The 57,671-nt window shown below is 64.8% G+C and carries 46 protein-coding genes, 1 tRNA gene and 1 pseudogene (1 of these 48 running past the window's edge); 26 read left to right on the top strand and 22 right to left on the bottom strand.

The genetic code is table 11. From position 1 onward, the window contains the following. The 3 genes in view from C563_RS21900 to C563_RS0112210 are tightly spaced (each overlapping or abutting the next) and all read right to left on the bottom strand, a layout consistent with a single transcriptional unit that may run on beyond the window. Positions 1–1,133, bottom strand: the 5' portion of a protein-coding gene (locus C563_RS21900; protein WP_081624153.1) for a restriction endonuclease subunit S. It extends 64 nt beyond the left edge of the window; only the first 1,133 of its 1,197 coding nucleotides appear in the window; it begins with the start codon at positions 1,131–1,133; the stop codon falls past the left edge of the window. Then, positions 1,126–2,757, bottom strand: a complete 1,632-nt coding sequence (locus C563_RS0112215; RefSeq protein WP_018762349.1) for a class I SAM-dependent DNA methyltransferase — start codon at positions 2,755–2,757, stop codon at positions 1,126–1,128. Before C563_RS0112215 ends, C563_RS21900 begins: the two co-directional genes overlap by 8 nt. Then, positions 2,757–4,808, bottom strand: coding sequence for a hypothetical protein (locus C563_RS0112210; protein WP_026264748.1), 2,052 nt, complete (start codon positions 4,806–4,808; stop codon positions 2,757–2,759). The genes C563_RS0112215 and C563_RS0112210 overlap by 1 nt, the downstream gene beginning before the upstream one ends. Positions 4,809–5,043: 235 nt before the next feature. Here C563_RS0112210 and C563_RS0112205 point away from each other — a divergent pair, with 235 nt between their 5' ends. From C563_RS0112205 to C563_RS0112175, 7 genes are all read left to right on the top strand, one after another. Then, the gene (locus C563_RS0112205; RefSeq protein WP_018762347.1) at positions 5,044–5,706 is read left to right on the top strand and encodes a hypothetical protein; all 663 of its coding nucleotides are present in this window, start codon (positions 5,044–5,046) and stop codon (positions 5,704–5,706) included. 51 nt (positions 5,707–5,757) lie between these two features. After that, positions 5,758–6,417, top strand: coding sequence for a DUF4352 domain-containing protein (locus C563_RS0112200; protein ID WP_018762346.1), 660 nt, complete (start codon positions 5,758–5,760; stop codon positions 6,415–6,417). Between the two features lie 188 nt (positions 6,418–6,605). After that, a complete protein-coding gene (locus tag C563_RS0112195) occupies positions 6,606–7,880 on the top strand; it encodes a hypothetical protein (RefSeq protein WP_018762345.1) in 1,275 nt (424 codons plus the stop codon). After that, positions 7,877–8,188: a hypothetical protein gene (locus C563_RS0112190; protein WP_155845155.1), complete on the top strand. Its 312-nt coding sequence runs from the start codon at positions 7,877–7,879 to the stop codon at positions 8,186–8,188. Before C563_RS0112195 ends, C563_RS0112190 begins: the two co-directional genes overlap by 4 nt. Before the next feature lie 275 nt (positions 8,189–8,463). Then, the gene (locus C563_RS22150) at positions 8,464–11,859 is read left to right on the top strand and encodes a serine/threonine-protein kinase (RefSeq protein WP_026264746.1); all 3,396 of its coding nucleotides are present in this window, start codon (positions 8,464–8,466) and stop codon (positions 11,857–11,859) included. Next, positions 11,852–13,177, top strand: a complete 1,326-nt coding sequence (locus C563_RS0112180) for a hypothetical protein (protein ID WP_018762339.1) — start codon at positions 11,852–11,854, stop codon at positions 13,175–13,177. The genes C563_RS22150 and C563_RS0112180 overlap by 8 nt, the downstream gene beginning before the upstream one ends. Before the next feature lie 546 nt (positions 13,178–13,723). Further along, positions 13,724–14,392, top strand: coding sequence for a GIY-YIG nuclease family protein (locus C563_RS0112175; protein WP_196803337.1), 669 nt, complete (start codon positions 13,724–13,726; stop codon positions 14,390–14,392). 255 nt (positions 14,393–14,647) lie between these two features. On the opposite strand, the gene C563_RS0112170 is transcribed toward C563_RS0112175, so the two are convergent. The 3 genes from C563_RS0112170 to C563_RS0112160 form a co-directional block, all read right to left on the bottom strand. Continuing rightward, positions 14,648–15,517, bottom strand: coding sequence for a class II glutamine amidotransferase (locus C563_RS0112170; RefSeq protein ID WP_026264744.1), 870 nt, complete (start codon positions 15,515–15,517; stop codon positions 14,648–14,650). Positions 15,518–15,535: 18 nt separating this feature from the next. Further along, complete coding sequence (locus tag C563_RS0112165) at positions 15,536–16,936, bottom strand: glutamate decarboxylase (protein WP_018762336.1); 1,401 nt, start codon at positions 16,934–16,936, stop codon at positions 15,536–15,538. A gap of 181 nt (positions 16,937–17,117) precedes the next feature. Further along, positions 17,118–18,092, bottom strand: coding sequence for a hypothetical protein (locus C563_RS0112160; RefSeq protein ID WP_018762335.1), 975 nt, complete (start codon positions 18,090–18,092; stop codon positions 17,118–17,120). 128 nt (positions 18,093–18,220) lie between these two features. Here C563_RS0112160 and C563_RS0112155 point away from each other — a divergent pair, with 128 nt between their 5' ends. Then, positions 18,221–19,462 (top strand): NAD(P)/FAD-dependent oxidoreductase, encoded by a 1,242-nt coding sequence (locus tag C563_RS0112155; protein WP_018762334.1) that lies wholly within the window; start codon positions 18,221–18,223, stop codon positions 19,460–19,462. 15 nt (positions 19,463–19,477) lie between these two features. Here C563_RS0112155 and C563_RS0112150 read toward each other — a convergent pair whose 3' ends face one another. Both C563_RS0112150 and C563_RS0112145 read right to left on the bottom strand, forming a co-directional pair. Beyond that, positions 19,478–20,116 (bottom strand): hypothetical protein, encoded by a 639-nt coding sequence (locus tag C563_RS0112150; RefSeq protein WP_018762333.1) that lies wholly within the window; start codon positions 20,114–20,116, stop codon positions 19,478–19,480. A gap of 124 nt (positions 20,117–20,240) precedes the next feature. Then, positions 20,241–21,155 carry a polysaccharide deacetylase family protein gene (locus C563_RS0112145; RefSeq protein ID WP_018762332.1) on the bottom strand — a complete coding sequence of 305 codons (915 nt, stop codon included), beginning with the start codon at positions 21,153–21,155 and terminating at the stop codon, positions 20,241–20,243. Between the two features lie 383 nt (positions 21,156–21,538). Between C563_RS0112145 and C563_RS0112140 the strand changes: the two genes are divergently transcribed. After that, the gene (locus tag C563_RS0112140; protein WP_018762331.1) at positions 21,539–22,267 is read left to right on the top strand and encodes a PspA/IM30 family protein; all 729 of its coding nucleotides are present in this window, start codon (positions 21,539–21,541) and stop codon (positions 22,265–22,267) included. Positions 22,268–22,366: 99 nt separating this feature from the next. On the opposite strand, the gene C563_RS22410 is transcribed toward C563_RS0112140, so the two are convergent. The 10 genes and pseudogenes from C563_RS22410 to tmk form a co-directional block, all read right to left on the bottom strand. Further along, the gene (locus C563_RS22410) at positions 22,367–22,504 is read right to left on the bottom strand and encodes a hypothetical protein (RefSeq protein ID WP_018762330.1); all 138 of its coding nucleotides are present in this window, start codon (positions 22,502–22,504) and stop codon (positions 22,367–22,369) included. A gap of 725 nt (positions 22,505–23,229) precedes the next feature. Further along, on the bottom strand, positions 23,230–23,853 hold the full coding sequence (locus C563_RS0112125; RefSeq protein WP_018762328.1) for a DUF416 family protein: 624 nt from the start codon (positions 23,851–23,853) through the stop codon (positions 23,230–23,232). A gap of 572 nt (positions 23,854–24,425) precedes the next feature. Continuing rightward, positions 24,426–24,599, bottom strand: a complete 174-nt coding sequence (locus C563_RS21165; RefSeq protein WP_018762327.1) for a CsbD family protein — start codon at positions 24,597–24,599, stop codon at positions 24,426–24,428. 122 nt (positions 24,600–24,721) lie between these two features. After that, positions 24,722–25,804, bottom strand: a complete 1,083-nt coding sequence (locus C563_RS0112115; RefSeq protein WP_018762326.1) for a glycerophosphodiester phosphodiesterase — start codon at positions 25,802–25,804, stop codon at positions 24,722–24,724. A gap of 55 nt (positions 25,805–25,859) precedes the next feature. Then, positions 25,860–27,527 carry a phosphodiester glycosidase family protein gene (locus C563_RS0112110; protein ID WP_018762325.1) on the bottom strand — a complete coding sequence of 556 codons (1,668 nt, stop codon included), beginning with the start codon at positions 27,525–27,527 and terminating at the stop codon, positions 25,860–25,862. A gap of 375 nt (positions 27,528–27,902) precedes the next feature. Beyond that, positions 27,903–28,061 (bottom strand): annotated as a pseudogene (locus tag C563_RS22405) (ATP-binding protein); the annotation flags it as partial. 317 nt (positions 28,062–28,378) lie between these two features. Then, positions 28,379–28,451 (bottom strand) — tRNA-Thr (locus C563_RS0112095). A 105-nt stretch (positions 28,452–28,556) separates the two neighbouring features. Then, complete coding sequence (locus C563_RS0112090) at positions 28,557–30,125, bottom strand: alpha/beta hydrolase (RefSeq protein ID WP_018762322.1); 1,569 nt, start codon at positions 30,123–30,125, stop codon at positions 28,557–28,559. Continuing rightward, positions 30,122–31,285 carry a DNA polymerase III subunit delta' gene (locus tag C563_RS0112085; RefSeq protein WP_018762321.1) on the bottom strand — a complete coding sequence of 388 codons (1,164 nt, stop codon included), beginning with the start codon at positions 31,283–31,285 and terminating at the stop codon, positions 30,122–30,124. Before C563_RS0112085 ends, C563_RS0112090 begins: the two co-directional genes overlap by 4 nt. Beyond that, a complete protein-coding gene (gene tmk, locus C563_RS0112080; RefSeq protein WP_018762320.1) occupies positions 31,282–31,974 on the bottom strand; it encodes a dTMP kinase in 693 nt (230 codons plus the stop codon). The genes C563_RS0112085 and tmk overlap by 4 nt, the downstream gene beginning before the upstream one ends. 135 nt (positions 31,975–32,109) lie before the next feature. Between tmk and C563_RS0112075 the strand changes: the two genes are divergently transcribed. Together C563_RS0112075 and C563_RS0112070 are read left to right on the top strand one after the other, a co-directional pair. Continuing rightward, positions 32,110–33,300, top strand: a complete 1,191-nt coding sequence (locus C563_RS0112075; protein WP_018762319.1) for a trans-sulfuration enzyme family protein — start codon at positions 32,110–32,112, stop codon at positions 33,298–33,300. A gap of 9 nt (positions 33,301–33,309) precedes the next feature. After that, on the top strand, positions 33,310–33,663 hold the full coding sequence (locus C563_RS0112070) for a DUF2516 family protein (protein WP_018762318.1): 354 nt from the start codon (positions 33,310–33,312) through the stop codon (positions 33,661–33,663). Here C563_RS0112070 and C563_RS0112065 read toward each other — a convergent pair. Next, entirely contained in the window at positions 33,648–34,502 is an 855-nt protein-coding gene (locus C563_RS0112065; protein WP_026264740.1) for a class I SAM-dependent methyltransferase, read from the bottom strand. The two genes, C563_RS0112070 and C563_RS0112065, sit on opposite strands and share 16 nt — an antisense overlap. Positions 34,503–34,603: 101 nt before the next feature. Here C563_RS0112065 and C563_RS0112060 point away from each other — a divergent pair, with 101 nt between their 5' ends. Beyond that, entirely contained in the window at positions 34,604–35,350 is a 747-nt protein-coding gene (locus tag C563_RS0112060) for a phosphoglyceromutase (protein WP_018762316.1), read from the top strand. 140 nt (positions 35,351–35,490) lie between these two features. Here C563_RS0112060 and phoU read toward each other — a convergent pair whose 3' ends face one another. Then, positions 35,491–36,153: a phosphate signaling complex protein PhoU gene (gene phoU / locus C563_RS0112055; protein WP_026264739.1), complete on the bottom strand. Its 663-nt coding sequence runs from the start codon at positions 36,151–36,153 to the stop codon at positions 35,491–35,493. Between the two features lie 205 nt (positions 36,154–36,358). On the opposite strand from phoU, the gene C563_RS0112050 reads away from it, so the two are divergent. After that, positions 36,359–37,600: a sensor histidine kinase gene (locus tag C563_RS0112050; RefSeq protein ID WP_018762314.1), complete on the top strand. Its 1,242-nt coding sequence runs from the start codon at positions 36,359–36,361 to the stop codon at positions 37,598–37,600. Further along, positions 37,597–38,277 (top strand): response regulator transcription factor, encoded by a 681-nt coding sequence (locus C563_RS0112045; protein WP_026264738.1) that lies wholly within the window; start codon positions 37,597–37,599, stop codon positions 38,275–38,277. The genes C563_RS0112050 and C563_RS0112045 overlap by 4 nt, the downstream gene beginning before the upstream one ends. Positions 38,278–38,382: 105 nt before the next feature. On the opposite strand, the gene C563_RS0112040 is transcribed toward C563_RS0112045, so the two are convergent. Beyond that, positions 38,383–38,946, bottom strand: a complete 564-nt coding sequence (locus tag C563_RS0112040) for a hypothetical protein (protein WP_018762312.1) — start codon at positions 38,944–38,946, stop codon at positions 38,383–38,385. Positions 38,947–39,217: 271 nt separating this feature from the next. Between C563_RS0112040 and C563_RS0112035 the strand changes: the two genes are divergently transcribed. From C563_RS0112035 to C563_RS0112000, 8 genes are all read left to right on the top strand, one after another. Then, positions 39,218–39,700 (top strand): CarD family transcriptional regulator, encoded by a 483-nt coding sequence (locus C563_RS0112035; RefSeq protein ID WP_011690592.1) that lies wholly within the window; start codon positions 39,218–39,220, stop codon positions 39,698–39,700. Between the two features lie 107 nt (positions 39,701–39,807). Beyond that, positions 39,808–40,587, top strand: coding sequence for a 2-C-methyl-D-erythritol 4-phosphate cytidylyltransferase (gene ispD / locus C563_RS0112030; protein ID WP_018762310.1), 780 nt, complete (start codon positions 39,808–39,810; stop codon positions 40,585–40,587). Positions 40,588–40,595: 8 nt separating this feature from the next. Continuing rightward, complete coding sequence (gene ispF / locus C563_RS0112025) at positions 40,596–41,096, top strand: 2-C-methyl-D-erythritol 2,4-cyclodiphosphate synthase (RefSeq protein ID WP_026264734.1); 501 nt, start codon at positions 40,596–40,598, stop codon at positions 41,094–41,096. 9 nt (positions 41,097–41,105) lie between these two features. Then, a complete protein-coding gene (gene cysS / locus C563_RS0112020; protein WP_018762308.1) occupies positions 41,106–42,572 on the top strand; it encodes a cysteine--tRNA ligase in 1,467 nt (488 codons plus the stop codon). 104 nt (positions 42,573–42,676) lie between these two features. After that, a complete protein-coding gene (gene rlmB / locus C563_RS0112015) occupies positions 42,677–43,666 on the top strand; it encodes a 23S rRNA (guanosine(2251)-2'-O)-methyltransferase RlmB (RefSeq protein ID WP_018762307.1) in 990 nt (329 codons plus the stop codon). A gap of 92 nt (positions 43,667–43,758) precedes the next feature. Next, positions 43,759–45,867, top strand: coding sequence for a glycogen debranching protein GlgX (gene glgX, locus C563_RS0112010; RefSeq protein WP_026264732.1), 2,109 nt, complete (start codon positions 43,759–43,761; stop codon positions 45,865–45,867). A gap of 32 nt (positions 45,868–45,899) precedes the next feature. Then, positions 45,900–46,388: a ribonuclease domain-containing protein gene (locus C563_RS0112005; protein WP_018762305.1), complete on the top strand. Its 489-nt coding sequence runs from the start codon at positions 45,900–45,902 to the stop codon at positions 46,386–46,388. 7 nt (positions 46,389–46,395) lie between these two features. Further along, on the top strand, positions 46,396–46,752 hold the full coding sequence (locus C563_RS0112000) for a barstar family protein (RefSeq protein WP_018762304.1): 357 nt from the start codon (positions 46,396–46,398) through the stop codon (positions 46,750–46,752). 72 nt (positions 46,753–46,824) lie between these two features. Here the strand turns inward: C563_RS0112000 and glgP are convergent, their stop codons facing one another. Further along, positions 46,825–49,443 carry an alpha-glucan family phosphorylase gene (glgP, locus tag C563_RS0111995; protein WP_196803336.1) on the bottom strand — a complete coding sequence of 873 codons (2,619 nt, stop codon included), beginning with the start codon at positions 49,441–49,443 and terminating at the stop codon, positions 46,825–46,827. A 192-nt stretch (positions 49,444–49,635) separates the two neighbouring features. On the opposite strand from glgP, the gene C563_RS0111990 reads away from it, so the two are divergent. The 4 genes from C563_RS0111990 to C563_RS22780 form a co-directional block, all read left to right on the top strand. Further along, the gene (locus tag C563_RS0111990; protein WP_018762302.1) at positions 49,636–51,678 is read left to right on the top strand and encodes an alpha-1,4-glucan--maltose-1-phosphate maltosyltransferase; all 2,043 of its coding nucleotides are present in this window, start codon (positions 49,636–49,638) and stop codon (positions 51,676–51,678) included. Further along, complete coding sequence (treS, locus tag C563_RS0111985) at positions 51,675–53,468, top strand: maltose alpha-D-glucosyltransferase (RefSeq protein WP_018762301.1); 1,794 nt, start codon at positions 51,675–51,677, stop codon at positions 53,466–53,468. Before C563_RS0111990 ends, treS begins: the two co-directional genes overlap by 4 nt. Before the next feature lies 1 nt (position 53,469). Next, entirely contained in the window at positions 53,470–57,135 is a 3,666-nt protein-coding gene (locus C563_RS0111980; RefSeq protein WP_018762300.1) for a 1,4-alpha-glucan branching enzyme, read from the top strand. A gap of 347 nt (positions 57,136–57,482) precedes the next feature. Beyond that, positions 57,483–57,671: hypothetical protein (locus C563_RS22780; RefSeq protein ID WP_231369884.1), on the top strand; the 189-nt coding region annotated here is incomplete at its 3' end.

Raw genomic sequence — 57,671 nt, 5'->3', positions numbered from 1 at the left:
TGGGGGAGGAGTGCGTCACGAGTAGCAGAGAGGGTACGGTTTTCGCTCAGGCGCACGCTCTCCATCTCCGACATCGACGTGATTCGCTCGCTGAGTTCAGCCTGCCGGCTCTTGTGGGGGAGCCTCAGAGAGAGTTTGCCGAGTTCAATTCGTGATAGCTCGGTTTGCCCGGTGCTTCCTTCGCCCATCTCTTCGATGGTTTTCTGTGAGGCCAGCAGAGCCATACCCGCGCACACGGGATCAACTTTTGCTTGATCGAACCGGACGATAGTGATGTGGGAGTCCACAGTAACGCTGGCACTGTTGGTCCAGCGTGCTACCCGGCCCAGGGTTCCTTGGCCTGTGGAGTTCACCAGTACATCATTCATCTTCAGCATCTTGTCTCTACCGACTTTCGATGCAAGTGTTCGCCGAGCCGGGTCCAGGTTAACGCGCTGATCGCGGACGCATTTTTGATTGAGGACCACGACCGTGTCCTCAGTATCCGAGTACTTTGGTGCAACGCCTCGAGTAAGGAGTTCGGCAACGTCGGAAAGCGTAACTTCATGGGCCGCGGCGCGCATTGAAGCTGCAAATAGGGCCTGCGCCAAAACTGCAGATGTCTGCACTAGTTTGGTGTTGGCGGCGACCTTGTCGTCGAGGGCTCCGAGCATCTCAGCGATCGCGCGCTGCTCCCACATAGGGGGAATGGTCACCTTGTGGCTCTTGACTATGTCCGTCTTGAGGTTGGTGAAAATTGAACCGTTTCCTTGACCGGCTAAGTCTTTGCGGTCGTTCAAGAAGACGTAATAGAGAAACATCGGGTCTACGTCAAGTAGATCCCTGAGGAGAAGCCATCCGTCGTGGATGCAAGCCTCGATCCCTAAAAACTTAGGAATCCCGGGAGTGGCGCTGTTGGAAAGTATCAAGTCACCTGGATATACAACGACGCTCTTGCTGCGGCCTTCGTTGCGGATAAATTCTCGTGTCTTGGTGATGTATTTTGACGGGTCTGAAGTGGCATCAGCTATCTTGACCCACGGAGTACCAGCAGGCGCAATCCATTCATGAATAGGTCGCGGTGACGCGCCGCGAGTCACCCGACACAGTTCGTCAACTCGCTTGCGCTCCCATCCTTCTGGCAACTTAAACATCCAGCACCTCCAGCTGCTCGCGCACAACTGCCGCCAGTCGCTCAGACTCCTCGAACTGCTCTCGCAGCTCCTTCGAAAGCCGCGCGATCTTCTCCTCAATCGGTTCGCCGTCGTCTTCTACCTCGGCCGCACCAACGTACCGCCCGGGTGTCAGGGCGTAGTCCGCTGCCTTGACCTCGGCGAGTGAAGCCGAGTAGCAGAAGCCGGCCTCGTCGTCGTACGCTAGCCCTGCCTCAACCGCCGACGCGGTGCCGCGCCAGGCGTGGTAGGTGTTGGCGATCTTGGCGATGTCGTCGTCGGACAGGGCCCGCTCGGCGCGGTCCACCATGTAGCCCAGGTTCCGGGCGTCGATGAAGAGCACCTGCCCGGTCCGGTCCACCGAACCGCGGGGGCCGGCGGTCTTGTCTTTGGCGAAGAACCAAGTGCACACCGGGATGCCGGTGCTGCGGAACAGCTGGGTAGGCAGGGCCACCATGCAGGAGACGAGGTCGGCCTCCACCAGCTGGGCGCGGATCTCGCCCTCGCCGCCGGAGTTGGAGGACATGGAGCCGTTGGCCATGACCACGCCGGCGCTGCCGCCGGGGGCGAGCTTGGAGATGATGTGCTGGATCCACGCGTAGTTGGCGTTGCCGGTCGGCGGGACGCCGTACTTCCAGCGCGGGTCGGACTCCGAGCGGGCCCAGTCCTTGATGTTGAACGGCGGGTTGGCCATGATGAAATCCGCGCCGTTGTTCCCGGTCAGCTCCGGGTGCTGGTCGCGGGCGAACGTGTCGCCCCAGCGCGAGGCCAGGTTGGCGTTCAGGCCGTGGATGGCCAGGTTCATCTTGGCCATCCGCCAGGTGCGCTCATTCAGCTCCTGGCCGTAGACCGAAATGTCCGAGCCCTCCAGGTGATGCGCGGCCAGGAACTTCTCGGCCTGCACAAACATGCCGCCCGAGCCGCAGCACGGGTCGTACACGCGTCCGCGGTGTGGCTCCAGCACCTCCACGAGGACGCGGACTACGCCTGCCGGGGTGTAGAACTCGCCGCCGCGCTTGCCTTCGGCCTTGGCGAACTTCTCAAGGAAGTACTCGTACACCTCGCCCAGCAGGTCGCGCGCTTTGCTGGCGCCTTGGCCGGTGAAACGCGCGGAGTTGAAGAGGTCCAGCAGCTCGCCGAGGCGGCGCTGGTCCACGTTGTCGCGGTTGTAGATCTTGGGGAGCGTGGCGGCTAGGGACGTGTTGTCAGTCATGATGAGCTCCATTGCCTCATCAATCAGCAGCCCGATCGACTTTGGCGCCGCGCCGTCCACCGCATCCAGGCCCTTGGCGTTCTCCGCCAGGTAGGTCCAGCGTGCCCGGGGCGATACCCAGAACACGCCGCGGCCGGTGTATTCATCCACGTCGTCGATCAGCTGGGCAATCTGCTCGTCGTTCAGCCCTTCCGCTTCCAGCTCGGCCTGGATCTGTTCACGCCGTTCCTCGAACGCGTCCGACACGTACTTCAGGAACACCAGCCCCAGGATCACGTCCTTGTACTGTGAGGCGTCCATCGAGCCACGGAGCTTGTCCGCCGCCTTCCAGAGCGTGTCCTTGAGTTCCTTCATGGTGGACGGGGCGAGGTCCACCTTCACTTTCGGGGGCATTATGCAGTTCCTTCTTCTGGCACGGCGTGGGAAATAGGGTCTGTCAGGGTGAGGCTTCCGCCCGCTACGCCGTCCGTAATCAGGGTAGCGAGTTCTTCCAGGTGTTTGAGTCGTTGCCGGGCCTGGGCCTGCTCGTGTTGCAGGCGCTGCAGGGCGTTGGTGAGCGGCTGGCGTTCGGCTTCTCCTGTACGGCGCAGTTGCCAGTTGCGCCAGGACTTGTCTGCCGGATTGAGGTTGTTGATGTCACGGGCGATGACGGCGGGCAGCAGGCCGCCCGGGTCACCTTGGTCAATCCTCAGGATCCGGGCGGGAAAGACGACGACGGCGCCGCCCTCCTCGTCCACCATCGCGGCGGGCCGTGGGCTAGTACAAAAGACGACGTCGCCGGGCTCCGTGAGCCGTCCGGTGGGGTAGTGTGCGGCGAAGTCCAGCAGGGCGATGAAACGCGGCAGGGCATCATGCGGGTCCATCAGTTCCTCCCGGCCAAGGATCCTGTTTCCCGCCGTCCTGTTGGTGTGCTGCTCTTCGACCCGGATGCCTTTGACGTATTTGAGGTATCCGGACCCCATAAGTTCCTGCACGGAAGCTGAAGCGGGAGAGGAATGCTTGGCGCCAGGCAGAACACTGAGAAGCTTGGCGTCACCACCGGTAGACAAAGCCCTAACAAGTTCGTCGATGCGCAGTGCCGCCTCGGCGCAGGGTGCTGCCGTCGACCTCCCCTTGGCCGGCAGGTCCACCAGGGCACCAGTTCGAGCAAGCAGAATCCGGGTCTGCACCAGCCGTGCGAACCGGAAGGAGTGAGCGCGGATTGTGGCGCGGTTGCCCATGGACGCGACGATGTCGCTGATCAGGTCCTGGATTACGTCGACGGTCAGCGGGTCAGTGCCGAGGTCTGCCACCATGGTCCAGCGATCTGCAATGGGCACGTCGGCAAAAGAGGGCCCCAAGACCCACAGAGCCTGAGGCTCGCGAGGCTTTGCCCGGAGCAGTCCAGAAGTGAGCCGGATGATGGCCCGCACCCGGCCGGACCGCAGCAGGTCGGCACGCACGTTGCCAGTTTCACCGGCAAGGGCATCAGACAGGACCCGGGCGGGAGCGAGCACGATCGCCCGCTGGGAATCATCCATTTGCAGCACGATGTTCTCAATGCCGGACAGGATGCCCTTGGTGTTCAGGCCGGGTTCGCCGGGCGCGGGATATTGCGCCACATGGATTGCGGGACCGGTGACGGCGAAGGCGCCCTTGCCGTCGACCTTGACGGGCCCACTGTCCGTACCGTGCACAGCCAGGCGCCGGCGCGCCAGACGCGAGGCTCCGCCGTCGTGATCCGCTGCTAAAAAGGTGACGGACTCTGACTCGCTGAACTGCTGGGAGATGCTGAGCATGACGTCGCTCCCGCCCGGTGTGGCGTCCACGAAGACGGGCCGGCTTTCCAGCGCGGCCGCAAGCTCTATGGCTGCCGCGCTGACGAGGTTGAGGGCGGCAGCTGTCAGAGCAGTGTCCGCATACTCTCTGAGGCCATCCTTGAAGCGGTGGGTCAGAAGTTTCTCAAACGCCGCTGGGGCGCTGTAGGCGCTGTCGGCCAGCCTGTCGGCGAAGCTAGCCAGTCCGGGAAGCGCAGAGCCCAGGGCCTCCAACTCCGAATAGAGGAACAGATCATCAGGATCTGCCTCATCGGCCTCGTCTAGGAGACCGGATGCACTCCGGTTGCCCAGCGCCTGTCCGGTGATGACTTTCAGTGCCAGCAGCGCCGTCAGGCCGTCGAAGGTCTTGCGGCCGTCCCTTAGCGAGACAATGGCCGCAGGTTTCGCGTGGACGGCCACGTCGTTCCTTGCCTCAGGATTGTTGCCCCGTCCAGTTGCCTGCAACCACGCGGTGACCTCGTCGGCGTCGAAAAGTTCGACGCCGTTTACGGTTTCGGCGGGCGCCGGAAATGGCAGGGGCCCTGCGCTGCTGCGTTTTCGCCACATCGAGACAACCGGACGCTGAACTTGGGAAAGGGACGCTACGTCGGACAGCGTCATGCGCATCGTTGTCGCCGCTGTATTCATCGTTTCCCCCTTTCGTTGAACGTCCCCACAGCCTAACCGGACTCTAGGGCACTCCCGTCTTTCCACTGATAATCCCCCTTATCAGCTTGTGAATGACTGGAATGAACCAGCGGGTCGTAGCTTTCTTCTGCAGCTAAGGGGAATCTTCCTGAGCTGTGGCGGCGGCGGGAAACCGCACATTGGGGGGAGGTATCCCGCCGCCGACCTGCAGCACTCATGAAATGGGGAGAACTAAGTGTTGAACAACGACATCGGCCCGGGGGACATCCCGGACACTGATCAGGTGTACCAAGCCGGGCATGAGACTCCTGCCCAGGTGGCCAAACGCGACCGGAAGAAGCCTGCCCTTCTGGCGGCAGCCGCCGTCGTCCTGTTAGCCGGCGGAACGGCGCTTGGAACGGCATTGCCGGATCCTAAGGAAAGCACCGCGTATAAGTCACTCGCTGGCCAGAAGTCCACAGTCGAGACCGAGCGGGACGCTGCACTTTCCAGCTACGCCTCACTCAAAGGCAAGTACGACACGCTTGAGAACGGCATGGCTTCCCGGGAATCCAAGGTCGCGGCCCGGGAAGCCGAAGTCGGTAAGGCAGATGCTGCCGTGAAGACGGCTGAGGCAGCGGTCAAGGCCCGGGAGGACGCCGTGACCGGGGCCGAAAAGGCGAAGGCAGCGCGCACGGTTGGCGACGGCACCTGGACTGTGGGCGCTGACATCGAACCGGGCACCTACAGGGCCGCCGCTGCCGTCGGCTCCACCTGCTACTGGGGGATCTACCGGAGCGGCAGCAACGGCAGCGACATCATCGAAAACGACATCCCCGGCGGCGGCCGGCCCGTCGTCACCCTCTCGGCAGGGCAGGACTTCAACTCAACCCGCTGCGGCAGATGGGAAAAACAATAGCCACTGCTACTCCGCAGCACCATCCAATCGCATCACTTGAAAGGCACCACCATGACCAACCAAAACTTTGCCCCTGTCCCGCCGGCTGCCCAAACCCCGGCAGTCCGACCGTTCTACAAGAAGAAGCGCTTCGTCGTCCCCGCGGGCGTCCTCCTGGTGGGCATCTTCATGGGCTCCTGCTCCGGCGGAAGCAAGCAGGCCGCGGACTCCAGCCCCATCGCCTCTGCCACGGCCTCCATTGAAGCGACTGCACCGGCTGCCGCTGCTCCTGCCGCCCCGACGGCGGCAGCACCGCCGTCGTCCGCTCCTGCCGCTCCCGCGGCGCCTACTGTGGGCGTTCCTTTCTCCGTGAAGATGCGCAACGGCAACGTCGCCAGGATCACTGTCGTGTCCGCGGTCCGCACCGACTCTGTCACCACCGGTGCGTTCGCTACCCCGCCCAAGAACGGCACCTACCTGCTCCTGGACGTGCTCTGGGAAACGGAATCCGGCAAGACGAGCTCCAACCCGCTGTACTTCTCGGCGAAGGATGCCAACGGGCGTAAGGCAGACATGAGCCTGTTCGCCGATAACCAACTGGGCTCAGGGGAGGTCCTGCCCGGCGACAAGGCGCGGGGCAACATTGCCTTCGATATTGCTCCGGGACCTGCCACTGTCATGATTTCTGATCCGCTGCTGCAGGAGGCTGCCCGGATCCAGATTCCGGGATAAGCTCACTTCCGCCCGTGCGGTCTGACCGGCGGAGGTCCGCGCAGCGTGGCGAGCAAGATCCTGCCACATCATGCGGGACACTGATGACGGCGCGGCGGGGAGCCCTGGGCTCCTCTGCCGCGAACCGAATTGCAGCGTTTATAGAAAGGCTCAGGGTTGAGCCTGTGGTTTAGAGGGGGACAACGTAAATGACCGAAAGCCAAGCTGTCACGCTGGAGACCCAGTTGGATGATGAGGAAGCCAACGCAGACATCGCGGAGGCGGTCAGTGCGCGTCACTCAATCGCACGCAAGTACGTCATGCGGATTCGTCGCCGGCGTCCAGAGGCAACCCCTGCGGAAGTGGTCAGGTTGCTCGAACGTCACTACAGTACGTCGATCACGGCTGCAGGGGCCGCTATCACTGCTGGGTCGATCGTGGCTGAGGTGGGAATCTCGTTGATTCCGGGTGGCAGCGTCGCGGCCACGGGTCTGAAGACGGCGGGGAAACAGGCGGCTAAGAAGACTGCGCAGGTAACGGCCAAGGAGGCGGCCAAGGTGGCCGCGAAGAACATGGCTATGGGGGCTGCGAAAACGGGTGCTCACCGTGTGGCCGCGCTTCTCCCTGCCGGTGATCAGCAGCTCCAGTTCGAGCTCACGGCAATTTTTGGGCTTGCCCTCGCCGACATCCACGGGAAAGCCCTGGACCAGGACCAGGCCCATGCTTTGGTCTACGGTCTGACCAATGACCGAGTAAGCCAGGAACAAATTGCCACCATGGCGAAGGACGTGGCGGAAACTTCCCCCGAAGGTGTAGTGGGCGTTGGCCACAAATTCGCGGCCGCCAGCGGTGACTGGTCTCACTGGGCGACAACCTTGGCAGACACCCTGCCCAGCGGCGCCGCGCAAAGCCTCGTCCGGACCATCCAAACGGGTCAGCTGGACACCGTGCGGGAAACCCTGAACGGAAAACAGCAGACGGCGATTGAATATGGAGTGGGTGCACTCACTGGAGGTGTGAGCCGTTTTGTGTTTGGCAGGGACGTCGTGGAGTCCGCCCGTAAAGCATTCCCCGAGGCTCCGGAAGAGTTCCCGGCACACCTTGCCCTGCAGATCGAGTCGTCAGAAGCCGACGACCGGGAGTCCGAGCCCAACCGCGCACTTGCAGCTCTGGAGGAGGCAGCGAAGTCCACAGGAAGCTGGATCACCGGGACGGCCAGCACTGTCGGAGAAGGAGTCGCTACGGGTGCCTCCGCTGTGGGATCGGGGGTCGCGAGTGCCGCTGCTGCGGTTTCTCGCCCGTTCCGTGCCGTGGACGTTGACGGCGACGGGATCCCTGACGAGCCACAGGCCCTTACTGCGGTGAAGGGCATTGGTGGTGCGCTGGCTGGTGCTACCGGGGCAGCGAGCGGAAAAGTTTCCGGCTTGTTCAAGTCGCGGAAGCGAGACACGGCTGATGCGCCGGAGAAGGCGCCTGAGGAATGAACTCAGAGCCTTACAGTGCAGAACTGGCTGCGGCCATGGAGGCCGGCTTCATAAGAAACCCCAACACAGGCGAGCACTGCCACAGCCTTGCCGACGCCTACATGGCTTCTCTGGCCGAGAGTTCCCTACCCGAGGATGTGGAGGCGCGAGAGGAGTACGACCGCCTGGTCGCGTGGTCCTTGGAGAAGAGCAACGCGTCACCGGGAGAAGTCGTGATGACGTTCAACTACATCCGGGTCAAAGCGGTCCGAGTGGCCATGAAGGTAGCCCAGAGGCGCGGCGAGGTCCGCCGGAACGAGTTCCTTTAGCAACCCGCCCGTCCTCGAGCAGCAACACATTCTGACAATCGTGCATCCGGACGGGACGGTGCACACCACCCCGGCGATAAGCCTGGCGACCCGGGGCGCCTGCTGCGCCTGAAAGTGGCTTTCCCACAGGCGGTTCGGCAAAGGCCTGGAGGGTAAACACGAGAGGAATTGTCGGTACTTCTTGGGCCTGGATTTGCAGGTAGGCTCATCAAAGCTCTGCTTCACGAGCATTAGTGAAGCGGTTAAGTCCTGCACCGTCGCGACAGGGGGATCGAATGGAACTGGTGGGAAAACATTTCGTGCTCATCAATGCTGACCAGCGCATAGGAGGACTCTCTACGGTCCGCCGCGGCGTAGACAGCAGGGACGGTTCGGCCGTCGCGGTGAAGTTTGTAGCCGGTGGAACTGATGAGCTTTCTCACAAGGTGTTCGAACGCGAGACTCGAGCCCTTCGAAATCTCAGTCATCCCAACATCGTTAAATTCCGCGACGCCGGGATTGACGATACCGGGACCTATTACCTTGTTCTTGATTGGGTTGATCACAGCCTCGTTGACTTGCTAAAGGAGCGACCCTGGGAGGGGTGGGACGATCTATATGAAACAATCGGGAAACCCCTCGTTGATGGCCTTGCCCATGCCCACCTCAAGCAATTTGAGCATCGCGACATTAAGCCCGCAAACATTCTTATCGATTCCGGTGGGGCGCCTTTGCTTGCCGATTTCGGAATCGCCAAAATTCGCGGGGATGAGCAGCACAGCGAACTTACCGTGCGTAACTTCCGTTCCGGGCCTTACGCGCCCCCCGAACTCGATGCGGCAATACCCTATGTACGCGATGTGTACAGCGTCGGCGTCGTTTTGCTTCAGTGCTTGAGTGAATCGGCGATCCGAGACTTCCCCGATGTCAAGCGGGCGCTTGAGTCCGTTGACGTTCCAAGGGACGTGCACGCGCTTCTGGAAGCGTGCGTGAGTCCCGAGCCGACCGAGCGGCCAGCGAACGGGAGTGTGTTGGCATCCGAGTTTAAGAAGCTTGCCAACCAACGCATCGCGCGTCAGCAGCAACCGCGCAATCCGATCTGGCTTGACCTGACTCGTACGGCACAAGAACACCTTGCTGGAGAACCGATTGACAAGGAGCGAGCGGCGGCAAGACTTCAGTCCGATCTCGCCGGTGAGGTGTTCGCTTCCTTTGGCTTGAATCGAGAGACTGGCAAGCGTGACCCCAACGTTGTCTTCCTGGTTGGTTCCGAACACCGTTACACACTTCGTCCCGACTACTCGCGGTCGTGTTTCACTGTCACCGCGGCACCTGCGCTGGAACTAGAGGCCCTCGAAGGCGGTCGACGTCACGGACTTGCTCTGCCTCCAATCTTCAGCTGGACCGTTCGTCAGCCCGTCAACCCTGCTCCGAGTGAGCATGCACGCACCACTTTGATTCATCTCATCGACGACTTTTATGATCGCAGGGACCACTCCAGCAATGAACTGTCGGAGCAGACCGGCGATGAGTTGTTCGACCTCTGGCTGCGAGTACTCGATGCCCGAGAGGCTCTGGCGCGGGGGGAAAACAAGCCACTCAGCTACAAGAAGGTCCGTGTCGAGGGGCGTCGTGGCGTCTTTACTCTTACCGAAGCTTGTGAAGTTGAACTTGTCGGCACGGATTGGGAGGTCACCGACCAGCACTCGGGAAAAAAATTTGGGCACGGCGAGGTAATCGATCAAGACGTGGATCAGATCACGGTGTTGTCACCCCGTCCACTCATCGGGGTACCTGGGACAGCAACCCTTGTCCCATACGACCGGCCGTCGGCCATCTCTTTGAACCGCCAGCGAAACGCCGTACTTGCCGTGAAGAGCGGGACCACTCCTAGCCCTGATCTGCGCAGTGTTCTGGTGGATCCAACCTCCAATGCAGAACCTGCGGTCGCGGAAATCGCTGAGTGTGACCTGGACCCCGTCAAAAAGCGGGCCGTGCAATTGGCACTCGGTGCTAAGGACGTTCTGGTCATTCAGGGGCCGCCAGGAACCGGAAAAACTCGCTTCATCACAGAGACAGTCACCCAATTTCTGAAGCAGCAACCTGCCGCCCGTGTGCTCATCGCTTCACAGACCCATGTAGCCGTTGATAATGCGGTTGAACGTCTTCATAAGGCCGGCATAAAAGGTCTAGTTCGCTTAGCTGGCGCCGACGAATCCGTCGTCGAAGTGAGCGTCAGAGACCTTCTCTTGGACACTCAAACGCGCCGATGGGCAGAAGGAGTGCGCTCACGTGCGGAAGCTAACGTTTCTAATTTTGCCGCCGGGTTGGGCATCGATGCGAACCACTTGCGGGCCGCACTGACGTTGGAGCAATTGGCAGCCGTCTCCCGAGAGCTCGAGGCTGTAGAACAACACGTGGCAGTGCTCGTTGCCGCCTCGTCCCAGGACCAGTCAGACCTTGCCACGGCCATTGAGGACGAAAACCCGGCCGAGCGGTTTCAGGCTCGGCTTGACCAGCTCAACGATAGACGAATCGAGCTCGCCACTGCGGCTCAGAGGCACCTATCCGGCGAGCTAACGATTCCAACCAACATCGGGAGTATCGAAGCACGGCACGCTGTAGACGTTCTCCTTGGAGACAGTGCACAGGCACACGAACTATTGAAGCGCATTGAGCTTCAAGCAGCGTGGCTTGAAGCCATTGGAGCCGAAGACAGCCTGACCTCGATCTTCCTGTCTGGTACCTCGGTTGTTGCTGGAACCTGCACAGGATTTTTGCGTAACAAAGCGGTCGGCCAGCTTGAGTTCGATCTTTGTATCGTGGACGAAGCATCAAAGGCAACCCTCACTGAAGCACTCGTCCCTATGTCTCGTGCAAAGCGGTGGATTTTGGTGGGAGACACACGGCAACTGCCGCCCACTGACGAGGATCTGCTGCGATCGAAAAATTTGCTCAACGAACACGATCTAACCAAAGACAACGTCACGGAAACGCTCTTCCAACGGCTCGTCGACTACCTTCCAAGACATTCTCAGCTCACGCTCGAAGAGCAGTACCGGATGATTCGCCCAATCGGCGACCTGATTTCCACCTGCTTCTATGACGGACAACTTCGTTCACCGCGAACGTCGGGCATCTCTGGATACGACGAAGTGGTTGGACGAGCCGTAACGTGGATTGATACCAGTCCACTCGGCGAGAACCGACGCGAAAGTGGCACGACAAGTTTTGCCAACCGCGCCGAGGCCCAGATACTTGTTTCTCATCTGGACACCCTCGAACACGCTGTTGACTTCGGGCTCATCAAAGTTCCCGACAACAAGCAGCAACTTGAAGTCCTCGTAATTGCCCCGTATAAGCGGCAGGTCGAAGAGCTACGGAGGAAACTCGCGCCAAAGTCCTTCCGTAACTTAGCAATCACTGTCATGTCCGTCGATGCAGTTCAGGGCCGGGAATCTGATCTGGCTCTCCTGTCCCTCACAAGAAGTAACCAAAAGGGGAAACTTGGCTTCTTGGGGGCCGACTACTGGCGACGCATCAACGTGGCCCTATCGCGTGCTCGCTACGGCCTAACGATCGTCGGCGATGCTGGATTCATCAGGGAGACTAACGGGGCCCTGCGAACAGTATTGGAGTACATCGAGAAGAACCCCGCAGATTGCACAGTAAGGGCGGCCGAACATGACTAGACAATTTCAGATCCTCAAACGCAGGTTCGGTGATGCGCGGCCGGGCTTGCAGCTCGTTGCTGTTGAAGATGCCGCCATCCCCGTCACCGTACTCCGTGCTGATGTTCTTGCTCAGGAAAAGAAGGACCTCCCGATCACGGAAGCATTTACGCTCCGGTTTGTGGACCTTGGTGTGGACACTCCCGCGGAAATCGCCGCATATTTGGGCCTCGATCCGGTCCACGTCTTAGAAGCATCAGCTGCCCAGTTGAGTGAAAACCACCTCCGCCGCCGAGATAATGGCGGACGACTCGCCTTGACGCCAATCGGAACCGAGGTCGTGCGGAACCTTGCCGCGACTCAACCCGTACTGAAGCAGTTACCGGTTACGTACGACCGGCTAACCTGGTCACTTGCCGACTATCAGGAAAGGGCCTTGATCGAAAAGAAGGCGGCTCAGGAGCGAGGGATGATCATTCTCCCCGCTGCCAGAAATGCCCACATCGGAATCGACGATGTAACTCCTTCGGGCTTCAATGCGCTATTCAAGGGGGACCGGCTTCAAGTCCTGCGCATTCACAAGGTCGCGGTCAAGAAACACCGGTACCTTCCTGTGCAAATGCTGGTTTATGCGGATCAAGACCGGCAGGAACTAGAACTGGCCATCTGCATTGACGACGAACTGGCGGTAGCGCACGGACTGGCACTTGACGGTATCGAGGCTGTCAACCGCCTCGGGTTGACACTCGGAAAACCTGATCCGCGGCCAATACTGGACGCTGAACTGGAAGGCCAGCGCACGACAAATACCGCTGTCGACCCCGGCGAGGAGTTGGAGCCCACACACCCGGTCCCCAGCGGCGGCTCGACCTCACTCGTCAGGAGCGTTAGCGTCTTCGAACACGCAGATCTGCTGTCCGAGGCACTGTCGACGGCCAAACGGAGGCTGCTTATCATCGCACCATGGATAAAGAAGGCAGTGGTTACCACTGAATTCGTTACAAAACTCGAGCAGAGACTGCGCGCTGGCGTCACGGTGACCATCGCTCACGGATACGGCGCCGACGACAGTGGGTCAGACGAGTATGCCCTTAACCGCCTAAAGAACCTCTCAAGCAGATATGACAAGTTCACTTTCGTCCGCGTGAAAAACACTCACGCTAAGATCCTCATCTTCGACGACATCTGGGTAAGTACTAGTTTCAATTGGCTTTCCTTCCGCGGCGACTCAGACCGCACGTACCGAATGGAGGAGGGCACCCTCGTCAGCATTACAACGCGGGTCGAGAAGGAGTACCAGAGGTATCTCGAACTGATCGAAGACCAGCGGCTATCCTAGCGTTACCGGTCTGACCCCGAACACGGTGACCGGAGAAAGGGCTTAACAAGCTGGTTAGCGAGCTAGCTACAAGCGCTCGTCCCGTCCGGTCAGGCCCGGCTGGGACTGCACGGCGCCCCTAGTCTTGGCGGTCCAGGGACTACTCCCTAATTAAGCAAGTTTCAAGAGCATCTTGTCTTGAGTCCGGAGTTCCAATCGCTGTCGTACCCCTGAGGATGCAGTCGGACGACTTCATCTGAATGGCTTTGGACGCTCTTCTGACCTCACAGCGGCGTTGGCTGGAGTGTAACGGAGCGGGAGGAGTCCCCGTCGCTTGGAGGACGCAGCCCTGACGCGTGCCACAGGGGAGGGCCCTCATGAAGCGACGGGGCACGGCAACTTGTCCCGGGAAAACGCGGAACGCTGAACCTGACGATGTTCGTTTACGTGACTAGCAGGTATAGCTAGGGTGTATTGACGAACGGTTTCAGGGTGTCACGCCGTCACTGTTGATTTGTAATAACAAGACAAGAGACCCTCGAACGAGGTGGGGGCTGCTGGCTCTGTTTGCAGTCAACGAGTCGCAGCATTTGCTCTCTCGACTCTTCTCGTGAGCACGGAACGGAAAGCATCATCATCAACGACATCGCCGAAGTGATCACACAGCTACTGATGCCCGCGCGCCTCTACACCCGTGAGGAAGTGCTCGAGCGGCCATCCCCGGTACTTAAGGTGCCCGGCATTTACGCCTGGTACTTCGATGAACTGCCACCCGGTGTGGATGTCCGTGGCTGCCACACCATCCCCGAAGGCGTGCTGCTCTATGTCGGCATCGCCCCGAAGGAGCCGCCGCGGAACGGCACGCGGCCGAGCACGCAGACGTTATGGCACCGGATCCGCTACCACTACCGCGGCAACGCCGAGGGCTCTACGTTGCGGCTGACGCTGGGATGCCACCCGGCAAGCACTTTGTACATCGCCCTCCGCAGGGTCGGCAGCGGAACCCGACTGACCTTCACTGCCGATGGCGAACGACAGATCAACGAGTGGATGAGCCGGCACGCCCGCGTGACTTGGGCTCAAACAGAACTCCCGTGGCTCCCGGAAGCACAGGCGATCAAGCAGCTGAGCCTGCCGCTCAACCTGCAGGGCAACAGCCACCATCCCTACTATGCGACACTCAAGGCCCTCCGCGCCGAGCATAAGGCAACAGCACGAGGGCTTCCCGTCGCGTGAGAACCGTCCGCATGTATCCCATGAACAGTGTTTCCAGCGTACAAGCCGAGGACTGCGACCAGAATGCAAACGAGGACAGGCCCCCAACCTCACAAACTTCCAACTAGTCGAACACCCGAACGATGCATCGTGGACACAGAAACCGCAAAATGGACGCCTTCAACTGCAACCACTTCTTCCAACTACCCCTTCGTCTCACAGTTGCCATCCGGCCCGGAAACCGGGGGAGCGTCCAGGCCTGGGCGCCGGCGGCCATCACGGCTTTTGGGACGCTGCAGCTGCTGGTTCAAGGTCGGCCAGGGTCAGCAGGTGTGCAGGATCCACCGGGAGCGGGAAAGTGGAGGTTACCGCCAGCGACGGGCCCACATGGAGCAGCTCTCCGGGCCCCATGGCCCGCCAGCGCGGATTGTGGTCCATCGGTTCGGTGGCCAAGACGACGTGCGGAGACACTGACAGATCGGTGCTTCGGGAATGGATCCGCCGGCTTCGGGCATCCAGCGGTGCAGCCGGGGCCGGTTCGGCGGCCGGGTTCCTCTCCAGGACGTACAACTCGTGGCTGGCCGGGTACCGGAGCGCCCAGAGGTCGGTGGCAGTAGTCAGGATGAGGTTCAGGCTGTAGACGGGCAACTCCGCCGCGACCCACTCGACGGCCCGGACGATGCTTTGTCCGATGTCGCCGCCTGACGTGCGGGCATGGGCCGTGATGAGGGCGAACAGCCGCTCACTGTCCGTCTGGCCCTGCACCAAGTCCGCAACACCCAGGTCGGCGAGATGGCGGTCAAGGCGGTCGAGGCCGGTGAAGGCGCCGTTGTGGGCGAAGAGCCGCCCATCCTGCATGAACGGATGCGTGTTGGCCACGGTGCGTGCACCGGTGCTCGCGTACCTGACATGGGCCAGGAACGTGGTGCTCCGCAGCTCCCGGGCTTCGCGGGCAAACGCATGGTCTTCCCAGGCTGCCAGTGGCCGTTTGCTCAGCCTGGCCCGGCCATCCGCGTCGAAGGTCCCGATGCCTGCACCATCGGGCTCCCGCCGGCTTTGTTCAGTGAGGCTGTCCGGGGCGTCCAGCAGCCAAAATGTCGCCCGGACGGTCCGCGGACCGGCATGCAGCCCGAACAATCGGCACATGGCTCGTGCTCCCGGTTGCTAGTGGTGGAAGGCGGGCGTCTGCCCCTCCGAGGGCATGGGCGAAGTCAGTGCGTCCAGGTAGGCGACTTCTTTCTTGAGGTCGTCCAGGAAGCTGGCGGCGAGGTCGCGGGTGAAGCCGTTGCGGACCACGATCCGTTGCACGGTGGTGTCGCTGAGTCCCTCGGGCAGCGGGTAGGCCGGGACAAGCCATCCGTTCATCCTGAGCCGCTCGGACAGGTGGTGGAGGTTCCAGTTCTTGGTGTGGCCTTCGGCGAGTTGCCAGGCGAAGACCGGGATGTCGGAGCCGTCACTCCACAGGGTGAAAGCTTCCATGGCGCCGATCTCCCGGGAGAGGTAGAGCGCGACGTCGCGGGAGGTCGCCTGCACGGACTTGTAGCCGGCGAAGCCAAGCCGAAGGAACAGGTAGTACTGCAGAAGCACCTGGGCGCCGGGCCGGGAAAAGTTCAAGGCGAAGGTGGGCATGTCCCCGCCCAAGTAGCTGACATGGAAGATGAGGTCCTCGGGCAGCGCTTCCTCGTCCCGCCACACGATCCAGCCGAGGCCCGGATACACCAGCCCGTATTTGTGGCCGGAGGTGTTGATGGAGGCTACGCGGGGGAGCCGGAAATCCCAGTCAAGCTCCGGCTGCAGGAAGGGCGCGATCATGGCCCCGGATGCACCGTCGACATGGATGGGGATGTCCAGGCCGCGGTTTGCCTGGATGGCGTCCAGGGCCGCGGAGATTCCCGCCACGGACTCGTAGGCCCCGGTGTACGTGACGCCCATGATGGCCACCACCCCAATGGTGTTCTCGTCCACGTACCGCTCCAGGTCATGGCCGTCCAGCTTGGGGTGTTCCGCTGACACGGGAACGAAGCGCGCTTCCACTTCCCAGTAGTTGCAGAACTTTTCCCAGCACACCTGGACGGCTGAACTGAGCACGATGTTGGGTTTGTCCGTCGGCTGTCCGGCTGCGCGCCGACGATGCTGCCACCGGCGCTTCAGGGCCAGGCCGCCGAGCATGCACGCCTCGGAGGAACCGATGGTGGAGGTACCAACGGTCTTCGCCGGATCCGGCGCGTTCCACAGGTCCGCAAGCATCCGCCAGCACCGGGCCTCGATGAGCGCCGTCTGCGGGTACTCGTCCTTGTCGATCATGTTCTTGTCGAAGGTTTCCGCGTAGAGCTGTGAGGCCTCGCGTTCCATCCACGTCCCCACGAACGTTGCCAGGTTCAGCCGCGAGTTGCCGTCCAGCATCGCCTCGTCGTGGACCACCTGGTAGGCGGTGGAGGGCAGGGATTCGCCCTCGGGCATCGTGAAACGGGGGAAGAGGGTGGATTCACCCGCCCGGCTGAACAATGGGTTCAGCTCAACGCTTGTTTCGGGCTCATGCTTCGGTGTCCGGTGTGACCTTGTCATTGCAGGGTTCCTTCAAGCTCGTGAACGCCGGGCTGTGCGGCTGGTGTCCACGTTACAAAGGAACGCCCGCCGCGGCTGTCCCCGCGGGCGCATGTCGCCCAAGCGGTGCGAACCAGACCATTCCGGAGGCGGGGCCGTGATCCACAGTTGATGACCGGCAACGGCTCTGGGTGCCTCCTGGTCAGTTGCTGCCCAGGCGCAGCACGCGTTCATGCGCCAGCATGGCGGCACGGCGCGCCTTGTCGGCGGCTCGGGCCGCCTGCTTGGCTTCGGCGTCCATGCCGGACAGTTTCCTGCGGACCATCTCCAGCCGTTCCTCGGCGGCCTTCAGCCTCTCCCGGAGCAGGGCCGTCTCCTGGCGCAGTTCCGCGATCTCGGTTCGTGCCTCCTCGGCCTCCGCCTGCAGGTCCGCGGAACGCCGGACGGCTTCTTCCTCGGCGGCCCTGGCCTGGGCATGGGCAGCCTTGGCCCGTTCCAGCGCCGGGGGCGACGCCGGCCGGGGAGTTTGGCGCACGGCCTCAAGGCGGGGTTTGGCGGGCTTGGGCTGGGAGGTGCGTTGCGGCGTCGTCCGCGTCTTTGCTGCCGTCGTGTCCGGTGCAGCCGGGGACGGCGATGGCCTGGGGGAAGACGGCACTGCGGGGAGCGTTCCGGGCAGCGCCACCGCTCCGGCCAGGTCCACTTGGTTGACGCCATCGGCGGTCAGGACCTTCAGCAGGCGGCCGCTCGCAACGGCCGCGGCTGCTCCTTCGTCTGCGGTCAGCGCCCGCAGGGTCTCCTCCACGTCCGCGGCCATGGGGCCGCTGATGGGGCGCCCCTGCTCCGCTGCGATGGTCCGTGCGGTGTCGACGGCGGCAGCCAGCAGGGTGCGGCGCTCGCGTGCCAGCGCACGGAGGGCGCCGGCATCCAGCGATTCCTGCGCTGAGCGCATCCTTTCCCCAAGGGCGGCCAGGTCAGCCAGGACGCCAGGCCGTTGCCGGGCCAGCATATTAACCGCCCACGCGGCCACGGACGGTTTCGCCAGCGCCCGGACCGCCGCAGCCAACTCTTTGTCCTGCCCCGCAGCCTCCTTGGCCGCGGCAGCCCGGGCCGCAATGAAACCGTCGAGGTCCCCGGCATAGAGCCTGTCCGCAATGTCCGCCAGGGGTTCGTCTTCCATGCCGCCATCTTAGGTGCCGGCTCCTGAAGGTCCTGGGCGCTCCCGGGCTGGTCGGCCGGCCGCGTCCTTCCAGAGGCCCGTGCCCGGAGTCCCTGTTACTCGTAGGCGGGGAGGGGTATGTTGCTCGAATGGACGATTCATACCAGGTGATTGTGGTTGGCGGCGGTTTCGCCGGAAAGTCGGCAGCCGAGGAGTTGGGCCGCAAGGGTATCCGGGTGCTGCTGCTGGATACGAACAACTACCAGCAGTTCCAGCCGCTGCTCTACCAGGTCGCCGCGTCCCAGATCGGCGTCTCAGCGGTCACCCGGCCACTCCGCTCCGAATTCCGGCGCATCAACAGCGTGCGGGTCCTCACTGCGGAGGTGACAGCCATCGATGCTGCCAACCGCACGGTGACAACCCGTGATGGATCCAGCTACCGGGCCCGTGCCCTGGTGATCGCCACCGGCGCGGTACCTAATTACTTCAACACGCCGGGCGCTGACGAACACGCCTACCCGCTGTACTCGGTGGCAGACGCCACCCGCCTCAGCGTGGCCATCACGGCAGTGCTGGACGAGGCCGACCGGGAGCCGGCCGTCGGGGCCGACGTGATCGTGGTGGGCGGCGGCCCCACGGGTGTGGAGACCGCGGGGGCACTGGCCGAGAACGTCAAATACGTGGTGCCAAAGTATTTTTCTCCGGGGCTGGCCGAACGCTGCCATGTGCATTTGGTGGATATGGTTCCCAACGTCCTGGCTGCCTTCTCGGAGAAATCCCAGGCTTACGCGCGGGACCGACTGACCAAGCTCGGCGTTCAGTTGCACATGGGCCAGGCCGTGGGCGAGGTGAGGCCTGACGGTGTGACACTCAAGGACGGGACGGTTATTCCTGCCAGGATCGTGGTGTGGGCCGGTGGACTCCAGGCGGGCCGGATCATCGCGGAGTCCGGGCTGCCGCAGGGCCGGGGCGGGCGCGTGGATGTCCAACCGGACCTGACGGTTTCCGGCTTCGAAGGCGTCTACGTGCTGGGTGACTCCGCCAACATCACCGATGCCGCCGGCGATAGATTGCCACAGCTCGGCTCGGTGGCCCAGCAATCGGGCAAATGGGCTGCGCGCAACATCCATGCCGACCTGACCGGCGGCACGCGGGAGCCGTTCCGCTACTGGGATAAGGGATACATGGCCATGGTGGGCCGGGGCGCCGCGGTGGCGGAGCTGGGGCGCCGGCGGCTGCAACTGCAGGGGCCGCTGGCATTCGTGTCCTGGCTCGCGGTGCACCTCGCCCTGCTGCCCGGATTCCAGCAGAAAATCCGGGCCCTGTTCTCGTGGGCGAATGGTTACCTCACGCACAGCCCGGCGCAGGTGGTGGTGGGACGGCCGGACTAGGCGCTCGCCGCCTCGTTATGCCGTGGCGTAACCCAGGAGGCGGCCTGCGGTGGTCCAGCCGGACTCCTGGAAGCCGGCGGCTGCATCCGGTTCAACCACCATATGCAGGTGCGCGGCGCCATGCAGGAACGCTTCTTCAGCCATGGCCGCGAACAGGGCCCGCGTGAAGACTTCTTTGTCCGGGCCCTCCGGGACTTCGAGGATGGTGACGGCGGCAGCTTCGTCCCGCACCTGGACGCGGCCCCTGGCCACCGGGTGGTCAAAGACCGTGATTTCGACGGCGTCGTAGCTGTCCATGGGTGCCAGGGCTACCTGGGAATTCTCGGGCAGGTCGACGCCGGTGTCCAGCTGGGATGTCGGGGCGTTCAGCAGAATCCTCTCGGCGGCCAGGGAGAATCCAGGCGGGGCGGGCGCCTGCGCTGCGGCCGTGGCGACGACCAGGGTCAGCCGCGCCCCGGGCCTGGCCGCCGCCGTGCCGGCAAGCTCTTCCCAGTCCGGGCCGGGCCAGCCTGCCACGTACTCCGCCGGTTCGTCCGGGGTACCGTGGGCAGCGTCCAGGATGAAGCCGGCGCCGGCCGGCTCGGCGGACCGGCCCTGCAGGTCGGCCCAGGCCGGGACCCAGCCGAGTGTTGGGGCTTCCTTCTGTTCCGGCATTCGAGGGTTCCTAACGTCAGCGTGCAACTGTTGCCCGCGCGGCCATCCCGGACCGTTGGATGCGGGAGTCCCTGCCAACGTAACGGATCAGCGGTGGGGCCGCCAGCGTCCGAAGCAGCGGTGGTCAGGGCAGGTGGGTGAAGGACATGCCTGCCGCCAGCAGTTTGTCGATGGCGTGGGCCACGCCCTCAGCCGTTCCGCCGTTCGGGTGGTTGCCATGGCAGATCACCACGTCCCCCGGCCTGGCCTTGCCGATTTCCTTGGCGACGACGGCGGCAGGGTAGGTGGCGCCGCCGTCGCCGTTGATGCTGAAGCCCGCAGGCCTGACACCCAGGGCATGGAGGATGTCTGCAGCGACGTCGTCCATGTAGGCGGTGCCGGGGCGGAAGTAACGGGGACGGGCGCCGGTGATCCCGGCCAGCGACAGGTCGTTGGGCATGACCTCGTCATAGACTTCTCCGGCGTTCTTTGTCCCGGGGATCCCGTAGGCGTTGTTTCCAGTGGTGGACAGCGGCTTGTGCGATGTTCCGTGGTTGGCCAGTTCGAACAGCGGGTCCGCTGCCAACTGCCGTGCTGTGGAGGGGTTGGCGGTAATCCACCGCGAGTTCAGGAAGAGCGTGGCAGGGATGTGCCGCTGGCGGAGGGTGTCCAGCAGCGCTTGGTCATGGCCGCTGCCGCCCGGTCCGCCGCAAAAGTCAAAGGTCAGCGAGATGCCCTGTGAAGCGGGTGGAAGCCTTGTCAGGACGCCGGGCGCTTCCAGTCCCCAGTAGTGGGCCTGGTGCTTTCCGTACGCGGCGACAATGTCGGCCCGGGACGGCACGGACGGCATTGAGGCGGGGAGGGGCGAGGAATCGTCCGGGTTTACGTCGACAATCCGGGCGGGCGCGTGTGAGGGAACGCTTGACGGTTCCGTGACCGTTTCTGCAGCGTCAGCCGCCCGCCGCCGGTCGGGCTGGAGATCCGGTACGGCAGCTGACAGCGTGAGCACCGCGGCCAGCAGTACGGTCCTGCGGCCGGGACCTTTGCCGTCCTGGCTCATGTGGCGTGCGCCTTGTGGTTCCACGGTCAGTTACCCCGCAGGGACTTCAAGCCGTTCCATGACTGATCCCCGGTGACCCTGAACCGGGGAGCGCTGGACGTGGCGGGGCAAGGCAGCGCCGGTTGTGCGACGGCGCACGGAACTGCAGCCGGAACGAAGGGGGTCATGACGGGATGATACCGCGCCAGCCTTGGCATTCCGTGAAAACGGAACTGCGGCGGTGCGCCTGCGCGCCAATGTGGCCGGTAACCGGCAAAGCCCGGGGAGGACCACGACCTCCAGGCCCGTCCTTGCCGGCGAATCATGGTGGCGTGCAGGGAGCTTCTGCGTTCGCTGGTGCCGTCTACGTTGAATCCAGCGGCCAGTACCGATAGAAAGACACTGTGAAGCAGAGTATTTTCGCCCGCGTCGCGCAGCTCGCGAAGGCCAACCTGAATGCCCTCCTGGACTCCGCCGAAGACCCGCAGAAGATGCTGGACCAGATGGTTCGGGACTACTCGGAGAACATCCGTGAGGCCGAGGCGGCTGTTGCCCAGACCATCGGCAATCTCCGGATGGCCGAGGACGACTACGCCCGCGCCGTCGACGACGCCGGCACGTGGGGCCGCAAGGCGGCCGCCGCGTCCCGCAAAGCGGACGAATTCCGGGCCGCCGGGAACGGTGTGGACGCTGACAAGTTCGACGCCCTTGCCAGGCTCGCCCTGCAGCGGCAGATGTCCGCCGAGGCGACAGCCAAGGCGCAGGCTCCTGCGCTGGCAGCGCAAAACGAGGTCGTTGACAAGCTCAAACAGGGCCTGGACCAGATGCGCGGCAAGCTCAGTGAGCTGACGGCCAAGCGCAACCAGCTCGTGAACCGTGCCAGGGTGGCCGCCGCGCAGTCGCAGGTCCACGACGCCCTCAAAGCCCTGGATACCGGGGACCCAACCTCGGCGATCGGCCGCTACGAGGAGAGGATCCGCCGGCAGGAAGCTACGGTCCGCGGCCAGCAGGAGCTCGCTGCATCATCCCTGGATGCACAGTTCGCCTCCCTCGAAGACCTCGGGGAGCAGACCGAAGTGGAAGCCCGGCTCGCGGCGCTCAAGTCCATGGACCGGAAAGCGATCGACAACTAGGTTGCCATTATTAGGAGTTGTCGGCTTGGCACTGCTGCCGGTCTTCTGTTGGAACCCCAACGCCGGTGTCTAGGACGATTACGGCCCCTGACGCCCTGCCTACCTGCCGGCCCTGAAAAGTGTGATCATGTAGCGGTCATCGCCCTCAAGGCCATCGTCAGAGATCGAATCCAGATTGAAGTACTGCACCTCGACGCGGTACGTGCCGGGAGGCACCTTCACCTTCCCGCCACTCATGCCGTTGTCCGTGGACCCCGAGACTTCCACCACGCCGCTGGGAACTTCCAGGACCCCCGTCGCGACCTTGTCGACCCTGCCGGTAAAGGAACGCTCCGAGTCGAGCCGCGGATGAGGACCGGTGCGTACATATTGCGCATGGTGCCAATTGCGATGTAGCGGTCGCCCTGGACGAACATGGCGTCGATCGTCTCGTCCGTCCATTTCGCCCAGAGGTCCCCGAAATCGGCTGTCGGGTCGGAGACCGTGAATTGGTGGAAGTCAGCCATTACGTTGTACTCGGCGTCCATGGGGCATCCTCCCTTGCCGGCGCCATTCGTCCTGCGAAGGATTTCTTTCTCCACCAAAGCGGACTGGACAAGTCCAGCCAGGCCGACCACGGCCCACAGGATCGTTTGCCACGCGCCATCCCACAGGAGGGACAACGCCAGCCAACAAACACCGATCACATGGCTGCCGGCTTTCACTCCACGAAGGAGTTCCGTGGACCTTTTCGGGAAGCGGACAGCGCTACGGAAGTAGCCCTGAACCACTTGGACCATGGTGCCTCGTTCCGACGTTGGAATGCTTCCCTGGTACTGACAGCCACCCAAGAAGCGAACGGTTGGTGTTCAGTCTTCATATCGCCCACTGCGGTCTGACTTGCGACCTGGAAGAACATGCCGTCGATCGTTCCGTCCGTCCATCTCGCAGCGCATTCCGACGGTGACCCGGATCTTCAGTCTCTAGCTGAATGCGGCGGCCCATGTTTGGCCCGAAGACTGGGCCAGTACCTGTAGTTGGTCCCGGGGCAAGGGGATGTCCTCGCAGATCCTGAGAGCTTGATCAAGGAAGTCCAGGGCCGACTGAACGCCTGATGAAGTATCGGTGACGGCGATCTGGGCAGCAACATCGCTGACCTTGCGGACAAGCAGCTCGCCGGGTTGCACATCGGGCTGGCTGCCCGAGTATTCAGCCGCCTCGTACACCTGCCGGGCAGCCCATGCCGCTTCCTGCGCGTCATCGGACAGCCATGTCCGGACTGCGTAGGCCAGTGCCGCAGCGGCATTTTGTGCATATCCCTTGTCGAACGACCATTCCTCGTCATCCGTAGGGCCCAGCGACACGGCTTCCGATTCAAGCGAACTGACGTCGGAATTGCCGGCGAACGCAACGTCCCAGGCGGAGTCGAGGATCTCCCGTGCCCGCGCCGCCTTTCCGCTGTCCCCAGTTGTGGTCCAGTATCTCTCGTGAAGCGCGACGAGGCTCTCTGCGCATGCTGCGGCGAACGCCGTCTTGGCTCTCCTGTCCAGGCCAGAAAGGCGCCCCTTCAGAACCATCTCGTCATATTCCGGTGTCGCCACTTTCATTACCACTTTGCGGTTTTCGGGCTAGTAATTGTGGCTCCTGTATCTTCAAGGAAGCTCCTGCAGGCCGGACAACGAGTGATTGGCTTGCCTTGATTCAGCGATTGTGCTCTTCCGCACGACTGTGGTCAATGCAGCGGCCTGGAAGCCTCGCCACGGCGGGCCCGTCAACGACCCTCACACGCTCAGCCTGCCCGGCGTTTTGGTCCGGTTCATGATTGCGTCCCTGCATTGGGCTGGTCAGTTCCTGATCACGCCCGGCAGACCTCCCGGAGGCGCAGGACTCCGGATTGGAGGGCCGCTCACCTGTCCGGCCAACCCTATCCGAGGACGCTGCTGGCGCGGCTGTGAGCGTACGACGCACGGCAGCGGACCCGGACTCCCACAGCGAGATCGGCATTCGACAGGGCTCCCTCGACCGGCTGTAGCGGACGGGAGTGGGGATCGATCGAAGAATACCTGACCGCGCCCCACGAGCTGGAATCAGAACACCTTCCAGAAACAGACGCCCACACCATGAGGACACAAAAAAGGCGCGCCCCGTTCGCTGAGCGCGCCCTTCCCGTATAAAACTGTCAGTCCTTGAAGGCGTCCTTGACCTTTTCTCCGGCCTGCTTCAGATCACCCTTGGCCTGGTCTGCCTGGCCTTCGGTCCGGAGGCTCTCATCGCCTGTTGCGGTGCCGGCCGTCTCTTTGGCCTTGCCGCCTGCCTTCTCGGCAGCGTTGTCAATCTTGTCGCCCAGTCCCATGGTGTTTCCTCCTCTGGTTGGCAGCCGTTCGCATTCGGCTGCATCCATAGTAAGCATGCTTAGGATTATGTTGGCAAGTCTGCCGAGCAGGAGCCTCGGGCTTTGGATCGCAGGCAGCCAGGTTACTTGGCTGCCGACATGCCCGGCTCCAGGGTGTACTGCTTGGGCAGCTTCAGGGACCGTTCGGCCATTACGTCACGCAGCATGTTGGGGTAGTCGGTGATGACGCCGTCGACGCCGTCGTCCATGAGCTTGCGCATGGTCGGCTTGTCATCGACGGTCCAGGGGATAACCTGCATGCCCTTGGCGTGGGCGCGGGTCACCATGTCCGCGTTCACGTAGGGGACGTAGCCTGGGTCGGTGACGGTGCCGTTCTGGGGCGTGCCATGGACGGGGGAGATGGCGTCAAAGCCAAGGGAAGCCGCGGCGTCCACCAGGTCCCCGCCGAAGTCATCGGCGTCAATGCCGCCGAGCCATGGCGACTTGCCCGGCTGGCCGGCCTGCAGGAAGTCCTTGTTGGTCAGGGCGACGGTGCGGATGCCGGGCTGGCGCTCTTTCACCATGCGCAGGGAGCCCCAGTCGAAGCTTTCGATGGAGACGCGCTCTGCCATGTGGGCCTTGTTGATTTCGCGCAGCGCGACGTCGACGAACTGTTCGCGCGGGGCGGTCTGTTCCGGGGCGCCGGCCTCGACCTTGGTTTCGATGTTGAACTTGACCTGGCTGGCCCGGTAACGGTTGGCGAGGTCGAAGACCTCTGCCAGGGTCGGCATCCTGGCTCCGGGGGAGGCCTGCTGGCCGGGGAACTGGGGCAGCGTCTGGGAGCCGCAGTCCAGGCTGCGGACCTGGTCGAAGGTGAGGTCCTTGATGTACTTGCCCACATAGGGGAAGGACGGGTCTCCCGGGGTGACAGGCGCGGTGTCCTTGCACTTCCGGCCATCAATCTTCCGGTCGTGGGTGATGACTTCGCGGCCGTCCTTGGTGATCTGCAGGTCCATCTCCAAGGTGGACACGCCGGTCTCGATGCCCTTGGCGAAGGAAGCGAGTGTCGATTCGACGGTCAGGCCGATGCCGCCGCGGTGGGCCTGCAGGTCAAAGTGGTTTTCGGTGCCGTTGGGGTTGGTGTCGGCGGCGTGGGCCGGGAGGGATGTTCCCAGGGCAAGGCCGGCAGTGATGGCGGCCGCGGTCAGCAGCTTGGTGCACTTCATGGGTTCTCCGGGGTTGGGGTTGTGGCGGGGTGGAAGGTGAAGGGCGTGGGCCGGGTTACGGCTTGCGGCCGGGCAAGACGAGGAGGGCGTCCCCGACTGGGCGTTCGCCGGTGGCGTCGGAGGGGGAGTTCATGACCTGGTCGCCCTGGACCATGGTGGTGGATCCGCCGCCGTCGAGGTTGATGGCGTTGATCATGCCGAGCGATTTCGCCACGTGGGCTTCTTCGTTCAGGCTCAGGCCCAGGGAGGTGGTTTGGCGGCCGTCGGCGGTGACCAGGATGGTGCGGCCCTGCGCGTCCACTCCGGCGAAGGTGCGGGGGTTGCGCTTGTGGACCCAGCCGTAGAAGAAGCTGTTGCTGTCGTTGGTCCGGACCATGCCGTCGCGCTTGGCCGTGACGTCCAGCTGGCCGTTCTGGACCAGGGTCGGGCCGCCGTTGACGACGTCCGTCGTCGGGGTGGTCGTCAGGGTCTTTCCGCTTTCATCGAGCAGGTCCGTGTCGACCTTCAGCTTCTTGCCCGGCACGGCCAGGGCGGCGAGCTTGTCGACGTCGGCGCCGATGGCCTGCACTGTCTGGCCGCCGGCGGGCACCGCGGTGCCTCGCGCGTGGTTGACGGCGGTGACGGTGCCTTGCGCGTCAAGGACGACTTCGAGTCCGGGGCCGGCCGGGGTGGTGGGGCCGAACTCGGGAGTGAAGGAGACGATCTCGTCCGGGTCCGTGCAGGTGAAGTCGTGCAGGGGCAGGTTCGTCGGGGTGTCGTCGGTGCCGCCGCAGTTGCGGATCAGCCCGGGGACCCGGTCGATGCCGTCCAGTGGGAGTTCCGCCGCGCCCGGCGCGGTGACAGTGCCGTGCCAGTGCAGCCGCTGGATGGAGGTGCCGTTCTTATCCAGGACGAGGGAGGGCCGGTCGCCGACGGGTTCGCTGAGGACCTTGCCGTCGTGGACTGCGGCTCCGGCGGGGTCACCGGGGGCACCCGCCGCGGGGTCCATGGTGAAGAACCCGCCGTTCACGGCTGCCAGGGCGCCGGCGGCGGCTGAGAGCTGGCTGGTCGTTTCGCGGTTTTCGAGGTTGGGGCCGAAGGAGGAGGTGAGGTCGCCGTGGAATTCCTTCGGATCAATCGTGAGCACCTGGAGATTCCACGGTCCGCGGTCGTCCTCGCTGGAGCCGGCGTCACCGTCCCAGCCGGTGTAGATCACCGAGGCCTTGTAGCCCGCGGCTTTGATCTGGTCCACGGTGGCAGCACCGTCGGCCTTCGAGCTGAACTGGCCCGCACGGACCCGGTAGCCGAGGTCGCCGCCGGCGTCGGCCAGCTGGGGTGACTGGACGTGCTCGATGCGGGCAGTGACACCAGCGGCGTTGAGCTTGTCGGCAACCTTCTGCGCCTGCGCCTGGGTGGACAGCGCGGAAGCCGGGGCGTCGGGGTCGAGAGAGGTCGACGGGACCGCGACTTCGGCAGTCCAGAAGAACTCCTGGTTAGGGGCGCCGCGCGTGATCGTGGTCCGGGTCAGGCCCGGAGCCAGCGTGGTCACGTTCCGCGTCTCAGGCAGGTCCTGCGCGCCGAGGTCCAGGTGTGAGGCCTGTGCCGGTGCGGCAGCCTGCTGGTCAGGTGCCGGTGCTGTTGGCGCCGCGGTGGAGGCGCCTGCCGGGGTGAGGAAGGCGAAAGGGAGGGACACGGCCAGGGCGGTGATAACCGCACGGCGGTGACGATGATTGGGGCTGATCATGGTTATCGACACTAGAGCGCCAGGAAGTCATAGAGCCCTCCCACACACCGCGGTTATTCATGCCTTCGATGAGTGTTCATCAACCGTTCGGGGAACTGTGTCCGGATGTTCCGTCCAGATGCCGTAACCCCCGCGCAGCATGGAGAACTTATGTGCGTACCCGGCAGCCGATGAGCCTCGTGGCGGGCATAGGAAAAGGTGCGCCCCGTTCGCTGAGCGCACCCTTTTCGAACTCCCCGTTCCCAGCCGTTTGCGATCGACTGCATCCAGAGGAAGCATGCTTAGGATCAATTGGGCAAGCCCATTTTCCATGACTGAACCCGTCGGAACGGACGAAAGCGCCGAGCGGCTCCAGGCCGCTCAGGTGATGAGGCGCTAGACGACCGCCAGCGCTGGGGGTTTGGCGTCAGCGGCTGGCAGGCTCAGCGCCGCCCTGGTGCCGCTGACCGGGCTGCTAGAGAGGGTGATGTGGCCGCGGTGGTTTTCGACGATGGACTTGGTGGTCGCCAGCCCCAATCCGGCGCCGGGAATTGTTGAAGAATGTGCTCGGTGACCTCGCGCCGCAAGCCGTCCGGAAGCAGTAAGCGCCGCGCATGTCCTCGAGGATCTGGGTCAAGGACATGCTCGGATTTTAGCGGGTCCTTTAGCGCTCGTTTCCCTCGGCGCAATTCGTCCCACGGACGAGAGGTTGAGGCGATCCCGGACAGGACACTTTGCGGCCGGGACTAGAATCACCCCACTGTTACAGGTTCATTCAAGGGAGCGTCTAAGTGTGCCCTGCCATCGAGAAGATCTCTCGGCTTAACCAGCGAAAAACCCCTAGAACCCTTGAGTCCTAGGGGTTTATCCCGAGCTTCCTATCAGAATCGAACTGATGACCTTTTCATTACGAGTGAAACGCTCTACCGACTGAGCTAAGGAAGCACCGCACAAAATCCCGGACTGAACCGGGCCCTTCATGCAAGAGTCAACTGTAATAGAGTCTCTGCGCCGCGGTCAAAATGGGACAGGTGCAGGCCGCTGAGGCGTTCAGCACACGGTGTTGTCGGCCGGAACTTTGCCCCCGACCAGGTAATTGTCCACCGAATCTTCGAGGCAACTGTTGGCCCGGCCGTAGGCTGTGTGCCCCTCGCCCTTCCAAGTCAGCAGCGAGGCGTTCCCCAGCTGTTTGCGCAGGGAGGCAGCCCAATCAACCGGGGTGGCGGGGTCGCCCGTGGTTCCGATGACCACGATCGGGGAGTTCCCCGGGTATTCGACCGCCTGCGGCGTCCGGACGTTCTTGTACGGCCAGTCAGCGCAGCTGGTCCCGCCGTAGGCGAAGAAGTAGCCAAAGGTGGGGGAGTCCTGTTCCAGGCGCTTCTCCTCCGCCCGCATGCCGGCGGTGTCCGAAACCATGGGGTAGTCAAGGCAGTTGATCGCGTTGAACGCGAACGTGGAATTGGAGGTGTACGAGCCGTCGGTCGCACGGTCGGCGCTGATGTCGGCGAGGCGCAGCACCAGGCTCACATCCCCGTTCATGGCGGCCTCCAGCGCCTGGGTGAGGGCAGGCCAGCTCTGGTCGTTGTAGAGAGGGGTGATCAGGCCGCTGACGAACGTCGTCGCATTGACCAGGCGGCCGTCCCTGGCGGTGCGGGGTGTCTGTTGGACGGCGTCGATGAGGTCCCGGATCTGTTGCACGCCGGAGTCGACGTCGCCGGTCAGCGGGCACTTGCCCTGCCGCTGGCAGCTGGCGACGTAGGTGTGGATGGCCTTCTCGAACGCGCGGGCCTGGCCGCTGGTCAGGTCCTCATTGCTGATGGACGGGTCGAGGGCGCCGTCAAGGACCATCCGGCCCACGTTGTCCGGAAACAATGAAGCGTAGGTGGAGCCCAAGAAGGTCCCGTACGAGTATCCGAGATAATTCAGTTTGGTGTCATTGACCACCGCACGCAGCACGTCCAGGTCCTTGGCGGCGCTAACGGTGTCGATATGCGCCAGGACCGGGCCGGTTTGCGCCGCGCACTGGGCAGCGATTGCCTTGTTGTCCGCCAGTGCCGCCGCCAGCCCGGTGTCGGTTTCGAGGGCGTAGGTCTTGGCGCGTGCCGCGTCACGCTCCGCGTCGGTCATGCAGGTCACGGGAGCGGAACGCTTGACGCCGCGGGGATCGAACCCAACGAGGTCGTACGCGTTGCGGACGGCCGCCGAGAAGTGTGTCGCAGCGGCGTCCTTCACAAAGTCATAGCCGGAAGCGCCCGGGCCGCCCGGATTGACCAGCAGGCTGCCCGTTTTCTTGCCGCTGCTGGGGGCCCGCAGGGCCGCGATTTGGATGGTGTCGCCGGCCGGGTTGGCGTAGTCCATCGGGACGGTCACCTTGGCGCACTGGAATTCGCCTTCGCAGGGCTGCCAGACGACTTCCTGCGAGTAAAACTTCTCCAGCCCGGCGGGCGCGGACGCCACGATCGAGGGGTCGGCCTTGGCGGTGGCCGCCTCCGGCGGGTTCTTGTCACCGCCGTTGAGGAGGCTGCACGAGGCAAGGACCATGACCAGGGCCATGGCGCCCGCGGCGCGGACGGCGGCCAGCAAGGACCTGTGGCGTGCGGGCAGGGGGCGGGCAGTCATCGGGTCTCCTTGGAGGGCTGGATCAGGCTGGCCGCCATGGACTCGAGGGTCAGCAGCGGGGCGACGTTTGTGGTGGTGATGCGTTCGCGGGCTTTGTTGATGGCATCCATCCGGGCAAGCGTGCCTTCCGGAGTACTGCGGGCGGCGAACTCCTCCAGCTCACTCCTGAGCTCAACGTTGACCAGCTCCACGGCGTTCCCCAGCTGGATGATCAACACGTCCCGGTAGAAGGACAGGAGGTCCGTGAGGGTCCGGTCCAAGGAGTCCGTGATGGAGCGCTTGGCCCGCCGCTTCTGGTCGTCCTCAAGCTGTTTCACCTGGCTGCGCATCGCCGGGGGGAGCGTGCCGGACTCGGGCGCGCCAAGAGTTGCCAGGAGGGCTGCTTTTTCCGCGGCGTCGCGCTCCTCGTTGGAGCTGGTGGCCTCTGCCGTTGCGATCTTCACCAGCTTGTCCGCCATCATCACCGCGGCAGTGACGCCACGGAGCCCGAGCGGGAACCGCACCGTCTCCAGGCGGCGTTCCCGGGCGGCGGGGTCCCGGGCCAGCCGGCGGGCGATCCCCACGTGGCTTTGCGCTGCCCGCGCCGCGCGTTCGGCGAGCTCAGGATCAACGCCGTCCCGCCTGACCAGCAGGGCTGCAACTTCCGCGGCAGGCGGCAGGCGCAAGGCAACAATGCGGCAGCGGGACCGAATGGTCACCAGGACGTCGGCCGGGGACGGTGCGCAGAGCATCCACACGGTGCGCGGGGTGGGTTCCTCGATGGCCTTCAGCAGCACGTTGGTGGTCCGCTCAGCCATCCGGTCGGCATCCTCCACCACGATGATCCGCCAACGCCCCGCGGACGGCCGGTTCCCCGCTGTTGCCACGAGTTCGCGGGCCTCATCAATGGTGATGGTGACCTTTTCCGTGCGGACGAAGGTGACGTCCGAGTGGGTTTCCCCGAGGATGGTGCGGCAGGCCTGGCACCGGCCGCAGCCCCGCAGGCCCACGTCTTCCTGGTCGCAGTTCAGCGCGGCAGCGAAGGCCTTGGCTGCGTTGGAGCGACCGGAGCCCGGCGGCCCGGTAAACAGCCAGGCGTGCGTCAGGCCTTCGCCGCTTGCCGCCTGGCGCAGTTGTTCGACGACGGCGGTTTGGCCCTGGAGGTCATCCCACACCGTCACGAGCCGCCACCGTCCGTCCCGTGCCGGGAGGGCAACGCATTGGATGGAGCCGGGCCGGCCAGCAGTGCGTCGACCCGGTCGCGTATTTGCGCCGCGAGTTCGTCCGCTGGCAGTTCCGCGGGCAGGACCAGGTAGGACCCGGGGCGGCCGGCGGCGAGGTCGAGGAAAGCCTTCCGAATCCTGGTGTGGAAGTCATCAGCCTCGGACTCCAGACGGTCCTCGGCCGCCTGGCCGGCCGTGCGGCGGCTGCGGCCAAGCCGCGGGTCGACGTCCAGGAGGACTGTGAGGTGGGGCTGCAGGCCCGAGGTGGCCCAGTCGTTGAGGGACTTGACGGCGTCCTGGCCGAGGTCGCGGCCCGCCCCCTGGTAGGCCACTGACGAGTCAATGTAGCGGTCGGTCAGCACGATTTCGCCGCGGCCGAGTGCCGGCCGGATGACCTGCGCGGCGTGGGCTGCCCGGGACGCGGCGAAAATAAGGGCCTCGGTATGGGCATCGATCTCGCCGTTGCCATGGTCCAGGACCAGCGAACGCAGCTTTTCGCCGACCGGGGTGCCGCCGGGTTCACGGGTGCGGCGTACGGTGTACCCCCGCGATTCCAGCTCAGCCGCAAGCCGGGCCGCCTGCGTCGACTTGCCGGCGCCATCGCCACCTTCGAATGCGATGAACACGCCCGCCTTTTGTTTGCTCACCTCCCAAGCCTACCGAGCCGGACCGACATTTCATGACCCGTCGCCGCACCCTGTGTGGATAGCCGGTGAACGCAAGGCGTCCATACGGCGACACCCCTTTCAGGCGGATCCCGGCCGGACAGTACGCTGTTGAACATGAGTCTTTCCGAGCACCAGGCCGCGTCCCTTTCCCCCGAGACCGTCGTGGTCGCGGCCGGACGTCCGCCCCGGGAAAGGGACCAGCCGGTCAACCCGCCCATCACCTTGTCCTCCACCTACTTCGGCACCGGTCCGCTGGGCGACGGGGACCGGGGTTACGGCCGTTATTCGAACCCGACGTGGGATCCCTTCGAAGAGGCGCTGGGCCAGCTGGAAGGCTCCGCGCTGCCGGGCCTGCTGTACGCATCAGGGCTGGCGGCCGTCAGCTCGGCGTTGTCCCTGATCCCGGCCGGGGGAGTGCTGGTGATGCCGGACCACAGCTATTCGGGCTCGCTGGTCATGGCCTCCGAACTTGCCCAGAAGGGCTTCATAGAGCTCCGCACCGTGGACATCGCTGATACCGATGCTGTCAAAGCTGCCCTGGCGCCCACCGGTCCCGGGGCCCGGGCCGCGGCCATGCTCTGGCTGGAAAGTCCCACCAACCCGATGTTGGGGATCGCGGACATGGCGGCCGTCGCCGAGGCCGCCCACGCCGCAGGAGCCATCGTCGTCACGGACAACACCTTTTCCACCCCTTTGGTGCAGCAGCCCCTCCGGCTCGGGTCCGACGTCGTGCTCCACTCGGTGACCAAATACCTCGCCGGGCACTCCGACGTCGTCCTTGGGGCGCTGGTCACATCCAACCCGGACATCCGGTCCGCCTTGCTGCACCACCGCATCATCCACGGCGCCATCGCCGGACCTTTCGAAGCATGGCTGGCGCTGCGCGGACTGCGGACCCTTGCACTGCGGGTGGAGCGGTCCCAAAGCTCCGCGATGCTGCTGGCGGAGCGCCTCGCGGCCCACCCCGCCATTGAATCCGTCCGCTTCCCGGGCCTCCCGTCGGACCCCGGCCATGAGCGGGCCCAGGCCCAGATGAAGGGCTTCGGCTCCATCATCTGCGTGCAGGTGGCGCCGGCGGCCGGCCTGGGCGGTGCCGACGCTGCGGACAAGGTGGTGGAGGCCCTCGCATTATGGCTCCCCGCCACGTCACTGGGCGGCGTCGAGTCCCTGATCGAACGCCGTCGCAGGCACGCAGCAGAACCTGCCAGCGTGCCGGACAACCTGGTTCGCCTCAGCGTGGGGGTCGAGAACGTGGAGGATCTCTGGGCGGACCTGAAGCAGGCGCTGGACACGCTGGGCGGCTAGGCTGGGTTCGTGGACGGTGAACTGATTATTCGGCCTGTAGAACAGGCAGTGTTCTTTATCCTTGGCCTGGTGGCCCTGGGACTGGAATTGTGGGCGCTGGTGGACTGTGCCCGGCACCGCGCCAACGCGTTCGAGGCGACTGGCAAGCGGACCAAGGCCTTCTGGCTCGCGCTGACCGGCGGCGCCACACTGGTGGGCGTGATTTCGCTGTTCGGCGCCGGCGGCGGGATCGTCAGCACCCTTGGCCTGTTTGGGCTCGCCGCGGTCGTGGCCGCCTCCGTTTACCTCGCCGATGTCCGCCCCGCCGTGAAGGACGCCGGCCGCGGCGGCAGCCGCAACACGGGGCCCTACGGCCCCTGGTAGCCAGGTTCCACGGCGTCCCAGCCCACGGTTAGTTCGCCCAGCCGCCATCTGGCCGGGCCGTCCTGGACCGGCCACCCGGCGTCGCGCAGGCTCCGGCACATGCCCACCCAGCGCTGCCTGTTCCCGAACGAGGCAAGGGGGGCGCATTCCAGCCAGGCCCGGTCCAGCGCCAGCAGGAAGTCGTGGACCCGTTCACCGGGAATATTGCGGTGAATGAGGGCCTTCGGCAGGCGCTCGGCCACCTCCGAGGGCAGGTAGAAGCTGCCGAAGCGGACCGAAATGCTCAAGGACAGCGGCCGCTCCCGGTCAAGCGCAACCCACGTCACCCGGCGCCCCACTTCGTCGCACGTGCCGTCGATAAACAGGCCGCCCGGTGCCAGCCGGTCCTGCACCAGGCGCCAGATGCCCGGCACATCCGCTTCCTCGTACTGGCGCAGCACGTTGAAGGCCCGGACCAGGACAGGACGGCCGGGGACGGGAAGCTCGAAGCCGCCCACATGGAAGGTCAGTCCCGGACGCTGGAGCGGGATCGCCGCCTGCACGCGCCCGGGCTCGATTTCGATGCCGGACACGCGGACGTCCGCCCGCACTGTGGCAAGGCGCTCAAAGAGTTCGACGGCGGTGGCCGGGGTGGCGCCGTAGCCCAGGTCAACAACGAGGGGGTCGGCCGCGGACCGCAGCCGCCACGCCTGCGGTCCCGTCAGCCAGCGGTCCACCCGCCGCATCCGGTTGGGGTTGGTGGTTCCCCGGGTGACGTTGCCTACCGGCCGGCCCTGCCGGCCGGCAGATGTCCTGCCGGAAAGTTGTGGGGTATTCACCCGTTCAGCCTTTTGAACCACGGCCCCAACACTATCCCCGCGAGTGTGGAGGCGGGTCCAAAAGCCTGCCCGGCCATGTAACGCTGGGCGGCCGGCAACACTGCTCGGCTAGGATGAAAATCATGACTTACAAGCTGATTCTGCTGCGCCACGGCCACAGCGAATGGAACGCCAAGAACCTGTTCACCGGCTGGGTGGACGTTGACCTGAACGACCAGGGCCGCGCGGAAGCAGCGCGGGGCGGTGAGCTGCTGGTGGAGAACAACATCCTCCCGGATGTGCTGTACACCTCCCTGCTGAAGCGGGCCATCAACACCGCCAACATCGCGCTGGACAAAGCCGACCGCGGCTGGATCCCGGTCAAGCGTGACTGGCGCCTGAACGAACGCCATTACGGCGCGCTGCAGGGCAAGGACAAGGCCCAGACCCTGGCCGAATACGGTGAAGCGCAGTTCATGGAATGGCGCCGGTCCTACGACACTCCGCCGCCGCCCCTGGATGATGACTCCGAGTTCTCCCAGGCCCACGACCCCCGCTATGCCGGCCTCGGCGACGCCCTCCCGCGCACCGAGTGCCTCAAGGACGTCCTGGTACGCCTGCTGCCCTACTGGGAATCGGACATCAAGGAAGACCTTAAGGCAGGCAAGACCGTCCTGGTCACAGCCCACGGCAACTCGCTTCGTGCGCTGGTCAAGCACCTGGACGGCATCAGTGACGAGGCCATCGCCGGGCTGAACATCCCCACCGGCATTCCGCTGGTGTACGACCTCGACGATGACTTCAAGCCGGTCAAGCCCGGTGGAACCTACCTGGACCCAGAGGCCGCTGAGCAGGCCATCCTGGCCGTAGCCAACCAGGGCAAGAAGTAAGACTTCGCGGTTCTTCGCCGGGTGCTCGGTCGTTCCTCCCTTAGACGCACTCCGGCCGAAGAACGCGCTGCGTCAAATGTGAAACGACGACGGCGGGCTGGTCACCTGGGGTGACCAGCCCGCCGTCGTTATCCGCCTGGTTAGCTGTGTTCAGTCGCGTTGGGCTGCCACGCGCCGGTGACCAGGTAGGTCACTTTCTGGGCGACGGAGACGCCGTGGTCCGCGAACCGCTCGAAGTAGCGGCTGGCGAGGGCCACGTCCACGGTGGTCGCCGGCGACTCGGTCCACTCGGGTGAGGCGATGGCCTTGAAGACGCTCAGGTGCAGGTCATTGATGGCGGTGTTCGCCTTCAGGATGTCCCTGGCCACCTCGAGGTCGCGGCTCTCCAGCAGCACCGTCAATTTGTCGGCGATCTCCTGGTCCAGTTCGGCCATGCGGTTGAAGGTCCCGGTCATGGACTCCGGAATGACCGTGGACGGGTACCGGAGGCGGGCCAGCTGGGCGATGTGGCGCGCGAGGTCGCCCATCCGCTCCAGTGAGGCACTCATCCGAAGCGAGCCCACGATCATGCGCAGGTCGCTCGCCACGGGACCCTGCAGAGCCAGGATGTCGATGGCCCGCTCATCGAGGCTGTTCTGCAGGAAGTCGATGCGCGCGTCCGCCGCGATGACGTCCTGGGCGAGGTCCACGTCCGCGACCTGGAATGAAGTGGTGGCCTTGTCTATGGCTTCGCTGACCAGCCGGGAGATCTCCACCAGCTGGTCACCGACCTGGGTGAGCTCTTCCTGAAAAACCTTACGCACGTAGGCGTCCTTTCCTTGGAACTCCTGCCGGCCGCTCCAGGGCAGCAGGAATCGTGTCGCCATGGGGCGCTCTAACCATTAACTCTGTCATCGCCCGGTAAACGATTATGCCCATGGAGGTGAACGTTAGTTGAACCGTTCGCGGTAAGGGCTTCGAAGCGCCGGTGGCCTCCGGGCAAGAGCATAAAGTGGAGCTGTGGATCCTATGCTCATTGGTCTGGTTGCAGGCCTCGTCGGCCTGGCGCTTGGCACGTTCGGCGTGCTGGCGTTCCGGGTCAGCGAGAAGCAGCGCGAGCTGCTGGAGGTCGACGCCGGGGAACCTGCGCTGCCGGACGGGGCGGCGGAGGTGCTGGCCGTCGTCGGACGTGCCTTCGTGGTCCTGGACGACGTCGATGGCGTTGTCCGTGCCAGCCCGGCAGCCTACGCCTACGGCCTGGTCCTCGGCCATACCGTGGTCCACAAAGAACTCCTGGACATGACCGCGGGTGTGCGGCGCGATGGCGTCATCCTGGAGAAGCAGCTGGAGCTCCCGCGCGGACCGCTGGGGCAGGGGACCATCATCGTCCAGGTCCGGGCAGCCATGCTGGGTGAGGAATACATCCTGCTCCTGGCCGATGACCGGACCGAGATCACCCGCACGGAAGAGATCCGCAACGACTTCGTCGCCAACGTCTCGCATGAACTGAAGACGCCCGTCGGCGCCATCTCCCTGCTGGCCGAGGCCCTCGAGTCGTCCGCGGACGACGAAGAAGCGGTCCGCCGGTTCGCCAAGCGGATGCACAAGGAGTCAGCCCGCCTCGCCGCACTGGTCCAGGACATCATCGAGCTGTCCCGGCTGCAGGGCGCCAGCGTGACGCAGCAAGGCGGCCCCGTGGACATCAACGCGGTCATCGCCGAGGCCGTGGACCGGTCGCAGCTGCCCGCCGAGAGCAAGAACATCAGCATCGTGGTGGGCGGCCGCACCCAGGGCAAGGTCTTCGGCGACCAGGACCTTTTGGTCACCGCGCTGCGCAACCTCATCGACAACGCCATCCGCTATTCACCGGCCAACACCAGAGTGGGAATCGGCGTACGTTCCAGGGAGGGCCTGGTGTCCATCTCCGTGACCGACCAAGGGGACGGGCTCACGCCCGAGGACCAGGAACGCGTCTTCGAACGCTTCTACCGCGTCGATGCCGCCCGTTCGCGACAGACCGGCGGCACCGGCCTGGGCCTGAGCATCGTCAAGCATGTGGCCTCAAACCATGGCGGCGAGGTGACGCTCTGGTCCCAGCCGGGCCAAGGATCGACCTTCACGCTGCGGCTTCCCGAGATGGAAGGACAGGACAGCGACCGTCCGGTCCCTGACGCTCCGGCACCGTCGCCGGCGCGGCAGCCGGCCGGCCGGCCTGCACCCACCCAAGTACCCCGCGCCGCCGGCGCAACAGAACGAGGAGCTAGCGCTTGAGCAGGATTTTGATAGTGGAGGACGAGGAGTCGTTCAGCGATCCCTTGTCCTATTTGCTGGGCAAGGAAGGATTCGAGGTTGAGGTGGTGGACAACGGCCTCGACGCGATCACGGAATTCGACCGCAACGGCGCCGACCTTGTCCTGCTGGACCTGCAGCTGCCCGGCCTGTCCGGCACCGAGGTATGCCGCCAGCTCAGGCAACGTTCCAGCGTTCCAGTGATCATGCTGACGGCCAAGGACTCGGAGATCGACAAAGTCGTGGGCCTGGAGCTCGGCGCGGACGACTACGTCACCAAGCCCTATTCCTCCCGCGAACTGGTTGCCCGGGTCAGGGCGGTCCTGCGGCGCCAGGGCGAGCCGGAGGAACTGATTTCCTCAACGGTCCAGGCCGGCCCGGTCCGGATGGACATCGAACGCCACGTCGTGAGCGTGGACGGCGAGCAGGTCCTGCTGCCATTGAAGGAGTTTGAGCTCCTGGAGATGCTCCTGCGCAACTCCGGCCGGGTCCTCACCCGGGGGCAGCTGATTGACCGGGTCTGGGGGTCGGACTACGTCGGCGACACCAAGACCCTTGACGTCCACGTCAAACGCCTCCGCGGCAAGATCGAGCCAGATCCCTCCGCACCCCGGTTCCTGGTCACCGTGCGGGGCCTCGGTTACAAGTTCGAACCCTAGGCCCCGGGCAGCCAAGGCTGTCCAGGCCAGCGCAACAGCAAAGGGAGGGCCAACCGGCCCTCCCTTTGCTGTACGTCTCGGGCGCCCGCCTTGGCGGGCTCCCCGCTAGCGGCTGGTGGCGGTTGCCGTTGCGCTTGGCGTGGCGGTGGCCGTTGCGCTGGCGCCGGCGGACGACGACGGCGAAGCCGACGGGCTCGCGGTGGGCAGGTAGTCCTTGTATTCCTTCAATGTGGCATCCAGGACCGGCACCTTGACCGTGCTGGTGACGTTGGTGCCGTTCTCGCTGATCTTGACGTCCACCAGCGAACCCGGCTTTCCGCCGGTGGTGCTCAGGATGGCAGGGTCGGTGTTTTCGTTCAGCAGCGTGTACGAGTTCGCCTTCACCGGAACTTCGGTTTGTGAGCCCTTGGCGCCGTTGACCGTGAGCTTCACGTCCTTGGAAGAGGAGTTGTAGACCGCGCCGATCAGGCGGCCGGGTCCGTCTTCGCCGCTGGAAACGATGAGGATGTTCCGCAGCTGCAGCGGGCCGAGGTCTGCGCGGATGCCGTCCGAGGCGGAGTACTGGTGGCTGGTCTGCTGGGGCGTGATGTAACCGCAGCCCGCAGTCAGCAGGCTGACGCCAAGGGCAGCAGCCGTCAGTGCCAGTTTGCCGCGCTGGGCCCGGTTCATCGCAGTGGAACGCACGTCACGTACTCCTCGAGAAATTTGAAGTCTTTTGCAGCCATAGCCTATCCGCAAACGGGGTCAAACGAGGATTCGAGGCTGTCACATCGACTGTGGGAACGCTCACCTGATGCACTAATATCCTCATCCGTCAAGGGGGTTGAGGAGGTCGATTGGGCCGTTTTTCCGCGTATTTTCGCGGTTGGGAGCCCTTTCTCCGGCCGGTCATATGCCTGAATCGTGATAAACTGGTCTGCGGGAAAGGGGAAATGTCCACATGGTATTTGAGGTCGGCGAGACAGTAGTTTACCCTCACCACGGTGCTGCGAAGATTGAAGAAATCAAGATGCGCACCATCAAGGGCGAAGAGAAGATGTATCTCAAGCTCAAGGTGGCTCAGGGTGATCTGACCATTGAAGTTCCAGCAGAAAACGTGGACCTTGTTGGGGTTCGGGACGTAGTGGGCAAGGAAGGCCTGGAGCACGTGTTTGATGTGCTTCGTGCCGAGTTCACCGAAGAACCCACCAACTGGTCACGCAGGTACAAGGCAAATCTGGAGAAGCTTGCTTCCGGTGACGTCATCAAGGTGGCAGAGGTCGTTCGCGACCTGTGGCGCCGGGATCACGACCGGGGCCTTTCCGCAGGCGAAAAGCGAATGCTGGCCAAGGCCCGCCAAATTCTGATTTCAGAGTTGGCGCTGGCTGAAAAGACCGACGAGGAGAAGGCCGCAAGCGTTCTCGACGAGGTCCTGGCTTCCTAAGAATTTAGCCCCGGCAGCACCCACGTGCCGCCGGGGCTTCTTTTTGCCCGGAACCGGGCTGCGACCCGGGCACGGCGCAGCCGCCACGGCGTCGTAGGCTAGTCCGCATGAGTGAATCAACGCCCCTTGTCACGGGAGTCATCGTGGTGGCCGCCGGTTCCGGGCAGCGGCTCGGCTACGGGATGCCCAAGGCGGCTGTCCCCCTCGGAGGCGAACCGATCCTGATGCATGCCTTGCGGGGCATCGTCGCCTCCGGTGTTGCGAGCCAGGTCTGCGTGGTGCTGCCCGCAGGGGACGAAGGCCTGCGCCGTCTCTGCGGCAGTTTCCGGGACGAACTGGCCGACGGCGGCCCCCTCCTCACCCTTGTGGACGGCGGCGCCACCCGGGCTGACTCCGTCCGCGCCGGTATGGCTGCCCTGATGGACGGCACGGAAGCGGTCCTGGTCCACGATGCCGCCAGGGCGCTGACGCCCGAGTCCGTCTTCCACCGCGTAACGGAAGCCCTTGCCGCCGGCGCTGCCGCCGTCATTCCCGTTCTCCCCGTCGTGGACACCATCAAGACCGTTGCAGCCACGTCCGGGGGGGACAGCGTTTTCGCGCCGGAGGTGGTCACGGGAACGGCCCGCCGCGAGGAACTGCGGGCCGTTCAGACACCCCAAGGATTCACCCTCGACACGCTGGTGCAGGCGCACCGGTCCGCCGAGGGCCTGGACCGGCGGGAGTCGGCGGCCGTCACCGATGACGCCATGCTCGTGGAGATGCTGGGGACGCCGGTCTACGCTGTCCGCGGCTCAACCCAGTCGCTGAAGATCACCACGCCGCTTGACCTGATCTTCGCCGAAGGGCTCCTTGAGGGTCCCCTTGGCGCCCGGTGGGTGGAAGGGTGAGCGCGGACATGATCCTGCCGCGGACCGGTGTGGGTATCGACGTCCATGCATACGCCGCCCACGGCAAGGACCGCCCGTTGTGGCTCGGCGGACTCTTCTGGCCCGGCGAACGCGGCCTGGCCGGCCATTCTGACGGCGACCCGGTGGCCCACGCCGCAGCGGATGCGCTGTTCTCCGCCGCCGGCATCGGCGACCTTGGCACCCACTTCGGCACCGACCGCCCGGAATTCGCCGGTGCGTCGGGTGTGACGCTGCTCGCCGAAGCGGCGCGGATCGTCCGGGCTGCGGGTTTCGAGATCGGCAATATCGCCGTCCAGTTCGTGGCCAACCGGCCGAAGTTCGGTCCCCGCCGGGAAGAAGCTCAGCACGTCCTCTCAGAGGCCGCCGGTGCACCGGTGAGCGTCACTGCCACCACCAGCGACGGCCTGGGATTCACCGGCCGTGGCGAGGGCATCTCCGCGGTGGCTACCGCCTTGGTCTACCCACGGACCAGCGGCACCATCGGCTAGTCTGGAGCGGTGACCCTGCGCTTCTATGACACCGCCTCCGCCGAAGTCCGGAACTTCACCCCGATCGTTGAGGGCAAGGTCAGCCTCTATTACTGCGGGGCCACGGTGCAGGGAATGCCCCACGTGGGGCACATCCGTTCCGCCATCGCCTTCGACCAGCTGACCCGCTGGCTGCAATACCGGGGCCTTCGCGTCACTGTGGTCCGCAACGTCACGGACATTGACGACAAGATCCTCGCCAAATCCGAGGCATCATTCGCGCCGGACTTCATCCCCGAGCCGGGAGAAGTGCCGCGGGAGGAGTGGTGGGCGCTGGCATACCGTTACGAGCGGGAATTCCTGGCGGCCTACGACACCCTCGGCGTCTCCCGCCCCACGTACGAGCCCCGGGCCACCGGGCACATCCCCGAGATGCACGCCCTGATCCAACAGCTCATCGACCGCGGCCACGCCTACCCCGCGCTGGACGAATCAGGCGACGTGTACTTTGACGTCCGTTCCTGGGGCAACTACGGGGCACTCACCCGGCAAAACATCGACGACATGCAGGCAGCGCCCGACGCCGATCCCCGCGGGAAGAAGGATCCCCGCGACTTTGCGTTGTGGAAGGGTTCCAAAGAAGGCGAGCCGGCCACCGCCAGCTGGGCCTCGCCGTGGGGTGCGGGGCGTCCGGGCTGGCACCTGGAATGCTCCGCCATGGTCACCAAGTACTTGGGAACTGCCTTCGACATCCACGGCGGCGGACTGGACCTGCGTTTCCCACACCACGAAAACGAGATGGCCCAGTCGCAGGCTGCGGGACATGGCTTCGCCAACTTCTGGATGCACAACGGCATGGTGACCTACCAGGGCGAAAAGATGTCCAAATCCGTTGGGAACACCATCAGCCCCACCGAAATGCTGGAACTCGCTTCCCCCCGGGTTGTCCGCTACTACCTGGGCCAGGCCCACTACCGCTCCGTCCTGGACTACCGGCCCACGTCCCTCCAGGAAGCCGCTGCCGCCGTCGAACGCATCGACGGGTTCCTGGCGAAGGCCGTGGCGCGCTTCGGCGCCGATTTCGGGTTTGTGGCCGGCGGCTCCGCTGACCCGGCTGAGGCACTGGACGCGTTTTCAACTGCGATGGACGACGACCTGAATGTTCCCCGTGCCCTGGCGGCGCTGCACGAGGCCGTGCGGGCCGGGAACACGGCCCTGGCGGACGGGGACGACGACGCTGCCCGGAAAGCGATGTACGCCGTCGTCACCATGACCGACGTCCTGGGCCTCAACGCCGTCGCCGGTTCCGGGCAGGCGGGCAGCCGGGAGGCCGACGCCTTGGGCGTCCTGGTGGAGGCGCAGCTGGCGGCCCGTGCCGCTGCCCGTGCCGCCAAGGACTGGGCTGCTTCCGACGCCATCCGGGACACCCTCAACCAGGCCGGCGTCGTGGTGGAAGACGGCCCGGACGGTGCCACCTGGAGCCTCAAGCGGGACTGATCAGCCACTGCCCCTGAGCACGCCCGCAGCCCCCGCGCGTCGATTTTTCTTCGGTCAGTAGACTGGTAGGCAGACTCAGTCAGCACAATCAAGGGTGGAACATCATGGCCAACAATGGTCGCCGATCGGTTAAAACGAAGAAGGGCCCAACCATCGGAACCGGTGGCCATGGCCGCAAGGCCCTCGAAGGCAAGGGCCCGACGCCCAAGGCCGAGGACCGTCCGTACCACAAGGCGCACAAGGCCAAGCAACTGGCCGAACGGTCCGCAGCCAAGCGCAGCCCGGGTGCACGAAGCGCCGGTGCCGCCAAGTCAGGCCCCAAGGGACGCGCCACCGAAGAAGTGGTCACCGGCCGCAACTCCGTGGTCGAAGCGCTCCGCGCGGGCATCCCGGCAAAGGCCCTGCACGTGGCCATCCGCATCGAGATGGACGACCGCGTCAAGGAGTCCCTGAAGCTCGCCGCCGAACGCGGCATCCCGCTGCTCGAAACCGGCAAGCCCGAACTGGACCGGATGACCGACGACGCCGTCCACCAGGGCCTGGTGCTCCAGATTCCGCCCTACGAGTACCAGGACGCGTACGAACTGGCCGAGGAGACGGTGGAGAAGTGGAAGAAGGGGCACGTCAGCAACGCGCCGCTCTTCGTCGCCCTTGACGGCATCACCGACCCCCGGAACCTCGGAGCGATCATCCGTTCCGTCTCCGCGTTCAGCGGCCACGGCGTCATTGTTCCGGAGCGCCGCTCCGTCGGTGTCACGGCCTCGGCCTGGAAGACCAGCGCCGGCGCGGCGGTCCGCGTCCCCGTTGCCCGCGCCTCCAACCTGAACAACGCCCTGAAGCAGTTCAAGGGCATGGGCATCTTCGTGCTGGGGCTCGACGGCGACGGCGACGTCTCGCTGCCCGACCTCACTTTGGCCACCGAGCCGGTGTGCATCGTGGTGGGCTCGGAAGGCAAGGGCCTGAGCCGCCTGGTCCGGGAGAACTGCGACCAGATTGTCTCCATCCCGATCGACTCCGCCATGGAGTCCTTGAACGCCTCCATGGCCGTGGGCATCTCGCTGTACGAGGTCTCCCGCCAGCGCGCGGCGGGGTAGTGGCCCACCGCCCCCGGTGCGGGGGCACGATTGCCTTGCAGTGCCGGGGTGACGGGGCAGGTCAACCGCCCCGGGCGGCTATCATTTAGGTGATGGTCATGCCGCTTTTCGACACCGCATCCACCATGGACGCCTCCTCGGCTGTTCCCCTCGGTGTCAGTGTCCCGCGCGTTGATTCCGGCGGTACACGCCACCACGCCGGCGGCCGCGCCAATGTTGCCTGTTTCGCGCCAGCCGTGCCCAGCCTGGACATCGTGTACTGCCCCCCGGGCGGCCAGTGGCGGTCCCGGACCCTGCCGAACGTGGCGCGCGGCGTCCATCACGGCATCGTCGAGGACCTGCCCTTTGGTTCGCGGTACGGGTTCCGCCCGTCCTCAGACCGCCGGCCCCTGCCGCCGCACGCCTCCGCCTCGGGAAACGGGGACGACGCCGGCAACCCGCCGTTGCTGCTGGACCCGTACGGCCGGGGGGTGGACGAGCAGGACGGACTGCTGGCCAGCGTCCGGACCGCACCCGATTTCGATTGGGGATCGGACGAGCGTCCGGCCCTGCCGTGGCGCAACACAATTCTCTATGAAGCCCATGTCAAGGGCCAGAGCAAGCTCCACCCCGACGTGCCTGAGGACCTACGGGGCACCTACGCCGGCATGGGCCACCCAGCCGTGGTGGAGCACCTCACCGGCCTGGGCATCACTGCCGTGCAGCTCCTGCCTGTGCACTTCCACCTCGACGAGCTGCACCTGCAGGACCTGGGGCTCACCAATTACTGGGGCTACAACACCGCCGCGTTTTTCGCCCTGCACCCCGGCTACGCCACCCGTGCCGCCCGGGAAGCGGGCCCGCAGGCTGTCCAGGACGAGTTCAAGGGCATGGTCAAGGCCCTGCACGCCGCCGGACTCGAAGTCATCCTCGACGTCGTCTACAACCACACAGCGGAGGGAACCCAGGACGGTCCGGTCATCAGCTTCCGCGGACTGGGGGAGCAGGCGTACTACCGGATGGACAGCCACGGAAAGTACGTGGACACCACCGGGTGCGGCAACACCTTGAATTTCGGCGAACCGCATGTGGTCCAACTGGCGGTCGATTCACTGCGGTACTGGGTGGACGAGTTCCACGTTGACGGTTTCCGGTTCGACCTTGCCGTCACCCTCTGCCGGAACGCCGGGAACGAGTTCGACCCCAACCACCCGTTCCTCACCGCCATCGCCGCGGATCCCGTCCTCTCCGGCGTCAAACTGATTGCCGAGCCGTGGGACATTGGCTACGGCGGCTGGCAAACCGGGCGGTTCCCGCCAGGCTGGGTGGACTGGAACGACCACTTCCGGGACGCCGTCCGGACGTTCTGGCTGGCGGACCGGGCAGCCATGGATGCGGGCGGCCACGGCGGAACCATGGCCAAACTCGCCGATTCGCTCTCCGGTTCGGCCGGCCTCTTCCAGGCATCCGGCCGCTCACGGCTGGCATCCGTGAATTTCGTTACCGCCCACGACGGCTTCACCATGAACGACCTCGTCTCCTTCGACAGGAAGCACAACGAGGACAACGGTGAAGAGAACAGGGACGGGCACGGCGACAACCGCAGCTACAACCACGGCGTGGAGGGGCCCACCGAGAACGGCCTGATCCTGGCCAGGCGCGCGCAGTCCCGGCGCAACCTGATGGCGTCACTGATGGTCTCGCTCGGAGTCCCCATGATCACTGCCGGTGACGAGCTGGCCCGGACGCAACTGGGCAACAACAACGCCTACTGCCAGGACAACGCCATGACCTGGCTTGACTGGACCTTGACCCCGGAGGCGCACGAAATGCTGCGCAGCACCAAGCGCTACATCCGGCTGCGCAAGGAATTCCTGGCCGCCCAGCCCCATGATTTCCCCGTCCGGGACGAGCAGTCCTACCTTTACTGGTTCGACCAATTCGGGCAGCCGATGTCCGCTGAACGCTGGAACGATCCGCACCACCGGGTCCTGCAACTCCTGCTGGGCGATGACGGCGGCGCCCTCGCCGGGCTGGTGGTGGTGAACGGCGGTGCCACGGATGTACAAATCACGTTGCCGGACCTCGGGCGGGCGGCGCCGAGCCTTTTCGAGCTGCGCCTGACCACATCGCCGCTCCATGAGCAGCGGCAGGGCATCCGGGTTGCCTCGGGCGAGACCGATGTTGCCGAGGCCAACTCCATCAGCATCTACCGAACCTAGACCCAGTACAACCGGCCGGCAGGTACACCCCAATGCGTAACCGCTCCATGCTTCCCTTGCTCCTTACCGCCCTGGTGGTGCTGGCGCTGGTGGCATTCGGCGGGGCCGGGCTGTTGGGCGGCCAAGGGGAAGGCACGACGCCGGGCGCGGCCTCTGGAGCGAGTACGGCTCCCGGCGGCCCGGGGACGCCGGCGCCGGGAAAGAGCGCGGCGCCACACCGGGGAGCCAACCCGTCCAGCCTGCCGGAAATCCGGGAGTCCGCGCTCCCGGTGGAAGGACGCCGCGTCCTGGCGCTGATCCGGACCGGCGGCCCGTACCAGTTCAGCCAGGACGACCAGGTGTTCGGCAACTTTGAGCGCGTCCTGCCTGCACGGGACCGGGGTTACTACCGCGAGTACACGGTTCGAACCCCCGGCGAACCGGACCGGGGCGCGCGCCGGATCGTGGCAGGCAACGGCGGGGAGAAGTATTACACCGGAGACCACTACGCGACATTCAAGTACATAGCGGAAGGCAGCTAGCGCACCCATGAAAATTCTTTCCGGCGACACCTGGACCCTCGAAGAGCTGGAGGCGCAGGTAGCGGACGCCGGGCGCCGCAGCCTTGTGGTCCCGCCGGCCGACAGCAAACGCGCCGTCCTGGAAACCTTCGGCGAGGTCCTGGACTTTCCTGAGCACTACGGTGTGAACCTGGATGCGCTGAACGATTCGCTGCACGACTTCGCGGACAACATCACGGACAACGGCAATCCGCCGGTGACCGTCCTGTGGCAGGTTGCGGCCCCGTTCCGCGCTGACCGGTCGTTCGGGATCATCTGCGAGATCCTGCAGGACGCAGAACGGTACGCGGGCAAGGACCTGGCCGTCACGGCTGTCCTGCTCTGAGGCTCCTGGCTCCAAGCCGAGGGCTTCGCAAGCACCTGGTGTCCGGCCGGCCGGGGCAGGCCGGACACCAGGTCAGGCGTTGACGATCAGGCCGAGCTCCGCTTTCGAGGCCAGCGCCTCGTGCCGGGGCAGCACCCGGACCGTGTAGCCGAACGGTCCGGAGCGGTCGATCAGCAGTGAGCCGCTGAACAGGTGGCGGCCGCTGCCCAGGTCTTCCTTCACCTGCAGTTCCATCATGGTGATGTCCGCCAGGGTGTCATTCTCCTCAGCCCTTCCGTAGGCCACCTCGACGCAGACATCTTCCGGAGTCAGTGCGTTCAACGCCACGTACGCATTGACCTGAAGGGTGTCGCCGATCTGCGGATCCTCCGAAACGCCCACCGAATCAACATGCTCCACGTGGACCTGCGGCCAGGTGCCGCGAACCTTGGCAGACCAGGATGCCAGCGCCCGGGCCTGCGCATATGAATTCGCGGTGGCGCTGCGCCCGGCGTCAGCCGCCGGGCGGTAAAGGATGTTGACGTAGTCCCGGAGCATCCGCTCGGCGGAGACCGCGGGTCCCAGGTGCGAGAGCGTGTGCTTGATCATGGATACCCAGTGCGTGGGAACTGTCTCGCTCCGGGTCGTGGAGGGGCCAGCCGCCCCCGCACCATCGGACACCGTGCTCCCGTAAAAGCGCGGCGCCACCTGGGTTTCCAGCAGTTCGTACAGGGCGGCGGCCTCGATGTCGTCCCGCTCCTCCGGGGATGCGTCGTTGTTGGCCGTCGGAATTGCCCAGCCGTTCTCGCCGTCGTACATCTCGTCCCACCAGCCGTCCAGGACGGACAGGTTCAGCGACCCGTTCAGGGCGGCCTTCATGCCCGATGTACCGCAGGCCTCCAACGGCCGAAGCGGGTTGTTCAGCCACACATCGCAGCCAGGGAACAGCGTCCTGGCCATCGCGATGTCGTAGTTGGGCAGGAACGCGATGCGGTGCCGGACCTCGGGGTCGTCAGTGAACCGCACCAGGTCCTGGATCATCTTCTTGCCGGCGTCATCGGCAGGGTGGGACTTTCCGGCGATGACCAACTGGATGGGGTGGTCCTTGTGCAGCAGGAGTGCCTTGAGCCGCGCAGGTTCCCGTAGCATCAGGGTCAGGCGTTTGTACGTGGGCACGCGGCGGGCAAACCCGATGGTGAGTATGTCCGGGTCCAGGACGTTGTCCGTCCAGCCCAGTTCGGCGTCGGCCGCGCCGCGCTTCTTCCACGCAGCACGGAGCCTGCGGCGCACATCCTCCACCAGTGCCGCCCGCATTTCGCGGCGAAGCGCCCATACGTCGGCGTCGCTGACGTTGTAGGCCAGGTCCCATTTGCCCAGTGCTTCCGCTTCGCTGCCGAACTGGTCCCTTGCCAGCTTGGAGATCCGGCTGTCCACCCACGTGGGGACGTGGACGCCGTTGGTGACGGAGGTGATGGGGACCTCCGAGTGGTCGAATCCCGGCCACAGGGCGGAGAACATCCCGCGGGACACTTCGCCGTGCAGTTTGGCCACGCCATTGGCGCGCTGGGCAAGGCGGAGGCCCATGACGGCCATATTGAAGACGGCGGGGTTTCCGTCGGCGTAGTTTTCGCGGCCCAGTTCCAGGATCCTGTCCAGCGGGACAGCGGGTGCCAGGCCGGCCTGGAAGAAGTGGCTGATTTGGGCGATCTCGAACCTGTCAATGCCCGCCGGGACCGGGGTGTGGGTGGTGAACACCGTGGAGGCGCGGCCGGCGGCCAACGCCTCGTCGAATGTCAGGGCCTGTTCCCCTGACATCAGTTCCTGGATGCGTTCAATGCCCAGGAATCCTGCGTGTCCCTCGTTGGTGTGGAACACCTCCGGGGCGGGGGACCCTGTCAGTTTCTGGAATGCGCGCAGGGCCTTGACACCGCCCATGCCCAGCAGCAGCTCCTGCTGCAGCCGGTGGTCACCGCCACCGCCGTACAGCCGGTCGGTGATGCTCCGCGCGGCGTCGTCGTTGCCGGGCACGTTGGAGTCCAGCAGGAGCAGCGGGACGCGGCCGACGTCGGCACGCCAGATATGTGCCAGGAGCCGGCGTCCGTTGGGCAGCGGGAGCGCTACCTCCACGGCCTTTCCGTTGCCGTCCGGGGATGGCTCGCGGAGCAGTGTGAGGGGCAGGCCGTCGGGGTCCAGGACAGGGTAGGTCTCCTGCTGCCAGGCGTCCCGGGACAGTGACTGCTTGAAGTAGCCGGCCTGGTAGAGCAGGCCCACACCCACCAGGGGAACGCCCAGATCCGAGGCCGCCTTGAGGTGGTCGCCGGCCAGGATGCCCAGGCCGCCCGAGTACTGGGGGAGGACCTCGGTGATGCCGAATTCGGGCGAGAAGTAGGCAATGGCGGCGGGTGCCTCCGGGCCCAGGCCCTGGTACCAGCGCGGCTCCTCGAGATACCGGTCAAGGTCCACTTCGGCCGCGCGGACCCGGTCCACGACGGACTGGTCCGCGGCGAGCCGCTGGAACTCCTCCCGGCTGACCATGCCCAGGAAGCCGATGGGGTCCTGCCCGCTTTCCTCCCACAGGCGCGGGTTCAGCCCGGCGAAGAGCTCGCGCGTGGGGCGGTGCCAGGACCACCGCAGGTTGCTGGCCAACCGGGCCAGCGGCCGGATGGGCTCGGGGAGGACTGTACGGACCGTAAACCTGCGGATTGCCTTCACCTGCGCCACACTAACCGACAACCTGCTGGGCCGGAACAAGCTTTGGGTTTCTTTTGGGTAAATGACAGGGGCGTGAAGAAATTGGGCGGCGGCGCGATGGATTTTAGGGAGCAGCCTTAGCAATCCTGGGCATTTCTCGCTAACGTCGAGCCTGTGACGACTAACTCAGGAACCAGTGCCGCATCCACCAAAATGCCCCAGCGCCGCATCACCGAGGGTCTGCGGTTCGGGCGTTTTCCCATCACCAATGTGCAGCCCGTCGTCGACGGCGGAAGGGTCCCCGCCAAAGCCCTCCCCGGCGAGGCCATCGTTGTGGGCGCCACCGCCTTCCGGGAAGGCCATGACCAACTTGGTGTCAGCGCCGTCCTCCTGGACCCCACGGGTGCAGAGCGGCAGCGGGTCCGGCTTTCCCCGCCCCGCGGGGAACGCGGAATGGGGACCGACCGTTGGGAGGGCGTCCTCACGCCGTCGGAAACCGGCGACTGGTCCTTCGTCATCGAAGCCTGGCACGACCGCTACGGCACCTGGCACCACAACGCCGAGGTGAAGATCGACGCCGGCATCGACGTCGAGCTCATGCTTGCCGAAGGTGCCAAGCTGCTCGGTGAAGCCTCCGCGGAAGACTTCCGGGACGAGGTGGACCAGGCGGCCCTCCGGCATGCCTCGGAGGTCCTGGCTGACCAGTCCCGCAGCACCGAGGAACGCCTCGCGGCCGGGTTCGGCCAGGAAATCGCGGACATCGTTGCCCGCCAGCCCATCCGCGAACTGGTGACCGTCTCGGAGAAGTTCCCCCTCCTGGTGGAGCGGGACCGGGCAGGCCGGGGCGCTTGGTACGAGTTCTTCCCGCGGTCCGAAGGCGCTGTCAAGGACCACAACACCGGCGTCTGGACCTCAGGAAACTTCCGGACGGCAGCCCGCCGCCTCGACGCCGTCGCGGCCATGGGCTTCGACGTCCTCTACATGCCCCCGATCCACCCCATCGGCGTCCAGCACCGCAAGGGGCCCAACAACACCCTCGTGGCCGGCCCGCATGATCCGGGTTCGCCCTGGGCCATCGGCGCCAAGGAGGGCGGCCACGACGCCATCCACCCCGATCTCGGTTCCTTCGAGGACTTTGACGCCTTCGTGGCCCGCGCCAACGAACTGGGCCTGGAAGTTGCGCTGGACCTGGCCCTGCAGGCGGCCCCCGACCACCCCTGGGTGCAGACGAACCCCGAATGGTTCACCACCAGGGTGGACGGCAGCATCGCCTACGCGGAAAATCCGCCGAAGAAGTACCAGGACATTTATCCGCTGAATTTCGACAATGACCCGGAAGGTCTTGCCCGCGAAATTCTCCGCATTGTGCTGCTGTGGGTCAGCCACGGGGTAAAGATTTTCCGGGTGGATAACCCGCACACCAAACCGGTGTGGTTCTGGGAATGGCTTATCGCCGAGGTGAATAAGGCCGTCCCCGGCGTCGTATTCCTCGCCGAGGCATTCACCCGGCCCGCCATGATGCACGCCCTGGGCCGGGCAGGCTTCCAGCAGTCCTACACCTACTTCACCTGGCGCAACACCAAGAAGGAGATCGAGGCGTACTTCGACGAAGTCAGCCACGAATCCCCGGCGTTCTTCCGCCCCAACTTCTTCGTCAACACCCCTGACATCCTCACCGAATACCTCCAGTACGGCGGGCCCGCGGCATTCCGGATCAGGGCGGTGCTTGCCTCCACCGGAAGCCCGCTGTGGGGCGTCTACGCCGGCTACGAACTCTACGAGCACGTTGCCCGGCCCGGCGCCGAGGAATACATCGACAACGAAAAGTTCGAGTACAAGGCGCGCGACTGGGAAGCCGCCGCGGAGTCCGGGCGCTCGCTGGCACCGTACATCACGCGGCTTAACCACATCCGGCGGGACCACCCGGCCCTCTTGGACCTGCAGAACCTGACGGTCCACCAGAGCACCGACGAATCCACGGTGGTCTACTCCAAGCACAAGACCCTCCCCGACGGGACCAAGGACACCATCATTGTCGTGGTGAACGTGGACCCCCACGTCACCAAGGAATGCAGCGTCGTCCTGGACCTGGCAGCCCTGGAACTGGACCCGCAGGACCGCACCGCAGGCGGTGGCTTCTACGTGGACGACCTGATCTCCGGCCAAAGCTGGGAGTGGGGCGAGTACAACTACGTGCGGCTCGACCCGCACGTGGAACCGGCCCACATCCTGAGCGTGAGGAGAATGCATTCGTGAGTTTCAATCCGCAAAGTTCCGGCCACTTCACCCCAAAAAGCACGTTCGAGCTAAATGCGCCCGGCCTTCAGCATGACCCCCTGTGGTACCGCAAGGCCGTGTTCTACGAGGTACTGGTCCGGGCCTTTGCGGATGCCAACGGCGATGGGTCCGGGGATTTCTCCGGACTCATCGACCGGCTGGACTACCTGCAGTGGCTGGGCGTCGACTGCCTTTGGCTGCCCCCGTTCTTCCAGTCACCGCTGCGCGACGGCGGCTACGACATCTCGGACTACAACTCCGTGCTGGACGAATTCGGCACCATCAGCGACTTCAAGCGGCTCGTGGCGGAAGCCCATGCCCGTGGCGTCCGGGTCATCATCGACCTGCCGCTGAACCACACCTCCGACCAGCATCCCTGGTTCCAGGAATCCCGGAAAGACCCCGACGGCCCCTTCGGCGACTTCTATGTCTGGAGCGACACGGACGAGAAGTACCAGGACGCACGCATCATCTTCGTCGACACGGAGGAATCGAACTGGACGTTCGATCCCATCAGGCGGCAGTTCTTCTGGCACAGGTTTTTCAGCCACCAGCCGGACCTGAACTTCGAAAACCCCAAGGTGATCGAGGCCGTGTTCGACGTCGTCAGGTTCTGGCTGGACCAGGGAATCGACGGGTTCCGTGCGGACGCCATCCCCTACCTCTTCGAGGAAGAGGGCACCAACTGCGAGAACCTGCCCGCCACCCACGAGTTCCTCCGCAGCCTGCGGGCCATGGTGGACGAAAGCTACCCCGGCCGGGTGATCATCGCCGAGGCAAACCAGCCGCCCAATGAGGTGGTGGAGTACTTCGGGACAGAGGAGGAACCCGAATGCCACATGGCGTTCCACTTCCCGATCATGCCCCGCCTGTACTACGCCCTCAGGGACCAGAAGGCCGCGCCCATCATCGAAACCATGCGAGACACACCGGACATCCCCGACGGTGCCCAGTGGGGGACCTTCCTGCGCAACCACGATGAGCTGACCCTGGAGATGGTCACCGCTGACGAGCGCGCGGCCATGCTGGGCTGGTACGCGCCGGACCCCCGGATGCGTGCCAACATCGGCATCCGGCGCCGGTTGGCGCCGCTGCTCGACAATTCGCGGGCCGAGATCGAGCTGATCAACGCGCTCCTGCTCTCACTTCCGGGGAGCCCGTTCCTCTACTACGGCGACGAGATAGGGATGGGGGACAACATCTGGCTCGAGGACAGGGACGCCGTCCGGACCCCCATGCAATGGAACCCGGACCGGAACGCGGGGTTCTCGCACGCCGATCCCGGCAAGCTGTACCTGCCGCCCATCCAGTCGCTGGTGTACAACTACGGCATGGCCAACGTCGAAGCCGAGGCCGCCCACTCCGGGTCGCTGTTGCGCTGGACACGGCAGATCCTCAGCGTCCGCAAGAACCACCCCGCGTTCGGCCTTGGCGGGTTCAAACACGTGCAAGCAGACCACGACGCCGTCCTGGCGTACCTGCGCGAGCTGCCGGCCAACAACCCGGCCGGGGCCCCGGCCGAAACAATTTTGTGCGCCTTCAACCTTTCCCAGCATCCTGTGGCCGCCACACTGGCCGTTCCCGAGTACGCGGGGAGGGGGCTGCGCGATGTTTTCGGCGGCCAACCCTTCCCGGGCATCGGTGATGACGGAAGCCTCACGTTGACCATCGGAAGCCATGACTTCTTCTGGCTGCGGATGCGGACGGCGGGGTCGAACCCGTCTTCGCCCTACACCCAGGCCATGCCCATCCTGTCGATAGAGAACTGAGATGAAACAGCCAATCCTCACTCCCGCCCTGACCGCGCTGCTCAAGGAATGGCTGCCGCAGCAGCGTTGGTTCCCCATCAAGACTCCCGACTTCGCCATGTCCCAAGTGGGCAGCCTGGGCCTGGCGGACCCCACCGGCCACGCAGCTTTGGCCGTGTTCCTCCTCAGTGCCAGCACGGACGGGCCCGACGGCGGCCGCCGCACCACCGTGGTCCAGGTGCCGTTGAGCTTCCGCCCGGCACCGGCCGGTGGCATGGAACGGGCGCTCGTGGGCGAAGCGGCAGGAACCGACCCCTCCCGCCCTTGGGTCTACGACGCCGTGCACGATCCCGATTTCGTCGGCGCCTGGCTGGAACTCATCCGGCAGGAGGACAAGGCTGCAAGCGGGACCGCCACCGGACACCGCGTGGCCGGCCCATACCGGCTTCCCACCGCCAAAGGGGTGGTGAAAGTGCTGTCCGGAGAGCAGTCCAACAGTTCAGTCATTGTGGACGATGGCGAATCGGCGGCGATGGTGAAATTTTTCCGGGTGCTGTCTGACGGGACAAACCCGGAGATCGAAGTCGGGGCGGCGCTGACCACCGCCGGTACGCCCGAAGTGCCTGCAACCCTTGGCTGGGTCCGCGGAGAGTGGCTTGGGCAGGGCAAGCCCGTCCAGGGCGAGCTTGCGGTAGCCCACGAATTCCTGGCCGGCGGCCGTGATGCCTGGCGGCTGGCAGTGGACGCTGCACGCCAGGGTGCCGACTTCACGGCGGAGGCACGGGCCCTCGGTGCCGCCACGGCCAACGTGCACCGGCGGCTGGCGGAGGCTCTGGGGCAATCAGTGGAGCCCGGCGCCGGCAAGGGCATCGGACCCGCCGTAGCCCACCGCGTCCGCAGCGCCTGGGCGGAAGCCCGTGCCGCCGTCGGCCCCTATGACGCCGCTTTGGATGCCCTCCTGGCCGGCCTTGACGGGGCGCCCACGGGCCCCCTGCAGCGCATCCACGGCGACCTCCACCTGGGCCAAATCCTGCAGGTCGCAGGGCAACCCGGTGGACATTCCCGGTGGGCCATCCTCGATTTCGAGGGCGAACCGCTGCGTCCCATCGCCGAACGGAACGTCCCCGACGTGCCCCTTCGCGACGTCGTGGGAATGTTGCGGTCGTTCGACTACGCGGCCGGCGCCGCCCAACGCGAGCAGGAAGGCGCCCAGGTCCCGGACACCTGGGTGGAGGACTGCGCTGACGCGTTCCTGGAAGGGTACGGGGCCGTCATTCCCGGCACGGTGGACCGGACCTCGCCCTTGTTTGTGGCATTGTGGCTGGACAAGGCGCTGTACGAAGTTGTTTATGAAATGCGTAACAGGCCCGACTGGCTGGCGATCCCCGTGAATGCCTCCAGACGGCTCCTGAGCGGTAATGGCACCGGCGATCAGGCCGGCGCAGCATCGGAAGGTAACGAAATGACAGGCTCAGCACAAACTGACCGCCCGGGGGTGCCGCTGCACGTGGACGAAGGCACCTTGGGCAAGATCGCGAACGGTGAACACCACGCGCCCCATTCCGTCCTTGGCGCGCACCTGGACGACTACGGTCACGTCACCGTCCGGACCGTCAAGCACCTGGCCGAAGCAGTCACCGTCGTCACCCAGGCCGGCGAAGTTCCCATGGAACACGAGGCCCACGGCGTGTGGGTTGCCGTGCTGGAACCCGTGCAGCAGGGTCATGTCCCCGACTACCGGCTCTCGGTCACGTACCCGGGCAAAGAGCCGCTGACGGTTGATGAGCCGTACCGCTACCTGCCCACCGTAGGAGAAGTGGACCTCCACCTCATCGGCGAGGGCCGGCACGAGAAACTCTGGGAAGTCCTCGGCGCCCACGTCCGGCACTACAAGTCTTCGCTGGGGGACGTCAACGGTGTTTCCTTTGCCGTGTGGGCTCCCAACGCACAGGCCGTCCGCGTCAAGGGTGATTTCAACGCCTGGGACGGACGCGAAAACTCGCTCCGCTCGCTGGGGTCATCCGGGGTGTGGGAAGTCTTCATCCCGGGTGTGGCAGCGGGCGCCTGCTACAAATTCGAAATCCTGACCCGCGGCGGATACTGGGTCGAAAAGGCCGACCCCCTGGCGTTCGGCACCGAAGTTCCCCCGCTCACGGCCTCCCGGGTGGTGGAGCCGTCCTACGCTTTCAAGGACGACGAGTGGATGGAAGCACGCGCCCAGCGCGATCCGCACAACTCGGCCATGAGCGTGTACGAAGTGCACCTGGGCTCCTGGCGGCTGGGACTTGGCTACCGGGAACTGGCCAAGGAACTGGTGGAGTACGTCAAATGGCTGGGGTTCACCCACGTGGAGTTCATGCCGGTGGCGGAACACCCGTTTGGCGGCTCCTGGGGCTACCAGGTCACGTCCTACTTCGCGCCGACGTCCCGGTTCGGCCACCCCGACGAGTTCCGCTACCTGGTGGACACGCTTCACCAGGCCGGCATCGGCGTACTGCTGGACTGGGTCCCGGCCCACTTCCCCAAGGACGCCTGGGCGCTGGCACGTTTCGACGGCGAGCCCCTCTACGAGCACTCTGATCCGGCCCTCGGCGAGCACCCGGACTGGGGGACCCTGATCTTTGACTTCGGCCGCACCGAGGTCCGGAACTTCCTGGTGGCGAACGCGCTCTACTGGCTGGACGAGTTCCACATAGATGGCCTGCGCGTGGATGCGGTGGCGTCAATGCTGTACCTCGACTACTCCAGGAAGGAAGGCGAGTGGCGGCCCAACCGCTTCGGCGGCCGGGAAAACCTGGAAGCGATCTCCTTCCTGCAGGAAGTCAACGCCACCGTCTACAAGACACATCCTGGCGCCGTCATGATCGCCGAAGAGTCGACCGCATTTCCGGGGGTGACTGCACCCACGAGCCACGGCGGCCTCGGCTTCGGCCTGAAGTGGAACATGGGGTGGATGCACGACTCGCTCAAGTACATCTCGGAGGACCCCTACAACCGCAGGTGGCACCACGGCACGGTGACGTTTTCCCTGGTGTATGCGTTCACGGAGAACTTCCTGCTGCCCATCAGCCACGACGAAGTGGTCCACGGCAAAGGTTCCATGCTCCGCAAGATGCCGGGCGACCGCTGGCAGCAGCTGGCAAACCTTCGCGCGTTCTTTGCCTACCAGTGGGCGCACCCCGGCAAGCAGCTCATCTTCATGGGTACGGAATTCGGGCAGGAAGCAGAATGGTCCGAACAGCACGGACTGGACTGGTGGCTGGCAGACATTCCGGCGCACAAGGGACTGCAGCTGCTGACCAAGGACCTCAACGAGTTGTACAAGTCAACGCCGGCGCTCTACACCCAGGACAACGTCGCGGCCGGGTTCCAGTGGATCAACGGGGGAGACGCCGACCGTAATGTCCTCTCGTTCATCAGGTGGGGCACCGACGGCGAACCGATCGTCTGCGCCATCAATTTCTCCGGCGGCCCGCATGTCGGCTACACCTTGGGCGTGCCATCGGCCGGCGCCTGGACTGAGGTCCTCAACACCGACCACACCACCTACGGCGGCTCCGGCGTCCTCAACAGTGGTGCGCTGACAGCCACCGCCGAAGGGCAGGACGGGCAACCGGCCACCCTGACGGTGACGTTGCCTCCGCTGGGCGCGTCCTACTTCAGGCCGGGAGCGCCCACCTCGGCCTGATCGCCCAAGGACACTCCGCAGTGAGTTAGAAGGGCCTGGAATCCGGCAGGATTCCGGGCCCTTCTCGTTGGCGAACCCGGCCGGTCGAGGACGGCCCAGGCAGCCGCTCCACGCCGACTGGCGATCCCGAATAAGTGGTGGTAGAGTTTATTTCCGCGCTGCTCCACGGAGTCAGGCGGACAACCGATCCCCCAAGCTTACGCTGAGGAAAATCGCGGACGCCGATTTGACACGCTGGAAGTCAGCCGGTAAGTTTGGAAAGTTGCTCCGGAGCGATCTGCGACTGGTTTTTGGTTGTGGTGGTGCCGGGTGTGTCTGTTGTTTGAGAACTCAATAGTGTGCCAAGTTTGTTGATACCAATTGTTTTATGGATTGGTTGTTTTGGCTGGATCCGCCACCCCGTGGTGTGGTCTGGTTTTTACAGCTGGTTTCAAATTTTGTGCAGCCGGGTGTGGTGTTATTTCCACCTGCTTGGTTGTGTCTGTTTTACTTCAACGGAGAGTTTGATCCTGGCTCAGGATGAACGCTGGCGGCGT

This window comes from Arthrobacter sp. 135MFCol5.1, assembly GCF_000374865.1.
Classification (GTDB): Bacteria; Actinomycetota; Actinomycetes; order Actinomycetales; family Micrococcaceae; genus Arthrobacter.
Note: the sequence above shows the minus strand (reverse complement) of the source record. Positions and strands in the feature narration are given on the sequence as shown.

Excerpts from the sequence above, each read along its gene's own strand:
- C563_RS0112075 (WP_018762319.1), top strand. The coding sequence starts at position 32,110 with ATGAGTCTTTCCGAGCACCAGGCCGCGTCCCTTTCCCCCGAGACCGTC.
- ispF (WP_026264734.1), top strand. The coding sequence starts at position 40,596 with ATGATCCTGCCGCGGACCGGTGTGGGTATCGACGTCCATGCATACGCC.
- C563_RS22150 (WP_026264746.1), top strand. The coding sequence starts at position 8,464 with ATGGAACTGGTGGGAAAACATTTCGTGCTCATCAATGCTGACCAGCGC.
- C563_RS0112155 (WP_018762334.1), top strand. The coding sequence starts at position 18,221 with ATGGACGATTCATACCAGGTGATTGTGGTTGGCGGCGGTTTCGCCGGA.
- C563_RS0112190 (WP_155845155.1), top strand. The coding sequence starts at position 7,877 with ATGAACTCAGAGCCTTACAGTGCAGAACTGGCTGCGGCCATGGAGGCC.
- C563_RS0112170 (WP_026264744.1), bottom strand. The coding sequence starts at position 15,517 with ATGTGCCGATTGTTCGGGCTGCATGCCGGTCCGCGGACCGTCCGGGCG.
- C563_RS0112210 (WP_026264748.1), bottom strand. The coding sequence starts at position 4,808 with ATGAATACAGCGGCGACAACGATGCGCATGACGCTGTCCGACGTAGCG.
- C563_RS0112110 (WP_018762325.1), bottom strand. The coding sequence starts at position 27,527 with ATGATCAGCCCCAATCATCGTCACCGCCGTGCGGTTATCACCGCCCTG.
- C563_RS0112145 (WP_018762332.1), bottom strand. The coding sequence starts at position 21,155 with ATGAGCCAGGACGGCAAAGGTCCCGGCCGCAGGACCGTACTGCTGGCC.
- C563_RS0112180 (WP_018762339.1), top strand. The coding sequence starts at position 11,852 with ATGACTAGACAATTTCAGATCCTCAAACGCAGGTTCGGTGATGCGCGG.
- C563_RS0112060 (WP_018762316.1), top strand. The coding sequence starts at position 34,604 with ATGACTTACAAGCTGATTCTGCTGCGCCACGGCCACAGCGAATGGAAC.
- C563_RS0111990 (WP_018762302.1), top strand. The coding sequence starts at position 49,636 with ATGCCCCAGCGCCGCATCACCGAGGGTCTGCGGTTCGGGCGTTTTCCC.
- rlmB (WP_018762307.1), top strand. The coding sequence starts at position 42,677 with ATGGCCAACAATGGTCGCCGATCGGTTAAAACGAAGAAGGGCCCAACC.
- C563_RS0112215 (WP_018762349.1), bottom strand. The coding sequence starts at position 2,757 with ATGCCCCCGAAAGTGAAGGTGGACCTCGCCCCGTCCACCATGAAGGAA.
- C563_RS0112195 (WP_018762345.1), top strand. The coding sequence starts at position 6,606 with ATGACCGAAAGCCAAGCTGTCACGCTGGAGACCCAGTTGGATGATGAG.
- C563_RS0112040 (WP_018762312.1), bottom strand. The coding sequence starts at position 38,946 with ATGAACCGGGCCCAGCGCGGCAAACTGGCACTGACGGCTGCTGCCCTT.
- C563_RS0112005 (WP_018762305.1), top strand. The coding sequence starts at position 45,900 with ATGCGTAACCGCTCCATGCTTCCCTTGCTCCTTACCGCCCTGGTGGTG.
- C563_RS0112200 (WP_018762346.1), top strand. The coding sequence starts at position 5,758 with ATGACCAACCAAAACTTTGCCCCTGTCCCGCCGGCTGCCCAAACCCCG.
- C563_RS22410 (WP_018762330.1), bottom strand. The coding sequence starts at position 22,504 with ATGAGTGGCGGGAAGGTGAAGGTGCCTCCCGGCACGTACCGCGTCGAG.
- C563_RS0112160 (WP_018762335.1), bottom strand. The coding sequence starts at position 18,092 with ATGGAAGACGAACCCCTGGCGGACATTGCGGACAGGCTCTATGCCGGG.
- C563_RS21165 (WP_018762327.1), bottom strand. The coding sequence starts at position 24,599 with ATGGGACTGGGCGACAAGATTGACAACGCTGCCGAGAAGGCAGGCGGC.
- C563_RS0112000 (WP_018762304.1), top strand. The coding sequence starts at position 46,396 with ATGAAAATTCTTTCCGGCGACACCTGGACCCTCGAAGAGCTGGAGGCG.
- C563_RS0112050 (WP_018762314.1), top strand. The coding sequence starts at position 36,359 with ATGCTCATTGGTCTGGTTGCAGGCCTCGTCGGCCTGGCGCTTGGCACG.
- C563_RS0112165 (WP_018762336.1), bottom strand. The coding sequence starts at position 16,936 with ATGACAAGGTCACACCGGACACCGAAGCATGAGCCCGAAACAAGCGTT.
- C563_RS0112035 (WP_011690592.1), top strand. The coding sequence starts at position 39,218 with ATGGTATTTGAGGTCGGCGAGACAGTAGTTTACCCTCACCACGGTGCT.
- glgX (WP_026264732.1), top strand. The coding sequence starts at position 43,759 with ATGGTCATGCCGCTTTTCGACACCGCATCCACCATGGACGCCTCCTCG.
- C563_RS0111980 (WP_018762300.1), top strand. The coding sequence starts at position 53,470 with ATGAAACAGCCAATCCTCACTCCCGCCCTGACCGCGCTGCTCAAGGAA.
- C563_RS0112125 (WP_018762328.1), bottom strand. The coding sequence starts at position 23,853 with ATGAAAGTGGCGACACCGGAATATGACGAGATGGTTCTGAAGGGGCGC.
- C563_RS0112115 (WP_018762326.1), bottom strand. The coding sequence starts at position 25,804 with ATGAAGTGCACCAAGCTGCTGACCGCGGCCGCCATCACTGCCGGCCTT.
- C563_RS0112090 (WP_018762322.1), bottom strand. The coding sequence starts at position 30,125 with ATGACTGCCCGCCCCCTGCCCGCACGCCACAGGTCCTTGCTGGCCGCC.
- C563_RS0112150 (WP_018762333.1), bottom strand. The coding sequence starts at position 20,116 with ATGCCGGAACAGAAGGAAGCCCCAACACTCGGCTGGGTCCCGGCCTGG.
- ispD (WP_018762310.1), top strand. The coding sequence starts at position 39,808 with ATGAGTGAATCAACGCCCCTTGTCACGGGAGTCATCGTGGTGGCCGCC.